The sequence below is a fragment of the Orientia chuto str. Dubai genome, from assembly GCF_000964595.1.
Lineage (GTDB): Bacteria > Pseudomonadota > Alphaproteobacteria > Rickettsiales > Rickettsiaceae > Orientia > Orientia mediorientalis.
The window spans coordinates 1-49,931 of record NZ_LANP01000006.1; the positions used below are offsets into that span (position 1 = coordinate 1).

Annotated in this window: 35 protein-coding genes, 3 tRNA genes, 1 other RNA gene and 2 pseudogenes; 21 read left to right on the forward strand and 20 right to left on the reverse strand. The window is 28.0% G+C overall.

Annotation, left to right across the window (positions count from 1 at the left end; translation table 11 throughout):
• Positions 1-1,747: 1,747 nt before the first annotated feature.
• Positions 1,748-3,094: a hypothetical protein gene (locus OCHUTO_RS01320; RefSeq protein ID WP_045797071.1), complete on the forward strand. Its 1,347-nt coding sequence runs from the start codon at positions 1,748-1,750 to the stop codon at positions 3,092-3,094.
• A gap of 225 nt (positions 3,095-3,319) precedes the next feature.
• Here OCHUTO_RS01320 and OCHUTO_RS01325 read toward each other — a convergent pair whose 3' ends face one another.
• The 4 genes and pseudogenes from OCHUTO_RS01325 to OCHUTO_RS01340 all read right to left on the reverse strand — a co-directional run bounded on the left by OCHUTO_RS01325 (position 3,320) and on the right by OCHUTO_RS01340 (position 8,679).
• Positions 3,320-5,080: an aminopeptidase P family protein gene (locus OCHUTO_RS01325; protein ID WP_045797072.1), complete on the reverse strand. Its 1,761-nt coding sequence runs from the start codon at positions 5,078-5,080 to the stop codon at positions 3,320-3,322.
• Entirely contained in the window at positions 5,077-7,176 is a 2,100-nt protein-coding gene (gene ligA, locus OCHUTO_RS01330; protein WP_045797073.1) for an NAD-dependent DNA ligase LigA, read from the reverse strand. Before ligA ends, OCHUTO_RS01325 begins: the two co-directional genes overlap by 4 nt.
• Positions 7,177-7,239: 63 nt before the next feature.
• Positions 7,240-7,707 (reverse strand): nucleoside deaminase, encoded by a 468-nt coding sequence (locus OCHUTO_RS01335; protein WP_045797074.1) that lies wholly within the window; start codon positions 7,705-7,707, stop codon positions 7,240-7,242.
• A 55-nt stretch (positions 7,708-7,762) separates the two neighbouring features.
• Positions 7,763-8,679, reverse strand: a pseudogene (locus OCHUTO_RS01340) (cation diffusion facilitator family transporter).
• 244 nt (positions 8,680-8,923) lie between these two features.
• Here OCHUTO_RS01340 and OCHUTO_RS01345 point away from each other — a divergent pair.
• Positions 8,924-9,724 carry a helix-turn-helix domain-containing protein gene (locus OCHUTO_RS01345; protein WP_045797075.1) on the forward strand — a complete coding sequence of 267 codons (801 nt, stop codon included), beginning with the start codon at positions 8,924-8,926 and terminating at the stop codon, positions 9,722-9,724.
• Positions 9,725-10,238: 514 nt separating this feature from the next.
• On the opposite strand, the gene OCHUTO_RS07015 is transcribed toward OCHUTO_RS01345, so the two are convergent.
• The 5 genes from OCHUTO_RS07015 to OCHUTO_RS01360 form a co-directional block, all read right to left on the reverse strand.
• On the reverse strand, positions 10,239-10,628 hold the full coding sequence (locus tag OCHUTO_RS07015; RefSeq protein WP_232296916.1) for a glutathione S-transferase family protein: 390 nt from the start codon (positions 10,626-10,628) through the stop codon (positions 10,239-10,241).
• A complete protein-coding gene (locus OCHUTO_RS07020; protein ID WP_232296917.1) occupies positions 10,580-10,906 on the reverse strand; it encodes a glutathione S-transferase family protein in 327 nt (108 codons plus the stop codon). Before OCHUTO_RS07020 ends, OCHUTO_RS07015 begins: the two co-directional genes overlap by 49 nt.
• Positions 10,907-10,923: 17 nt before the next feature.
• Positions 10,924-11,295, reverse strand: an RNA gene (gene rnpB, locus OCHUTO_RS04795) — RNase P RNA component class A.
• 231 nt (positions 11,296-11,526) lie between these two features.
• The gene (gene trpS, locus OCHUTO_RS01355) at positions 11,527-12,534 is read right to left on the reverse strand and encodes a tryptophan--tRNA ligase (RefSeq protein ID WP_045797076.1); all 1,008 of its coding nucleotides are present in this window, start codon (positions 12,532-12,534) and stop codon (positions 11,527-11,529) included.
• A gap of 640 nt (positions 12,535-13,174) precedes the next feature.
• Positions 13,175-13,942, reverse strand: coding sequence for an alpha/beta hydrolase (locus OCHUTO_RS01360; RefSeq protein WP_045797077.1), 768 nt, complete (start codon positions 13,940-13,942; stop codon positions 13,175-13,177).
• A 39-nt stretch (positions 13,943-13,981) separates the two neighbouring features.
• On the opposite strand from OCHUTO_RS01360, the gene OCHUTO_RS01365 reads away from it, so the two are divergent.
• The 4 genes from OCHUTO_RS01365 to OCHUTO_RS01375 all read left to right on the forward strand — a co-directional run bounded on the left by OCHUTO_RS01365 (position 13,982) and on the right by OCHUTO_RS01375 (position 17,705).
• On the forward strand, positions 13,982-15,121 hold the full coding sequence (locus OCHUTO_RS01365) for a glycosyltransferase family 4 protein (protein ID WP_084215319.1): 1,140 nt from the start codon (positions 13,982-13,984) through the stop codon (positions 15,119-15,121).
• A 737-nt stretch (positions 15,122-15,858) separates the two neighbouring features.
• Positions 15,859-16,470 (forward strand): hypothetical protein, encoded by a 612-nt coding sequence (locus OCHUTO_RS01370; RefSeq protein ID WP_156961264.1) that lies wholly within the window; start codon positions 15,859-15,861, stop codon positions 16,468-16,470.
• Positions 16,452-16,664 carry a hypothetical protein gene (locus OCHUTO_RS05725; RefSeq protein WP_156961265.1) on the forward strand — a complete coding sequence of 71 codons (213 nt, stop codon included), beginning with the start codon at positions 16,452-16,454 and terminating at the stop codon, positions 16,662-16,664. Before OCHUTO_RS01370 ends, OCHUTO_RS05725 begins: the two co-directional genes overlap by 19 nt.
• A 459-nt stretch (positions 16,665-17,123) precedes the next feature.
• A complete protein-coding gene (locus tag OCHUTO_RS01375) occupies positions 17,124-17,705 on the forward strand; it encodes a ribonuclease HII (RefSeq protein WP_045797080.1) in 582 nt (193 codons plus the stop codon).
• A 167-nt stretch (positions 17,706-17,872) separates the two neighbouring features.
• Here OCHUTO_RS01375 and OCHUTO_RS01380 read toward each other — a convergent pair whose 3' ends face one another.
• Complete coding sequence (locus OCHUTO_RS01380; RefSeq protein WP_045797081.1) at positions 17,873-18,643, reverse strand: uracil-DNA glycosylase; 771 nt, start codon at positions 18,641-18,643, stop codon at positions 17,873-17,875.
• 559 nt (positions 18,644-19,202) lie between these two features.
• Complete coding sequence (locus OCHUTO_RS01385) at positions 19,203-20,462, reverse strand: ankyrin repeat domain-containing protein (RefSeq protein WP_045797082.1); 1,260 nt, start codon at positions 20,460-20,462, stop codon at positions 19,203-19,205.
• Between the two features lie 1,064 nt (positions 20,463-21,526).
• Between OCHUTO_RS01385 and OCHUTO_RS01390 the strand changes: the two genes are divergently transcribed.
• Both OCHUTO_RS01390 and OCHUTO_RS01395 read left to right on the forward strand, forming a co-directional pair.
• A tRNA-Gly gene (locus tag OCHUTO_RS01390) sits at positions 21,527-21,601 on the forward strand.
• Between the two features lie 92 nt (positions 21,602-21,693).
• Positions 21,694-21,769: transfer RNA gene (locus OCHUTO_RS01395), tRNA-Val, on the forward strand.
• Positions 21,770-22,038: 269 nt separating this feature from the next.
• Here the strand turns inward: OCHUTO_RS01395 and mnmA are convergent.
• The 4 genes from mnmA to OCHUTO_RS01415 form a co-directional block, all read right to left on the reverse strand.
• Entirely contained in the window at positions 22,039-23,130 is a 1,092-nt protein-coding gene (mnmA, locus tag OCHUTO_RS01400; RefSeq protein WP_045797098.1) for a tRNA 2-thiouridine(34) synthase MnmA, read from the reverse strand.
• Between the two features lie 1,271 nt (positions 23,131-24,401).
• Positions 24,402-25,175 (reverse strand): oxygen-dependent tRNA uridine(34) hydroxylase TrhO, encoded by a 774-nt coding sequence (trhO, locus tag OCHUTO_RS01405; protein ID WP_045797083.1) that lies wholly within the window; start codon positions 25,173-25,175, stop codon positions 24,402-24,404.
• 124 nt (positions 25,176-25,299) lie between these two features.
• Complete coding sequence (locus OCHUTO_RS01410; protein ID WP_045797084.1) at positions 25,300-25,938, reverse strand: Tim44 domain-containing protein; 639 nt, start codon at positions 25,936-25,938, stop codon at positions 25,300-25,302.
• Between the two features lie 119 nt (positions 25,939-26,057).
• Positions 26,058-26,636: a nucleotide exchange factor GrpE gene (locus tag OCHUTO_RS01415; protein ID WP_045797085.1), complete on the reverse strand. Its 579-nt coding sequence runs from the start codon at positions 26,634-26,636 to the stop codon at positions 26,058-26,060.
• A gap of 126 nt (positions 26,637-26,762) precedes the next feature.
• On the opposite strand from OCHUTO_RS01415, the gene rph reads away from it, so the two are divergent.
• Positions 26,763-27,497 carry a ribonuclease PH gene (rph, locus tag OCHUTO_RS01420; protein ID WP_045797086.1) on the forward strand — a complete coding sequence of 245 codons (735 nt, stop codon included), beginning with the start codon at positions 26,763-26,765 and terminating at the stop codon, positions 27,495-27,497.
• 1,827 nt (positions 27,498-29,324) lie between these two features.
• On the opposite strand, the gene ndk is transcribed toward rph, so the two are convergent.
• Together ndk and OCHUTO_RS01435 are read right to left on the reverse strand one after the other, a co-directional pair.
• Positions 29,325-29,750: a nucleoside-diphosphate kinase gene (ndk, locus tag OCHUTO_RS01430; protein ID WP_045797087.1), complete on the reverse strand. Its 426-nt coding sequence runs from the start codon at positions 29,748-29,750 to the stop codon at positions 29,325-29,327.
• Between the two features lie 212 nt (positions 29,751-29,962).
• The gene (locus OCHUTO_RS01435) at positions 29,963-30,886 is read right to left on the reverse strand and encodes a DMT family transporter (protein ID WP_045797088.1); all 924 of its coding nucleotides are present in this window, start codon (positions 30,884-30,886) and stop codon (positions 29,963-29,965) included.
• Positions 30,887-31,055: 169 nt separating this feature from the next.
• On the opposite strand from OCHUTO_RS01435, the gene OCHUTO_RS01440 reads away from it, so the two are divergent.
• The 10 genes and pseudogenes from OCHUTO_RS01440 (at position 31,056) to OCHUTO_RS01485 (ending at position 45,022) form a co-directional block, all read left to right on the forward strand.
• A complete protein-coding gene (locus tag OCHUTO_RS01440) occupies positions 31,056-32,969 on the forward strand; it encodes a DUF3857 domain-containing protein (RefSeq protein ID WP_045797100.1) in 1,914 nt (637 codons plus the stop codon).
• 24 nt (positions 32,970-32,993) lie between these two features.
• Positions 32,994-34,916: a DUF3857 domain-containing protein gene (locus tag OCHUTO_RS01445; RefSeq protein ID WP_045797089.1), complete on the forward strand. Its 1,923-nt coding sequence runs from the start codon at positions 32,994-32,996 to the stop codon at positions 34,914-34,916.
• 885 nt (positions 34,917-35,801) lie between these two features.
• Positions 35,802-36,278: a SixA phosphatase family protein gene (locus OCHUTO_RS01450; RefSeq protein ID WP_045797090.1), complete on the forward strand. Its 477-nt coding sequence runs from the start codon at positions 35,802-35,804 to the stop codon at positions 36,276-36,278.
• A gap of 11 nt (positions 36,279-36,289) precedes the next feature.
• Positions 36,290-39,718, forward strand: coding sequence for a UvrD-helicase domain-containing protein (locus OCHUTO_RS01455; RefSeq protein ID WP_045797091.1), 3,429 nt, complete (start codon positions 36,290-36,292; stop codon positions 39,716-39,718).
• Between the two features lie 127 nt (positions 39,719-39,845).
• Positions 39,846-41,044: pseudogene (locus OCHUTO_RS01460) on the forward strand (dicarboxylate/amino acid:cation symporter).
• 51 nt (positions 41,045-41,095) lie between these two features.
• Positions 41,096-42,310, forward strand: a complete 1,215-nt coding sequence (locus tag OCHUTO_RS01465; protein ID WP_045797092.1) for a CCA tRNA nucleotidyltransferase — start codon at positions 41,096-41,098, stop codon at positions 42,308-42,310.
• Positions 42,301-43,164 carry a metal ABC transporter substrate-binding protein gene (locus tag OCHUTO_RS01470; protein WP_045797093.1) on the forward strand — a complete coding sequence of 288 codons (864 nt, stop codon included), beginning with the start codon at positions 42,301-42,303 and terminating at the stop codon, positions 43,162-43,164. The genes OCHUTO_RS01465 and OCHUTO_RS01470 overlap by 10 nt, the downstream gene beginning before the upstream one ends.
• 106 nt (positions 43,165-43,270) lie before the next feature.
• Positions 43,271-43,347: transfer RNA gene (locus OCHUTO_RS01475), tRNA-His, on the forward strand.
• 322 nt (positions 43,348-43,669) lie between these two features.
• Entirely contained in the window at positions 43,670-44,014 is a 345-nt protein-coding gene (locus OCHUTO_RS01480; RefSeq protein WP_045797094.1) for an HU family DNA-binding protein, read from the forward strand.
• A gap of 135 nt (positions 44,015-44,149) precedes the next feature.
• Entirely contained in the window at positions 44,150-45,022 is an 873-nt protein-coding gene (locus OCHUTO_RS01485) for a SurA N-terminal domain-containing protein (RefSeq protein WP_045797095.1), read from the forward strand.
• A 963-nt stretch (positions 45,023-45,985) separates the two neighbouring features.
• On the opposite strand, the gene OCHUTO_RS07025 is transcribed toward OCHUTO_RS01485, so the two are convergent.
• From OCHUTO_RS07025 to rsmA, 3 genes are all read right to left on the reverse strand, one after another.
• Positions 45,986-46,135 (reverse strand): DDE-type integrase/transposase/recombinase, encoded by a 150-nt coding sequence (locus OCHUTO_RS07025; protein ID WP_370664235.1) that lies wholly within the window; start codon positions 46,133-46,135, stop codon positions 45,986-45,988.
• 232 nt (positions 46,136-46,367) lie between these two features.
• Positions 46,368-47,702 (reverse strand): DNA recombination protein RmuC, encoded by a 1,335-nt coding sequence (locus OCHUTO_RS01490; protein ID WP_045797096.1) that lies wholly within the window; start codon positions 47,700-47,702, stop codon positions 46,368-46,370.
• A 68-nt stretch (positions 47,703-47,770) separates the two neighbouring features.
• The gene (gene rsmA / locus OCHUTO_RS01495) at positions 47,771-48,592 is read right to left on the reverse strand and encodes a 16S rRNA (adenine(1518)-N(6)/adenine(1519)-N(6))-dimethyltransferase RsmA (protein WP_045797097.1); all 822 of its coding nucleotides are present in this window, start codon (positions 48,590-48,592) and stop codon (positions 47,771-47,773) included.
• Positions 48,593-48,955: 363 nt separating this feature from the next.
• Between rsmA and OCHUTO_RS01500 the strand changes: the two genes are divergently transcribed.
• Positions 48,956-49,321 (forward strand): IS110 family transposase, encoded by a 366-nt coding sequence (locus OCHUTO_RS01500; RefSeq protein ID WP_052694609.1) that lies wholly within the window; start codon positions 48,956-48,958, stop codon positions 49,319-49,321.
• Between the two features lie 217 nt (positions 49,322-49,538).
• Positions 49,539-49,703 carry a transposase gene (locus OCHUTO_RS05080; protein WP_084215321.1) on the forward strand — a complete coding sequence of 55 codons (165 nt, stop codon included), beginning with the start codon at positions 49,539-49,541 and terminating at the stop codon, positions 49,701-49,703.
• The last annotated feature ends 228 nt before the right edge of the window (positions 49,704-49,931 follow it).

A 49,931-nucleotide genomic window follows, 5' to 3' on the forward strand; every position in this document is an offset into this window, starting at 1 on the left:
ATATGGTCCTATTTTTATTTTTAGCCCCTGGTTTTTATATTTCTTGTACAAATAAAAGATTTTTGTTCCACTACTCGACACTCTTAAAACAAGTCCTCTTTCAGTTTCATCTCTATAAACTATTGTTATTTTTTCATCGGAGTGTCTATTTTACTTAGTAATCTATTTGTAAACTTTAATACTATTGAAGACATAATTACTATATAATTTATGTATATTATTAATAAATATTACACTGTGGTTAAATAACTGATCAAATAATTATGCTTGTTTTATAGCAATTTTTTTATATTAATTCATTCATAATACATCTGAATTGAAAAACGCTTGATTTACCCTTAGGTTGTATGCGTTTCTTGATCATTAGTTCAACTTCTGAATTAAAAATTAGTGCTAAATTTCCTAAATTTTATTCTCCTTATATTCGACCTTTTGCATTAATTTTTTTTATAATATTGACAAATTTTGCAAATTTAATTATAGTTAAGGTTGAATATTAATTACAAAAATTAATAAAAGTTAACACAAGTTAATAGCAGGTTCTATAAAGTGCGAAAGTTAACAAAAATTAACTTTTCTTCTTCTTTAGATTGAATATGACTTTCAACCTTTTTCACTAGGGTATGACACTAATTATAAGTCCTTTCTCACATTCATCTCTATATATTACTCTACCTTCACTTGGAATCTCAATTTTTCTTAACTCTACTATTGTAAATTTTACTGCTGGCATACTCAATTCCTCCATGTTTTATAAAAAATAATCAACTTATACTCTATCAATTTTTTAGTTAAATTATTGACCTAATATTATGACTTTCGTTTTATAGCAAACTTTTTGTAATAATTTTGTAACATTTAATTTGAGCTTAAAAATCTCCTCAATTTAAGATTTGAGTTTATAAATTCTAAGTTTTAGTTGTTAAATTGAAAATTAAATTTTTAGTTTAAAATTTGCGATGTAATATTACTTGTGATTTCTTTAAACCTGTTAGCAATATTGACAAACAATTCTTATACAGTTATAGTTAAGGTTGCATATTAACTAAATTAATTAACACATACGCTAATAGTAGATTTTACGAAGTTTGCAAGTTAAGAAAAATTAACTTTTCTATACTTCTTCTTGCAGTCTATAGTTTTTAATAAAAAAAGTGTTAAGTGATATATATCCTCTTTATTGCTTAGTATTTTCAACTCAAGTCACAAATTCTAGATTATATTGAACATAGAGTAGGTCATGCTTTAAGGAGTTGATATCCTTCACATAACCATTCCATTAATTACAGTAGCGATTTAGGTCATGTATTCTAATGCAGAGTTTAATATTTTCATCTGGTTCAATTAATACATTTACTCACTTATTTTCTAGGTTCATTAATTATCAAATTCATATTGATAAACATTCCCTAGATCAGTTGCTAAATTTAAATCCTTAAACATAGTTGGAGCAAATAAAATCATCTATAAAACAGTATAGAGCTATTATAGTTTTTTTCATAAGATTGCCTCTTAAAAAAAAAATTTTTAAAATTCTTCCCAGAGTAATTTGTAAACCATTTTGTTAAGCTATTTTTCACAATTTACCTATCTAAGTCTTCTACCTAATTCTTTTTCTAATCCAAAATTAAGATTTATACTAAACTCATGTTGTATTATTTTAGCACTATACTGCAACTTTAAATTTCGTTTTGTGCTTTTTTGACTTATATTAAGCGTACTACTGATAATTAATGGAGGTATAAAGATGATTAATATAAGTACTCTAATTGATGAGCTAAATAATATTGCAAACTATGTTGATATAATTGATGATGGTGATATTTTAACAAATCATCAGTATATTCAAAAAATACTAGATATCTTACATCAAATTCCTGCTAAAGCCGGGGGGCAAAATGCAAAACTGCTTGATAGTTTAATTAATGGTATTGCTAGCAAAATAAATAAAGCTAATGAATTAAGCGATAAAGAAGTTGATAATTTAATTAATGAAATTGATAATTTAATTATAGAAGTTATTAGTGATGAATTAGGAAATGCTTTGGTAAGCAAGACCATTGATGATACAACTGACTTAATCAAAATTAGAAATAGAGTAGATTACCTCATTAAATTTGGCAAAGAGCGTGAAATTGCTGAAGCAAAAGAATTGGTAACATTTCAAATTGAAGACGATAGTTCTTGTTTTACAAATAAAATAAAAATTTCATACATAGGAATTAGACATGCTATAGAAAATCAAAATCTAGAGTTATTTAAGTTTTTTATAGAAAGTATCAATGAACATATTAAGTATATACATAACTTCGATAATAACAATGGTGATGTTAAATTAACATTAACAGGAGTAATTTTTTGTATTGTGTTACAGACTATAGTAGAAGCAAAAAATAACTATACTCTTAGTAGTAATCATACAGCTGAAATGCTTAATATTATGTTTAATGTTTTTCAAGATATTAATATTGATTTTGATTCTTGTATTATACGTTGCAAGCTAAAGTTCAATAGCAATATCATACTGGAAGATGCATTAAGTGTTGTTATTAACAATAATAAAATAACAACTACATTAGAATTATTAAAGCTTTATAATAAAGATAATACTAAGCTTAAAATTAATAATAAAACTATTTTGCCTGAAATAAAATCTTTATTGCAAGCGAACAATTTTATTTATCATCAATGCTGTAATAGTAATATATTTAAGAAATTATTCTCTTTTAACAGTTCTATTAATCTTTTAAAGCATAAGCTACCATTTCGAGAATTTCAAGAATTAGAAATAGCAGCAAAATTAGCAAGTTCTGAAAGTCAACTACCGCTATTAGATAAGCAACAAGTGCTGCCACCAGTTAAAAGTAATATTATTAACAGTATTAAATTATTTAAGCTACCATATTTTAAGCGTTTTGATTCATACAAGTTACCGCAATGCAAGACTAGTAATTCTTTAGAAGAGTTAATAGAGCATGGCATGTATCAATCACTATCTGAAGCAAATATAGAGCTTTATTGTATTAATAATTCTGAATTTGATAAAGAACCAATAGGTGATAACAGCAGGCCTTATACTAGTACATACCTCTAACTTCAGTGTTGATAAGGGGTAGGAGAATACTTAGAGTGCTAAATCGTGAAAAAATAGCTTAATAAAGCATTAACAAGTTCTTTAAACCCATCATCATCAGCATGGAATGCTGTTGTCCATATATTTATCTTCCTTAGTTGATTAATTATTAACCTTCTCTTAATTCTAAAATCTTAATCCAAAACTGAGATAATATGTACTACCTGATATTTAATCATAATATTTTTATATATGCTTTTTAAGCCATGATTTAGCTTGGCTACTAAGAAGTGGTTTTACGTCATTACTTATTCTTTGATAATAATGCCAAATATATTTTTTTTCTTCATTAGTTAGTAGTGATGTTAAAATAAGATCTTTACAATATGGAACAAGTGTTAAGGTCTCAAATTCTAAAAACCCATCATATTGTGAATTTTTCACAAACATAAGATTTTCTATTCTAATACCATATTCGCCTTCTTTATAGTAACCTGGTTCATTTGAAAGTATCATACCTGGAACTAATGCTATACCGTTGTTATATTGAGCAATAGATTGAGGGCCTTCATGAACACTAAGACAATTACTAACTCCATGACCAGTACCATGATGATAATCAAGTCCATTTTGCCATAAGTTCCTTCTAGCTATAACATCTAGATTACTTCCTACTGTTCCATATGGAAAAACACTATTTAATAAAGATATGTGCCCCTTTAAAATCTTTGTATATCTCTCTTTTTGCATCTGAGTAGCTTGGCCAATTACTATTGTTCGAGTAATATCAGTAGTACCACCAAGATATTGACCTCCAGAATCTATTAATAAAATTCCATGATTTCTAATTAGCTTCGCAGATTCTTTTATTGGTTTATAATGTATAATGGCACTATTTTCATTAAAACCACATATACTATCAAAACTATTACAAATATAATTTGGTTGTTTTTTTCGAAAATTAGTAAGCATTTCACTTAAACTGAATTCAGTAATATTTGCTGATTCAAGTTTACATTGAGAAATCATATCGTCTAACCAAGCAAAAAACTCACACATTGCAACTGCATCATTAACATGACATTGCTTAGCAGCATCAATTTCAACTTGATTTTTGCAAGCCTTCATTGTTGCACATAAATCATGTTGCTGTTTAATAATTTGCTTATTTTTAATTATACTTAAAAAGCCTAAAGGGCAGCTTTCATTGATAAGAATTTTATCTGTAATTTTGCATAATACAGCATTAATATCTGTTTCTAAATATAATTTAATGGTATGATAGCCTTGATTAAGATGTTGCCTAACAGATTGATTTAAACGCTCTAAATTAGTAAAAAGATGTACTGATTGTGTTTTGCAATCTAAATAAGCATAGGAAAGCATTAAAGGAGTGAATTCTGTATCAAAAGCTCTAAGATTGAGTAGCCAGCATATTGAAGTAGAATCAGTAATAAAATATCCGCCAACATTTTTATTTTTAAGCTCAATAAATAACTTAGAAAGTTTATCTTTAATGGTCTGTCCTGCATAATCTACTGAATAAATCCAAGCATTAGTTGATGGCTTGCAAGGTTGATCATTCCAAATCAAGTCAATTAAATTTGGCTCTATAGGCTTTAATTTTAACTGTTGGAAATAGCGAATTGAATTTAAGTTTAAAAGATAAGGATCATAACCTATTGTTATATTGTCATCATTTGCAAGAATACTACCCAAATCAGTATCCATAATATTTTGAATATCTATAATTTTAAATTGTTTCAAATCAACTTGTTTACTTGCTTGAATTAAATATCGTCCATCAGTAAACAATACAGCTTTGTTTGTTGTGATTATAGCGATACCATATGATCCGGAAAAGCCGGTAATATATTCTAGTCTTCGTGCATATTTAGGAGCGCATTCACTTTGGTATTCATTACTTGAAGGAACAATATAACCGCTGATGTTAAATTCTAAAAATTTCTGTCTTAATTGCTTTAGCCTTTGTTCATTATTATTCATAATTCATTAACCATTTTAACCCATTCAGTTTCATCAATAATTTTTATTCCTATTTCTTGAGCTTGCTTTAGCTTATTTCCAGCTTTAGAGCCTACTACTAATAAATTAGTATTATTAGATATTTGAGTACCAACTTTAGCTCCTAATTTCTCTGCTTGTAATTTAATTTCTGCACGCGAAACAGTAGCAAAAGTTCCAGTAAATACTACATTTTGATTCGATAATATCAGATTATTTTTCTGAACCTGCCAATCCTGTATAGTTAATATATTAATAAGTTTTGTTATTAAATCCACATTAGCAGAAACCATAAAAAATTGTTTTAACTGGCTAGTAGTTTTTACTCCTAAGCCCTCTATATTATTTAGTTGTTCATATATTTCTGTAAAGTTATTTGCTAGTTTTAGTGCTTTATCTATAAAATTTTTAGCTGTTTTAAATTCTTTCGCTAGCAATTTAGCACTATATTTACCAATATGCTTAATAGCTAATGAATAAATAAACTTATCTAGAGTAACATTTTTAGCTTGATTGATATTTTCAAATAGCTTATTTACAGATTTTATTCCCCAACCATCTATATTTTCAAGTTTATTTAAATAAAAAACTTTATTATTTTCTTCAAGCAAGAATATATCAACTATATTTGATATATACTGATTATTCAGTAGAAATTGAATTTTCTGTCTGCCTAATCCATCAATATTTAATGCATCCTTTGATACAAAGTGACATATACGCTCGTAAATTTGAGCTGGACAAGTTAAACTATTACTGCACCTTACTATTGTTTCTCCTTCGCTAATAACTAAATCTTGCTGACAAGACGGGCATTTATTTGGAAATAAAACCTTAACAACTTGTTGATTATTTCTAGCTGAAAAATCAACTCCATTAATTTTAGGAATTACATCTCCAGCTCTTTGCAAAAAAACATAATCACCAATTCTAATATCTTTCAACTCTATTTCTTGGTTGTTATGTAACGTTGCTCTTGATATTGTTACTCCAGCAATATTAATAGGTACTAGCATTGCTACAGGAGTTATGGCCCCTGTTTTTCCAACTTGAAATACAATATCAGTTATTTGTGTTCTGCCAATTAATGATGGAAATTTATAAGCTATAGCAAAGCGTGGACTAGTACTAGTAGCTCCTAATCTTTTCTGTAAAGCAAGATCATTGATTTTATATACTATTCCATCTATCTCAAATGCTAATTTTGAACGTTTTGCAAAAACTTGATTATAAAATTCTATTATTGAATTAAGATCATTTGATAATATATAATCTTCATTAACAAGAAACCCAAGCTGAGATAATTTCTGCAGTAACTCAAACTGAGTAGCAGCAAAATCTGGATTGGATGATTCTCCTAATGCATAAACAAAGTATTTTAGTGGTCTTTGAGCTGTAATAGCAGGATCAAGTTGCCTGATAGAACCAGCAGCTGCATTACGTGAATTAGCAAATAAAGCTTTACCTAATTTCTGTTGTTGAGTATTTAAAGCTTGAAAGTCATCATTAGTAATATAAATTTCTCCCCTAACTTCAAATATTTTATCAGTAATAGGTAGAGTTTGTGGAAAGAATTTTATAGTCTTTAAATTTTCAGTAATATTTTCTCCAATATGGCCATCACCTCTCGTACTTGCTAATGTTAATGTTCCATGCTTATATCTAGCACTAAATGATAATCCATCGATTTTATATTCACAAACTATTTGAGGGCAGTAATCAATTCTTAAAAAATTTTGTATTTTAGTAATAAAATTGTTGATATCTTTAACGCAAAAAGCATTAGCCAATGATAGCATTGGCTTAAGATGTACTACCTTTGAAAATTGTGTATTAGGAGTAAACCCAACTTTTTGAGATTGCGTATTTGCTAGAGCTACATTGGGAAACTTTGCTATAATTTTGTTATTCAAATTTTTTAGCAAATCATATTGAGCATCACTAATTAATGGACTATCATCATTATAATAAGCTTTATCATATTTTTGTAACTCTAAAGTTAAAAATTCTATGATTTCCTTAGCACTAGCTGATGTTAACTGGTCAATATTAATTGTACTAATATCTATTTTAGTCATTTTTTAGGCATGGTTTTAATCTATATAACCAAATAATACCTGTATTCTAGCAAATTTTAATGTCTAACTTAATATAATTTGTTTATTTTTTTTCCTAAGATTATCAAAAAACTTTTGTAGTAGTTTCTTTGATTGTAGCTCCATAATTCCACCGTATATTTCTGGTTTATGATATATTACTGTATTATAAAAAAGTCGTACACCATTTTCCAGTGCTCCAAATTTTTTATCATATGCCCCAAAAAATATACGATCAACTCTAGCATAAGCTAATGCGGTGGCACACATTGTACAAGGCTCTAAGGTAACATATATATCGTGACCATATAGATATTTAGAGCCTAATAAGTTACAAGCTTGATTAATTGCAATAATTTCAGCATGATAAATAGGATTTGCTGTTTTTTCAACTTGATTATAAGCACTAGTTAACACAGTTCTTGTTGCTCGATTAACTATAACTGCTCCTACAGGTACTTCTTCTGATCTAAACGCTTGTAAAGCTTGCTCTAGTGCTTGTACCATAAACATAACTATAACATAATTATTTTACTCGAGTAGGTAATTTAAAGAATGGTATATTGTATCAAATTTTCTCTTGATACATTACACTCTGCTCATAGCCAGCAGGGTCTTGATGTATTAGTACCTCACAATCAGGAAACGCTTGCTCAATTTTTGTACTAATGTCTTCAGCAATTTCATGAGCCTGAAGTAAAGTCATATTACCATCAACTTCTAGGTGGCACTGAATAAATGCTTTATTACCAGCATATCTAGTTTTAAGCTCATGTACTCCTAAAACTTGCGTATTTTGACGAATAATATTCAAAATTTTTTGTTTTTCTGTTTTATCAAACTCATGATCAAGAAGATTTTTAAGGGCCTTTCTAAAGAGTTTTATACATCCATATAGTAAATATATGCTAATCAAAATTGCAAATATTAAATCAATAAACCATAGATTTATGCTAATTTTTAGTGATATAATAACTGATAAGTTAGTTAATAGATCAACAAAATTATGAAATTTATCAACTTTAACAATGTAAGATTGAGTTTTCTTATACACATAGTTCTGATAACAAACTAATATAAATATACAAACAGATGATATGATCATAACATTTATTCCAACATTATGATGACTAACTTCATGAAAATTAAAGAATTTGTTAACAGCTGAAAATAACGTAAAAATCGCAGAACAAAAAAAGAATATTCTTGAGAAAAGATAGCTAAATCTTGTACTTTGTTATGGCCAAAGCGATGATTATCATCAGGAGGCAGTAGCATTATATGCACTGCTATCATATTTATTAAGGATGAAGAAATATCTAGCATAGAATCAAGCAAAGAAGCAAATAATGCTACTGAGTTAGTAGTCATCCATCCATATAGCTTAATTGCTAAAATGATACTTGCAGTTGCAATTGATAAAAAAATTGCGCGTTTAATTAGTTTGGAATGTTGAAGATAAATAGGAACTACTTTATGTTTCATGTTTTAAGTATATTTCATTTTTGTATCATTAATAATAATTAAGCAGTATGAGAGTAAATTAATCAACAGTAGAATAATATGTTTTATCTCAAAAATACAAAAATTTTTAGCTACAATACTATATAACAAAAATACAACGAATGTTAATTAATAACAGAATACTAAAATATAGTATAATAAAATCAACTTGCGTAGAACTTATATATGGTTTAGCTTGTAATATATATTAATTAGAAAAAATTTTATGGGAAATGTTGGACGGCAAATTTCAAAGTTTCTAAAAAACCAAATGAAACACATGACTAGAATGGAGATGGCTCAAGGAAGTGGGGTATCTTATACTGAAGTATGTGCATTAATTGCTAGTGCTAAGCCAAATCCACGCTTAGAGACTGTAGCCAAGCTTAGTAATTTCTTCGAGAAATCTATAGATGAAATATTAAATCGAAAGCGAAAGTGTACAAATACAGGTATAAGCAATGGTTATATAAATCCCGAGCTAGTTAATCAAAATGTTAGGCAGTTTTTACAGCAATTCGTGCAAGACAAGAGGCTTAGACCATCAGAGTTATCTACAAGTGCTGGGCACAGTATTATGGCTGTAGCTGATTTTATATCTAATAAAAAAGAATCACTAGGCTGCTCTATTTTATTGCACATAGCAGATGCCCATGGACTATCTATTCATGGTATAATGAGTGGAGCATTCTTAAAAACAAAAGATAAGTCTACTGCCATTAATCAGGAAGCTGAGCAGAAGGCTGTCTTACATACAATGGCTAGCAATATTAATACTACCGATAAGCAAGAAGATATTGATCAAGGTATAGCTCAAACAACTCAAAGTTTAAGCTTAATTGGCCAAACAATTGGTAAGCATATAGGAACTGAAGATAGTTCTTCATCTCCACAAACTGCAGTCTCACGTATTATAGAAAAAAGAAAACAAGCTAGCGAAGAGAAGGAAGGTCAATCGAGCTCTGTGGTATCACAAGTTATGTCTAGAAGAATAAAAGAGCAAAAATCAAAAAAGAGAGATTTTTAAAGTCAGTAAAGTTAATATTAATAGCGCAGGAATATAATGTTGTTCCTAATTCTTCTATAAGAAAAAAACTTCAAACTATCTAGCGTACTTTTATTATAATATAGTTATAAACTACTGAGCAAACATCAAAAAAAACTCAGTAGGTAAAAAGTATAAATAAGCATTGATTAACACATCATAGGCTACCGAATTTACATTTAAACTAGAAAGTAATACTCTATAAAAACCCCATAAGAAATCTGACTTACTTTATAAAGCAATATACCTTGCCTGAAAAGTGAGTAAAATAAAAGAATTTAAGATAGAAAATCAAAGCAATGTTGCTCTACTATGGAGATGATGGGGTAAAAAAAATTGGAAATTTTGCTATTAAAAACATGATGGTGTAAGGAAATATCTAGAAACTTAACTATAGATTAACATTAGTTTGAAATTAGAAAGAAAATTATGTTAGAGGTTTAGAGGAAAGAAGTTTATCATTGCCTAACCATAATAAACTTTCTATGGTCATTCTTTAAAAATCTAATTCAGCATAATGCTTAGGCGGAAAAAATCCTGGAGCATAATCTTGCAATAATGGCTTAAAGCTAGGCCTAGATTTTATCAGCATATACCAATCTTTAACATTAGGATAATAATCCCAAATAACTTCATTAAAATAGTCTATTACTGATATATGACTAGCTGCAGCAACATCTGCAATAGTTATTCGATCTCCAGTTAAATAGGAATTTACTTGCAAAAGATTAGCAATCATATTAAAATGGAGCTTTTGATTAGCTTTTGCAGATTTTAATAAATCTGTTCTCGGGGAGTTACAATTTTTTAAAAATTTAATTAGTTTTTCATCTAATATTATTTTTGTAACCTCATGATAAAACTTATTATTAAACCAAGTGAACAACTTTCTAATGCAACATTATCTTCTGACTTATTACCCATAAAATAAAAATTTTGCTCAATTTCTTTCAAGTATTCAATAATGGTGAAAATGTTATATATTACTAACCCAGATGGTTCTACTAATACCGGTAATTCACCATTTGGATTAAGAGCAATGAATTCTTTCTTTTTCAACCAGAATTCTTCCTTTATTAAAGTAAATATCGAACCTACTTCTTTTAATATAACTCTTAATTGCCTTGAAAAAGGGCATAAATGGTAATGATATACTTTTCTCATTTTGACACAACTAATAATTATATTGATGGCCTATAAGCCGAGTTCTGTAAAATATTACGGTTATTTATCTGGGATAAATATTACTATTTACCTCAAGCGACCTACCCAAGCAACTAGATAAAAACATCTATTATAACATTATTCCAGTTATGTATTGCTTCTATTTGGTCTTGCTCCTAGTGGGGTTTACCATGCGTAATTTATTACCAAACTACCGGTAAGCTCTTACCTTACCTTTTCACCCTTACCAAAATCTTTTGGCGGTATATTCTCTGTGGCACTTTCCCTAGAATTACTTCTGCTGGGTATTACCCAGCACTATGTTTTTATGGAGCTCGGACTTTCCTCACAAAAACCTATAGATTTTGTGCAACCGCACAGCCATCAATAAAAAACATTATGCTGCAACATTCAAAATTAGTCAACACCAAGTTATCTGCAAGATTAAGTAAGACAATATGCTAATAACACTTAGTAAAAGACAAAAAAATACAAGATAAAATTAATTAATCAAGCTTTACAATTGTTTTTTAAATTAAAACAAAAATTATTCATATTATAAATTGATATATCAAATTATAGTTCATCATTTTTTCTATTCTGCTTAAAGTATAAAAAGTCTAATTAGAAAAAACTTGTAGCCCAAATTTTTTCTTTATCCTTGTTATAGTTTTTACAGCTATTATTCTAGCTTGATTAGCTCCAGCAACTAATACTTGGTTAACATAATCTAAATTATTCATGTAATTGTTATATTCTTTTAAAATTGGATTAAGGCAATCTATAATTAACATTGCTAAATCTTTTTTAAATTTTATTAATTCTGAATACTCATATTCTTTTACTATATCATTAGTATTTCTATTAGATAATGCAGCAAATATGTTAATTAAGTTAGAAACTTCTGGTCTATCTACAGGATCATAAGTAATCCGAGGCTGACAATCCGTTTTTGCTTTTTGTAACTTCTGAAAAATTACATCTGGAGAATCTATTAGATTAATTCTACTAAAATCTGAAATATCAGACTTACTCATTTTTTTTTTGCCATCTTTTAAACTCATAACTTTTCCAGTAATATGATCTATGAATGGTTCTGGTAGCTTAAAAATTGTACTATCATTAAATTTATGGTGCACTATTTTAACTATATCTCTTATTAGTTCTAAATGTTGTTTTTGATCGGCTCCTACTGGTACTAAATCCGCTTGATATAGTAGAACATCTGCAGCCATTAACACAGGATATGCCAATAACCCTAAGCTGACATAATTTGAGCTATCATTGATAGTTTTATCCTTAAATTGAGTCATTCGCTTCAATTGACCAAGTGGAGTAATACAATTTAATATCCATGCAAGCTCTGAATGCTCTTTTACGTCAGACTGAAGAAAAATTATTGATTGTTTTGGGTTTATTCCACAAGCTAGAAGCATACAGGCTGCACTCAATGTTGACTTATGTAATTCTAGTGGTTCCTGCGTAGTAGTAATTGAATGTAGATTAGCAAGGAAAAATATGGATTGGTATTCTGATTGTATTTGAACCCACTTTCGTATTGATCCTAAATAATTTCCAAGATGCTGCTTCCCAGTAACCTGTATACCAGATAATATGCACTTTAACATTAATATGCCTAATTTAAAGTTTTAAAATGGCTTTCATTATAAATATAATTTAGAATTTTTGCATCAATAATTTTAAGAGTTAATGTATTTGTACCTAAATTACAGGTAAGTTTTTGCTTTCTGATAGTGAAATTATTATAACAAAGACATCTTTCTAGCTTTTTTTTATAATAGTGTTTTACTACTCATTTTATATATACTTATTTTATATATAAAAGCTAACTAGTGTATTTCTATTTTTTGCTTAAATCTTTGTCTTTAAACTACTACCAACCTTTTTTAAACACTAGATTATGATGATTATAGAGAAAGAAAATGTAAAAATTAAGTTTAATAACAATGTTATAATATAAAATAAGAAACTATATGCACTAAGAAATTAATAAAAAACAATACTCAGCCCATTGTTTTCTAAATGAAGATTAGCTCTTGCTTTTATGCAATCAAATTTTCATCTAGATTAGTATTTAGTCAAGCTTTTTTGGTACTTGCATATACAATAAGATAGGTTACTAACTCTTATACAGTAATATTGATAAATTAATACTTAAATGTCACACTGTTTTGCAGCTTATATTTGAATATCGTTACAAAGTTCTTGCAGTTATAAATTTGTGTTATGTAGTGTTGTTATCTAATCTTAACTATTTATTTGCTGCATAATTTCTTTGATAGCATAAGATATATTACTTAGGCTAGCAGGATCAGAAAGAAAGTGGTCTGCATATCTTAATAGCTTCAAGGTAGAGTAACAAGTTTGAACTCTATTAATCAGATTTACAGATTCTTGATATGGTACCTCCTGGTCTTGCATACCATGAATAATAGCAAGTGGGCACTGAATATTAATAGTAGATTTATTCAATAATAAATATTTTCTAGCATTAGATATTAGATTATAACTTATAGAATATTTACTATTACAACTATTTCCGCTCAACTCAATATACCCTTTATTAACCATAAGGTATTTATTTTTTTCTGTAAGCTTATTCCAAATTAAAGTTTCTGTAAAATCTATTGCAGGAGATAGAGCAACTACTCCACTAATATCGATATTATTTTTAACAGCAGCTAACATTGCTAACCAACCTCCTAAACTTGAGCCAACAATAATATTTTTAAAATTGTTGCTAGTATGATACATAATAGCTTGAGTAGCATCAAACCAACTTTCAATTGTTTGATCAATAAATCTACCTGAAGAATTACCATGTCCATAATTATCAAAAGCTAAGAAGTTAAGATCTTCTTCTTGACATAGGTGATGCAAATAATTAGACTTCTTACCTGCCATGTTTGACATCATACCATGGAGAAAAACAATATTAATTAAACTATTTTTTTTACTTTTATGTTGTTTATAAGCAATAAACCTGCCATCATCTAAGCTATAAATTTTATGCATTATATTATCTAGTATCTATATTAAAGATTGGAAAATATTATGAGTATAACTTACCATAAAAAAACAATTTTGCAAGTTACTCCATCACTAGTAAATATCGGAGTTGAACGTGGTACTATTGATGTTGCTAACTATCTAGTACAAAATGGCTACAAATCTCTAGTAGCATCATCTGGTGGCGTTCTTCTTGAACAGTTAAATAATACTGGCAGCACTCATTATCTAGTAAATACAAAAAGTAAGAATCCATTCATTATTTGGCGTAATCATGCTGTACTATCAGACATCATAAAACAACAAAAAGTTGATATAATACATGCTAGGTCTAGAGCACCTGCTTTTAGCTCATATCTTGCAGCTCGTAAGACTAAGATTAAATTTATTACTACCTTTCATGGATTTTATAATTTTTCAACTCTAATTAGAAGAATGTACAACAGTATCATGGTTAAAGGCGATATAGTTATTGTAGTTTCAAATTTTGTTAAAAATCACATTATAAGACACTATAATGTATCTGAAGAAAAAATTAGAGTAATACATCGTGGTATTGATTTAGATTATTTTAATCCTGAAAATATCGAACAGAGTAAGTTGGAGCAATGCAGAGCAATGTATAATATTCCAACAGATGTTTGTGTAATATTATTGCCAGCTAAAATGACTAAGTGGAAAGGACATGAAGTTGTAATTGAAGCCTTAAATATCATAAAAGATTGTAATTTTTATTGTATTATGGTTGGAGATACTTTATCTAACCGCAATTTTACTAATGCAATAAGAAAAAAGATTATGCATTATAAGTTGCAAAGCAAAATTCAGATTTTCGGATCTATGGTTTATCCACCAGAATTATATGCTTTAGCTGATATTGTTCTTTGTCCCTCCATTGAACCAGAAGCATTTAGTCGCGTTGTAGTTGAAGCTCAAGCTATGGAAAAAGTTGTAATTGCTAGCAATATTGGCAGCACTATGGAAACAATAGCTAATGAAGCTACTGGATTTTATACTAATACAGATGATGCACATGATTTATCAGAAAAAATCAAGTATGCATTGCTAAATTTAACAAGTAATAAAATGCAAATTATGCGAAAGCAAGCTAGGAAATTTGCATTACAGCAATTTTCTTTGCAACAAATGCAAAGCAAAATTTTGAGTGCTTACAATGAATTGTGATTGTCAATCTCTTCAATAAAAAAGAGCATAATATAATTTTCGGTAATATATAAAAGTCAACTAAGCAAATATAAAACTAATTCTGTTACATTTAGTGTGGCATATTTATTAATTTATATAAAATTTGAGATTTTAGATGTTATGCTGTCATTAGCATTTTGAAAATTCTCAAAAGTAGATACATGATCATTAGCTCCAACTATCTGCTTAAGTTATACGATTTCTATACTGGTACATAGTTAATATTATCACTATGAAAAAACCAAGCATTATTTTAATTCGTTTTTTAATACATATATTAATATCGTTCAGATATTTGTTTTGGAATATTTTTTTCTTTCGTTTCTTAGGTAGGATTTAAAGTCATTAAGAATAGAAGTATTACTATGTAATTGAAATATGGAAAAAAGTGAGTAAATCAAGTTTGCAACAATTATTTGTGATATTCCAGTATAACTTTTCTTCAGAGATTGTAAATAAAGTCTTTATGGGTTTAATCTTATATTTTTTTAAACAGCACATATATTTACTCTGAATTTTAATTATGCTAGCTTAGCTTAAAAGATTATATTGAAAGTTCAGTAAGCATGCTTGAAAGAATCAATAATTTTGATATAGCTGGTCTATTTTAGTTAATGCATAAATCAATGAGTATTAATATATGTTATTGATATTTTCATTTATATTATGTTTTCTTAATGAAAATATCAATAACATAAAGAATATACATAATAATTATGGTAAATATGGATAGATGCAATAGCGTATTAAGAAGTGCTGTTATTCTCAATAATTATGAGCTTGTTGAAAAAATTATCGCTGGAACAGTAACTGTAGAAGAATTGCAAAATCATAGAAGAGAATATATACAAATAAGCCCATATAAAGTATTATCTTACTATAATATAAAGGCTGAAGATGATGGAACAATAATAGAGGAGTGTCAGGATTACTGTGACGACATAGTTGATGATTCTGATGATGATGTAAATACAACTAGAACAATAATAGATAAAAATCGTAAGCTTGCAGATGAAGAATTTGAATCTATATTATGTACTGACACTTATACAGATTGTTTAGCTAACGTATCGCTGACGAATCAAAAAATAAGAAAACATAGTAATAATTCTGTAATACTACCAACAGACGATAGAATCATAATTTCTGTATTTAAAAATGCTCCGCTTGATTTGTTGAATGAGTATTGTAGTAACATAGTAGAAGTCTCACAGATAAATATTGCACCTTTGATAGAAAATATTTGCAAATCAAAAAGAGAAGGAATTATTATTAGTTGCAACGCTGTAGATATATTTAAAAAAATGCTGTGGATGAAAGTCGCCTAAAGAGTGGTTATGAACGATCTTTGCCATCAAATAATAAAAGTGTATATATTCATTCAAACAATGCAATTCAAAAATATTGCATTAAAAATGAGAGTGGAGGATATGAGATAAAACCAAGCTTATATGAAGAAGAATTAAATATATGTGCTGCTGGTGGTTCGATGGATAACGAGACAATGCAAGATTTACTATAGATTTTTTTATTTGGCATAAAGTATTAGCTAACGCGATTATTAGAAGGCTTGATTTCATGTTAAAGTTGAATATTGAAAAATTAATAAAATTTAACACAAATTGATAGTAGGCTCTATAAAGTATAAAAGAGTTAATAAAAAATCAGCTTTTCTTCTTCTTTATGTTTGATATGTTTTTCATACTTATTTAGTAGACGAGGTTATCCTTTGTAAGCCATCTATTAAGCTATTTTTTTGTTCACAATTTGCCTCTCTAGAAGCCTTCTACTACCTAATTCTTCAATCTAAAACTTAGAGATAAATATTCATAATTAATACTGTATTTTGATGTATTAAGTATATCATTCTTTATAAATTTTATTTACATCCTTGTCATTATTTTAATTAGCATTTTGCAGTAAATTTAATATATAAGATTTATCGCATAATATAGTATTTTCCAAAAATTTTAATAAAGATATGAAGCCAAATTTGAACATTGAACAGAATTATGCTTTCGAAGTAGTAGCAGGAGTAGATGAAGCTGGGAGAGGTTCATTAGCTGGACCAGTAGTAGCTGCTGCTGTAGTTATCAGTCAGTCAGTAATAATAGATGATATTAAAGACTCAAAGGTTTTATCTAAGCTAAAGCGAGAAAGTTGTTATAATAAGATTATTCACAATTATTGTTACAGTATTGGCATTGCTTCAGTTCAAGAAATTGATAAATATAATATCCTAGAAGCAACAAAGATGGCATGCATAAGAGCAGTTAAGAATTTAGTAATTACACCTACAAAAGTTATAGTAGATGGTAATATGAATTTCTTTGATAAGAGATTTATTAGTATAGTGCATGGCGATAGCACTTGCTACTCTATAGCATCTGCTTCAATAGTAGCTAAAGTAACAAGAGACCATATGATGCAGATTTTGCATAAGGAACACCCGGTTTATGGTTGGAATAATAATTGTGGGTATGGTACTAAGTTACATATTGAAGCAATTAAAACCTACGGTAAAACTATTCATCATAGAACTAGCTTTAAACCTCAGTTTTAGATTTATAAATCTCTATAATATAATTATTATGAATAAAACTAAACTTAAGCTGCTTTATATTAAGTTGCATAAGATTTATATGTAACAATGAAGAAAAATAAAAAAACAAAATCCTAGCTAAAGAATTAAGAAGCAACTAGCATTATCATAAATTATTAGTATTTTTACTATATATTCTTTAATATAAATTGCTGTATTTTTAGCAAGTCATACCAGCAGGCTTTTTTTTGTAAAGGTTGCCTTAGCATATAAGCTGGATGAAAGATTGCGGTAATAGGAATTGAGAAGGATAGATAGCAGTTTTTATATAGAAAATATTCTTGTCTAATTTTAGAAATTTTAACATGATCACCTAACAGGCTTACTGCTGCAGTGCTACCAACTAGGATTATTAACTTAGGATTGATTAGGGCAATATGTTTTTCCACAAATGGACGACAAATTGCCAGTTCCTCAGATGTAGGCCTACGATTAGCAGGTGGACGCCAAAATACTGTATTAGTAATATATACATTTTTAGCTCGAGATAAATTAATAGATTTTAACATATTATCAAGCAGCTTACCACTTTCACCACAAAAAGGAATACCATATTTATCTTCATTTTGCCCAGGTGCTTCCCCGATAAGCATAATTGGAGCTGATGTGATACCATCTCCAAATACTGTATTTTGGGCTGTCTTTTTGAGTAAACAACCATCAAAAGAAATTACAGCAGATTTTAAATCTGCTAATGTATGTATGCTATCTGCAAGTTGTCTTGAATCTAAATTTTGAGTAGTGGAGCCAACTGAGATTTGCTCGCTCAATACTTTTTCTTTATTAATTGAATTAAATTGGTTTGAAGATTCTATATTATCACTAACTATGTTATCATTAACATCCATATAGATATACCATTTTAATAATTCAACTCCTGAAGGGAATTCACGATTCATAAAAACACTACTTTTAATGTTTAAGATATATCACTAAGTTTTTAAATTAAAGTTTAAAATATACATCTTTATTTTTCTATACTCAAAACTAGCTTATGAAAAAATTCTCTTCATTTCATTTAAAAAAAGCAAACTTATAAAGTTTGAAGCAGCTTTTAAATCTCAGTTTTGAATTAGAAATTTAAAATTAATAGAAGATTAGTATGCTTAAGGCAATAAGCAGCTGAGAATATATGAACGAAACTATACAATTCTGAGCGGTGTTTTTCTTGTATGTTTAAGATCAAAAGAACATTTCTAAGATGGCGATACTATTCAAGTAAGAATATTAAAATACTAGAGTTTTGGATTTAATCTGTAAATAGCTTATCCCTGAAGTTTTAGTTAGTTTGGTTAAAAGACAAGTTAATCAATTTATTACTGATTTTGACGAAATCATCTACAACACGAAGGTGTTGTATCCTTCTTTATCAGAGATATATAATCTCCCATTTTGTTTGATCGTGGCTATAATATTTATATCTTAGCAGGTTTATTATATTGAACTATTGCACTCAGGTTACTGCAAAGCTCTACCTGCATTCGCTTTGCTTTTTTGACTAACATACTTATCTCTATGCGCAGTACTAGTTTCATTGTTTGTATCTATACCTGTAGCTGACGATAGCTGTAACTTTGACAATTCTAATTGTGTTAACTCTATAAAATACGAATGTAAAGATGGATCAGATCTAACTTCATAAGCCATTTGAGACATAAGGGTACCACTATCAACTTCAGCTTTTAATATAGGCCAGCTACTATTGCGAAGACTTTTATCCTGTTTAATAAAAGCACTTATTTTTATAGAGTCTTCTAACACTTGATCTGGTATAGATTTATTCTCTTTAAAATAACCAGTATCTTTAAAAAATTGCTGTGTATGGAGTAAAGATACCATTGCAGAAGATAGATTTTTATCATCAGTTCCTTCTAATGAGTCAACACCACGCTGCACTAACATCTTAGCCAAATCATAGTTATTGTATTTTAGAGCTGCATCTAGGAGAGTTAATACATCCCCTGATGGAGGATGTATACTTGCTCCACTATTGATTAATAGCTTAGCACTTGCTAAGCAATTGTGATCTATCAAACGAAACATTGTTGTATGTGTAAGATATGCATCTAAGGTTAAAAGATTCTGAGGATTACTGCTTTTTTCTAAAATACAGCCAATTCTTCTACTCAGTACCTGATCTAACTCTGGCCTTGCTTCCATTCCAAGCAAATTTAGGCATCGAGCACAAAAATCAAGTTTTTGACTTATAAATTCATTTTCTTCCTTACCTATGCATTTATATTTCAGATTCTCCATAGCGCAATCCATCAAAATACTTGTAACATTCGTACCACATTCATATAATTCTTGATGAGACATAGAACTACTGCCAAACCTCATATTTTCTTGAGGTGCCGTTAACAACGCAATTGCTGTACTAACATCCATACCTCCAAAAAATGACATCGCTGTGTTAAAGTCTAATTTGCCTTGCTTAAAAAGAGTTGCTGCTTGCTGGAGGCAATACATGCCTTCATTAATAAGATACGGACCATTAAATGCATAGCTATGAGTACGACTATAATCGGCAATGTTCTTACAAAAATTTATAAAACCCTCTCCCTGTGCTGTTGAAAGCTCTGAAGATAATTTTGTATCAACATACTCCATGTCAATATCCTCATTATCTTTGTTTTCAATTAATAACCTTCTTGCTGGTGAATATTGCCTATGTTTTATTAATTCAACTACCTGTTGTGCTAAATCCTCCTGATTCATAATAAATTACCGTTATAGTTATTATTTTTGATTAACTTAAAGAATTAAAAACCTGCAAATTATAGGACAGAAATTACTATTATATACCTCCCAGTAACTCTTCAAGCAAAACAAGGAAAATATATCTTAATTTGCTAATAATTTCAATCAAAAATTGAAACATGATTTATTTCATCAAACTCATAATAAGTGCATACACTTCGTTAACTTAAAGAATAAAAAATAATCAGCATAAACAGACTGAAAAATTATCGTTTATTAAAGACGCTAATCTACTTAAGTTTAGTAATATCCTCAAAAATCCTGCTGTAAAGAACTGGTAAACTATTAATAATTAGCATTATTGCCTAGATTTTAGATTAGCAAGAGGATTAGATGAAGAGAGCTTGGAAAAGTAAATTGCAAAAAAATAGCTTAACACACAACAAATGAAGTATAAGAGATACTCTAACCAATTGCTATCTGTCATTTAAAATAGCCTTTAGAAATCAAATGGATATTACAACTTTTAGCAAAACTAGTAAAAGCTTGTTTTTAGGATTAAAATTACACTTGTTAATTAATGAACAATAAAATCCAAGACCTTAAACTAACTAAAGGAAATATGGATGACAGTGCTTCTGTCCCTGAATTAACAAAGCATATTAATTAGTTTTGTATTTGGTAATCAAGTATATTTAAAACAAAAATTGTTTTTTGATCTTTGGGATCGAGAATTAAAGTTGGTGACTGCGATAAAGCAAATATGAAAAATAAATTCTTGTGAAAACATTTTACTATGTAAACGTTCAATTATTGAAAATGTATCAGTGCATTATTAAAAGGTTCTTTTGATCTTAGACATATAAACGTAGTGCAATATGGAATGCTTGTATCTTATTATTCTCCTTAGTTTTTTTATTATCTAAGCCCTATTAAACCTTCTATTAATGCTAAACTTTCCAATCAAAAACTGATGTATTATAGGTTTATATCTTCCTTATGTCAGATAAATAAAGGTTAGTTATTTTATTCTTGCACTTTTTATAACTTATCTGTATTATTACAGCATTAATTGTTATAATGCGGGTGTAACTCAGTGGTAGAGTATTACCTTGCCAAGGTAAAAGCCGTGGGTTCAAGTCCCATCACCCGCTCCATGCTAGTTAAATTACTATATGAGTATTGGTATATTAATGTTTAATTATGTATGGATTTTTATTGCTTAGGTTATCAAGAATCTTTAGTATATGGGCGATTAGTTCAGTTGGTAGAGCATCTCGTTTACACCGAGAAAGTCGGCAGTTCAAGTCTGTCATCGCCCACCACATTAATTTCAGGTTCTTACATTCTAGCTATTTATTGCTAATTTTGATGAAATCACACCTATAAAACAGAGATGTTATATTTCAATTCTTTATATATAAACTTATATGTTATTTTTTTTACCTCTAAATACAATACCTAAATCATTATAATTCAAAACTTAGTGTTAATAATAATTTTTTAGCTGCATAATTTTAATTATTCATATAATTCTTTCTATTAAATAAGAATACTAATTATGCATTGATATGTTTCTTTAATTTCTTAAAGTTTATGCAATCCATCCACCTCCCAATACCAAGTCCCCTTTATATATTACACAAGCTTGCCCTGGTGCAATAGCTTTCTCGGGTTTTGTTAAAACAACTTTTGCAGCTGAATTATGATAAGGATATAATTTAGCGTACACAGCTGAGTGTGTAGAACGTACTTTTACCTCAACATCTAATGGTTCTACTAGAATATTTCCTGGCCCTAGCCAGTTTAAATTATAAATTATAAAAGTTTTTTTAAACAACATTGATTCTGGGCCAACATACACTATATTTTGTTTTGCATCAATTTTAATAACATATAGAGCTTCAGAAGCACTTATTCCTATTCTGCGTCTTTGACCTATGGTAAAATTTATAATACCTTGATGCTCACCAAGAACATAACCATCAATATGCACAATTTTACCAGGCCTTTTTGCATCTGGTCTTAATTTTTCAACAATGTTATGGTATGACCCATCAACTACAAAACAAATATCTTGACTATCTGGCTTATTTGCAATATGCAGACTATGACGATTAGCATGGTACCTAGTTTCATCTTTTGTCATATTTCCTAAAGGGAAGTGTAGGTATTGTAATTGAGATTTTGTAGTAGCAAACAAAAAATAACTTTGGTCTTTTTTATTGTCAACAGCTTTATGTAATTCTACTCCGTTAGCACTATCAATGCGCCTAACATAATGACCAGTTACTAATGCGTCAGCTTGAAGGTCTTTAGCAAAGTTTAATAAATCATGAAATTTTACAGATTGATTACATTGAACACAAGGTAATGGCGTTTCACCATTAATATAAGATTCAACAAAATTATCAATTACTGATTCTTTAAATCTATCTTGATAATTAAGAACATAATGAGGAATTTGCAACTGATTAGCTATCATCTTAGCATCATAAATATCCTGCCCTGCACAACATGCCCCCTTTCGATTGATAGTTGCATCATGATTATATAATTGCATAGTAATGCCAATAACATTATATCCATTTTCTTTCAGAAGAGCAGCAACAGTAGAACTGTCTACTCCACCGGACATTGCTACTACTACTTTAGCTTGTTCTTTTGAAACTTTTAGATTTAACATCATTTAATATATATTAATTAATATTTACTTAATAATAATTTAAAATACTTATATTATTATATTTTATGTTTTTTTAGAATTTTCTAAACCTAAGAAAATAATTATTCATAAGTTATAAACTATACTAACTTTACAGATACAGTGTTAAAATTCAACAATTATAATAGAAAAAATATTATAGAAATTATTTTTTTTAAGATCTAATAGAAGTGCTCTGTTTAAGAGCATAATAAATAAGTGTTATATACAATGAATAATTAGCACTTATAAAGATTTTATAATATCATTATATGTTTCATTTATAGGAATATGGTGTAAATTATGATATAAACTTAAAAAAAATTCATCTTGCAGAATTAGGTACTAATAACAGTATTATGAAAAATTATTAATGCTATAAAAATGCAAAAATTTAGTAATGGTATAGATCTAGCTTTTGTTGAGAGTAATTCAAATCTGCAGTACATTGAGTATATTAACCAAGTTGTTAATTATCCAACAATTATTCTAGCAAATGAATTTTTTGATTCTCTGCCAATTAAGTATATATATAAAAGATATTAATCAATTCTCTAGACATACATAGTTGTTAAAAATAATAAATTTTATTTTACACATTAATAAAAAAATTAATTTCAAAGAAAACAAGTTTTTAAAATTGCATTATAAAGCTTCGAATGGAGGAATATTAGAAACCTCCCAAGTGCAACATCAAAATGAAAACAATAGTTAACTATTAGAAAAAAAATTGTTATGGATGCTTATAATAATTGATTATGAATAGGATAGTCTCTATTTCCTGAGAAACAGAACAATTATTAATATAACTAGTACTTATAAGCTACAAAAAACATCAATATTATTTATTGTTAGAAAATTTTAGATTTGCCGTAAATTTATAGGCTATTTGGACTTTTTGGGTTTAAAAAATCCTACTTTTAAAGGAACTTTATAAGTTTTTGATAGTGTGTGACAAAATTTTTATATGTATATAAATTAGGGATTCAATTAAAAGTAATATGTTAAAAAACAAAATGAACTCAGATCCTAATTTAGCTTCAAAGTTGACTTACATCGATTCGCATTATGGGAAAACTTTAGCAGTAACCTTTAAGCTATTATTTTACTTGGGTTTTTATAGACATCTTTTAACACTATTGTGTAAGAAAGAGATGAAGTGTAAGTAAAAACAGAAATATAGCTTAAAAGTGAAAAAGCTGTAGCAATAGACAAAATATATACTTTTGTATTTGCATTATTATTTTAAACTATTAACTATAATAATGCCTAATTTGCATTGCTACTGAAGAACAGTTATTAATTGGCCTGAGGTTACTGTCAACTGCTATTCTATTATCAAACACAAAGCAGTTACCTTGCCACAAATTTCGTATATTACTAGTATCTGCAAGATACTGCAATATTCCACCTTTTAGATGATAAACCTGAGAAAAACCTAAAGCTTTCAGATACGAAGTAGATTTAACACATCTTATACCTCCAGTACAATACATAGCAATTTTTTTTCCTTTTAGCTTTTCTTTATGTTGATGAACCCAATGAGGAAATTGTTTAAATGTATTGGTATTAGGAACAACAGCATTTTTAAAAGCCCCGATATTAGTTTCATAATCATTGCGAGTATCTATTACTATACAATCTGGCTGTGAAATAAAATCCCCCCAGTCGCTAGCCTGTATGTATTGCCCCATTAAAGACTGCACATCTATATTTCCAATACCCAAGGCTATAATTTCATTTTTTAATTTTACTTTTAATTTATCAAATGGATTATAGCTACAATAGTTTATTTTAATATTTAGATCAATATTCCCACCTAAGAAACTCTTGATTTTATTAACAACAATGTTAACATTATTTTCTGTCCCAGAAATGGAGCCGTTAATTCCTTCATTTGCAATAAGAATAGTACCTTTGATATATTTTTCCTTACATAGGAGTAATAGCCTTGGCAATAAAAGACCTGGATCTTCTATGTTGATAAAACAATAAAAACTTACTATAGAAAATTGTAGTTGAGTCACTTAATAATGATATTTTTGCTTGATTAAAATATAAAAAGCACATGCTATCACAAAAACTACTTTTTTGCTATTAAAAAATATCTTTCATAACCTTTGGAAGCAAAAAATAGACACTTTTTTTTAACTATAATTCTTCAATATTGCTTAAATACCATTGTGGACCTGGTACAGTAATATTCTTACTAAATCTCCACTCTTCTTTAAAATTGCTACCATCTATTTCTATTAATATCTTAATAAAAAAACTGTTACTAAGAGAACTGATGCTGGAAAGCTTAAAGTTAATATTGTTAATAGCAATATTAACATATTTGCTTGAGGTTTGATGAAATTGCTCAATAAATCTTTCATCTAGTAAGGAAGAAATTTTTTTTTGATCGGAATTTTTCACTGCTTCAATAATAATTTTTATTACATTTATAGCAGTATTATAAAATTTATTAATATCAAAGCTATGCACCTTGCTTTTTAGCTTTACTAATTCAGTAATTATATAATCAGTATTTTCATGAATTACTAAGTTATTTTGCTTTAAAAAATCTAGATCATGATTACATGATAAACGAGTAACAGATGAATACTTAGTAATATCAGTAGTATTAGTTACATCCTTAAGGCTACTAGGTTCTCCAAAGTATGACTTGAAACTCTTGTATTTATTCCTTTCATCTTCATTAGTACTACCAAGTATAGAAATTAATTTTCTGATTAATAATAAAGTTATACATAATAAAGTTATCAATTCAACTAAGTGAGTAAACATTCTATTTTGTTAATCATTTTTGAAATAAAAATCTAAAATATAAATATTCTAGCATAGCCTAAATTATATAGACTTCAGTATTTATACTCAAGACATATTTATCTCAAAGAAAATAAAATTTACTCTGCTACAGATACCATAGCAGGCCTTAGTAGACGATCTTTTAACTTATAACCAACCTGCATAACATTTGTTATTGCGCCTTTTTCATACTGAGCATCTTTAACTAACAAAAGAACATGATGAATATTAGAATCAAAATTGTCACCTATTTTAGGCTCAAATTTCTCAATACCATACTGGTTTAAAATTGATAATAATTTTTTTTGTGTCATTTCTATACCAGCAACAGCATTTTTAATTTTTTCATTTGCATGGTTATTACTATCATCTAATTGATGTTCCATAGTGCTTAAAGCAAGACCTAAATCATCTAAAACTGAAAGTATATTCTTAGCAAAGTTAAAGATAGAATATTCTTTAGCTTCTTGTAACTGGCGCTCATATCTTTTTATAATATTTTCATTTTCTGCAATTGCTCTTAGCAGATTATCATTGAGTTGGGATATTTCATTATCTTTTTTCTGAATTAAATCATCATTTAGAACTTCTGAAACTTCTTGCTTTAACGATTTATTATCATCTTGGTGAGAGCTTTCATTATTTTTATCGATATTATTTGTGTGACTGTCTTGCATAATATTTACTCCTAATAGCTATTAAATTTAATATACTACTGATTTTTATTCCCTTAGCTAAAAAACTTTATCTATAATATATTTCTTAGTTTGATCTTTTCAAGAAAAAATATATAGAAATCTAAGATGCGGTTATGTAGTAGAAAAGAAAGCGAGATGCGTCCTATTAGCATAGAACTTGGTGTTATGCTTAACAGTCAGGGATCATGCTTAACTAAGGTAGGTAATACTCATGTAATATGCAGTGCTACTGTTGAACAATCTTTACCTTTATTTCTTAGAAATAAAAAACAAGGTGGGTGGGTCACTGCAGAGTACAGTATGTTACCTGGCTCTTCATCACAACGAGTTAAAAGAGAAGGAGTCCAAGGAAAATCTGGTCGTACTCAGGAGATTCAAAGGTTAATCTCACGTTCTATGAGAGCAGCTGTAGATTTAAAGCTTCTAGGTGAAAGGCAAATCTTAATTGACTGCGATGTTATTAATGCAGATGGTGGTACACGTGCAGCATCAATAACTGGTGGATATGTTGCAATGTGTTTAGCAGTTAGTAAGTTAATGCAGGGAAAGAATTTTACAGAATATCCTATCTTATATCAAGTAGCAGCGATATCTTGTGGTATATCGAATGGTAAGGTTATTGTCGACTTGGATTACCAAGAAGACTGCTGTGCAGAAGTTGATGCTAATTTTGTCTTTAGACGCTCTGGAAAAACTGTAGAAATCGTTGAAATACAAATATCTGCAGAAAGAAAAGCTTTTATAGAAGAACAAGTAATACAGATGTTAAAACTTGCTCGGCAAGCAATTAATCATATATTTAATATTCAAAATGAATCACTGCTTAGTTTATGTAGGTAACAGCAAAAGTTATGTAATTAAGCACCATTTTTAGAGTTAGAAAGAATTAAGCATTAGTAATATGAAAAATATAAAATCTAGCATTTTGGATTTAAAATAAAAATTCTTATGCAACTAGTTATTGCAATCTTTTAAAGATATTCACTGTTTTTTCATGTGTTTAGATTAGTAGAAATTTGCTGCTTTTATAGATGATTTTTTCAAGTATTTTAAAGAAGGAGTAAAAAAATATATGTTATCATAAATCCTACACGTAAGTGCAAAACATCAGTTTTGGATTAGGAGGTATTAGAAGAGCACTTAGAGAGGTAAATAAAATATGTATTATTATCTTAATAAATATTGAGTTTAATATTAATCTTTTAGTTACTTGTTGCCTTAATAAGACTACTAAACCTTCTATTAGCACTAAATTCTATAACTCAAAATTAAGATGTCAAAGTTAAGTAAACTCTTTACCAAGATTATCTAATATAATATGCCTATATTCTCTATTCTCGCATTTTTATTGCTACAATTAGCTTAGCTAATTATAGACATTAATTCCTATTTCGTGACAACGCATGCTATAGATAATGAACTTTCTTATTCAGCTTCGATTTTTTCAATTTTCAAGCTCAGGACTAACCTAAGATAGTGGCTTTGGGAGCTAAACTTCTATTATTCTCATTTTTTGTAATTAACAAACAAGAAGATAGTAAAGTGTTTTTATTACTATAAATGCACTAATATTTTTAGCATAAGAATTGCGTAAAAATCCTGCAACAAAAATTATTGTTTTTCCTAGGATTGGTACAAGAGTTAACAATAATATTAGTCCCCAATACTCATTAAATCTTATAAATAATTTATTATATCTTACGATTAGGTCATGGGTTTGATAGTAAGAATATATTTTATAGCAGAACTTACCTAAAAAATAATTTACATTACTAACGCAAAATAAAGAAAATATAATAAACATTAATGCCAAGTATAATTGATAATTACCAAAATGCCTCATAGCGCTAAAAACATATTCAGACTCAATGCTAAAAATGAAATTAGAAAAGAAAATATTACTTATTAATAATAAGTATGTTTCAACTATATAATTCATTACAATAAAATAATCATATTTTTTTACATTATACACTTATACCTATAATAACAAAGCGATTATTATAGACCTCAGTTTTGGATTAAGAATTTAATTAATAGAAGGTTTAGTAGGATTAAAGCAATAAGCAACTAAATAATAACTCCAGCATTTCATATTGAAATGTATCTTAATTATTACAAATATATATTATTCAAGATCAAAATAACCTTTTAATACACTGAATACAGTTTCAATATACCAGATATCAACTTCAATCCTTAATTGCAAAGATTGAGAAGTAATTCTTGTTTTAAATAGCCTTATCATCAAATAACAAACCATTAAAGTAATATGCTTTATTAATCAGGAATTATGATCCATATCATCTCCTTTAGCTAGTTTACGGCCTTATATTTTGCCTTGTAAAAATTGATGCAGAGTCTATGCATATACCTAGTAGTATTATTAAGCAGTATAAAGATAAATTAAGATCAGATTTTTATAATTGTAAATGACTTATGTAAAAATATTTAAAGTTCTTATATAAGGAACTGACAATAAACAACACTATTGTTAGAATGCTTATTTCAGATATTCTAGTAGTCTTTCTAATTAATTAAAACTATCTTTTTAGATATTGCATAACCGCTAGAGGCCTTGCTAACACCTAGCAATCATTTAAAAAAACTATAACTCTTTCCCCTATTATTTATAGTAAAATAACGATAAAAGTTATTTTTTCAGTTTTAATGATAAGCATATTCAATTAACGCAAAAAAGAATTGTATTTCTATAGCAGCGCTTTCTAAGCTATCAGATCCATGAACTGTATTTTCATCTATGCTTTTTGCAATATCTCCTCTAATTGTTCCTTTTTTTGCATCAATAGGATTAGTAGCACCCATGATCTCTCTATATTTTTTAACAGCGTTTAGACCATACAGCACCTGGGCAATTATTATTCCGGATGTCATATTCTGAACTAAACTTTGATAATATGAACTATCCTTGTGCATAATATAAAAATTTTCTGCCTGTGTTGTAGTCAGTAAAAGGGTCTTTTGAGCGATAATTTTCAGTCCAGCATTTTCTATATAGCTGTTAACTTTTCCAGTTATATTTCTCTTAATTGCATCTGGCTTTAAGATTGAAAGCGTGTATTCTAAATTCATAAATTTTAATTAGTAAATGTTATTAATAAATACTAGCGTAAGTATTTTGTTTCTAGTAATCTATATCTAAAAATAGCAGTTTGAGAGCTATAATACAACTATTAACACTTCACTTACACATATTCACACTATAAACAGTAGTAAACAGATCCATCAAATTAATTCAACTTATGAAAATAACATATACAAAAACGTACTTAATTCTTATAGATTTAATCAACTTTTTTTTTGAACTCAGGTTTAAAATTAATTAAATAAGCAGAACATATAATTATTATGCTTCCTATTATTGTTAATATAGTTAATTGTTCTTTAAATACCACTACTCCTATCAGTGTAGCAAACAATATTCTAATATATTGGAATTGAACAATAAGTATGGGCGTAGAATATTTAATAGCAGTAGTATAACATAATTGTGCACTGACTCCTAATATAGCAATACTAAATAAAATTGCTATATCTTGTATAGTCAATAGTTCAAACACTGATAATCCATCAATATTTAATGTCAACGATAGAAAAGAAACAATTGATGTACCTAGGTAAGTATATAATACAATAGTAATGATAGAATCATGCTTAGATAAAATTTTGGTAATAATTGCACAGTTAGCTGCCAATATGTTAGCTAATAAAGCAGCAACTATAGCTAATTTTGAGGTAAAAAATATTGGCTCAGCTTCTAATGATATAGATGGTTTCATTATTATCAATGTAACTCCTAAATATCCTGTAAAGATTAATACCCATTTTAGAGGACTGATATCTTCCTTTAAAATTATTTTAGAAAAAATGGCAGTGAATAATGCTTCTGTCATACCAATAGAAGTAGCAAGTATTATAGGTAAGTTACGGTAGGCATAGTAATTAACCAACATTGCTCCAACTAGTAAAACAATCCTTAATAAATGAATATACAACTTATCTGTCCTTAATAATAATACTTTATGTTTTGCAAAGTAAGGTACAAATAGAATTAATCCACAGCAACTTTTAATAAATACTATAAGCAATGTTGAAACCTCAGAAGGTAGTTTTTTAGCTAACATCATAGAAATACTTAATAGTAAAGCTCCCAAAAGTGCTAAAATAATAGCTATTGTTTTCGCACTCGGTCTAATAGTAACAAACATTATTGACAATTAGAGAAATAAATGATAGCTATATAGTCTCATAACCATAGATTTTTATAGTAGATGGTAGCATAAATCTAAAAGATTTCAAAGAAGTTAATTCTATCTTAGGATGTATCTGTAATTAATGACTTTATTTTCTACCAATTGCATTTATTTTAAGTTTAGTATGTTATGTAGAATATTATTACTACAATTGATATTTTTAATTGCAACAATTAATTCAATTCAAGCAAGATGGAAGTGTTATAATGATAGTGATTTAGAAATAATACATTTTGATCAAAATATTATAGTTAATAGTGATGGCTCAAGTGAAGAAATAATTGAACAGCAAGTAAAAATTCTCAATGAGGCTGGCCGCAAAATTTTTACTAATTACATGCTAGAATATGATAGTGTAAATTCTCAGCTAGACTTAATAATTGCTAAAACTATTTTTGAGGGTAAGGAATACAATGTTGATCTTAAATCAGTTCATGATCTTCCACTAATTAGTGAAAAATATGGGTTTCATCACAAGAGACAAATTTTAATAAACTTTACTAAAGTAGAAGTTGGTACAGAAATACATTTGGTATATAAAAGAAAAAATCAAACAATTGCCCCAAACTATTATGACGATATATTTGAATTTGGTAATGGTGGATGGCATCAAAAAGGACATATTAAAATTAATTCTGCATTACCATTATATATTAAAATTAATGATCCATATAATGTATTAGAAGTCAAAACAAGTTCTAAAGATAAATTTCACTCTGCTGAAATAACTTTGGTTAAAGCATTAACTACAGAGTTAACAAATGAACCTGAAAATTCATTATTAAGCAATCAGCTAAAAACTTGGGTATCTATTTCATCTACTAACACCTGGGAAGATGTAGCAGGTAAATTTACTGATGATTATTATAAAATATTAAACCAAAAGCTACCTAAATTGTTTCAAGTCATTGCTAATAAAGCAAAAAAATATTCAAGCTATGAGGATCAAGTTAACTCTGTTACTTCAGATTTAAGTCATGTTATTCAATATCATGGAGATTATCGATCAATTAGATATGGTCGATTTGTGCCTTGGAATTTAGCGCAAATTGCAGAAGCTCAATTAGGTGACTGTAAAGATTTTTCTATTAGTGCTGCTGCAATTTTACAAAATATAGGCTATAAAGTACAGCCAGCTTTTGTTAATAGAGGAATACGCTCTTTTGAAACTAAATTATGGCTTCCGTGCGTAAGCCATTACAATCATGCTATACTCAGAGCTACTAGTGAAGATGGCAAGTTGCATTGGATTGATCCTACTAATTTTGTAAGCATGGCTGGTGGAACTTTTCCTGATATTGCTAATAGAATGTCGCTAGTACTGGATCCAGAAAATTCTAGTTATGCTCAAATACCAAATATTAATCCAGATCATTCACAACTTATATTAACAACATCAATATCAAGAACTGAAAAAAATTCTGCCTATTGGAAAACTAAATTAACTCTTCTAGGAGAGCAGGCATATTTAATAACTGGTGCAGAGCTGAAGAATTCGCAGCAAGAAGTAAAAGATTTGATTTTTAAATGGGCAAGTGGCACTTCTTTGGAAGAACAAGATAAAAAAAGAATCGTTTTGCCAGATTTAACTTCAAGAATAGTAAAAGATTTAACTTTTGAATGTGAGTATAACAAGCCTAACTCATTGTTTCAATCTAATCTTGGCTCAGTATTAATGCTATACCATACCTACTTATCGCATATTTCTGGTTCCGAACCAGATCAGATTGGGGACCTTTTTTTGGGTTTGCCACGCACTATTACTCATGTAATTGAAATAAAGGATGAAAAAATAGAAAACATTAATATTTTTAACTTTGAAATTGATACTCCATGGGTTTATATTCATAGATTTTGTCAGTGTCAAGGTAACGATATAAAAATTACAGTTAAAGTGATATTCCGCAAATCTTTAATATTAAATAAAGATCTAAAAAGCGATGTATATAAAAAGTTAAAAGATGCTATTAAACAAAATTTTGAATTAACAGCAATAGTTTTTAATGATTCTAAAAAACATGAAATACAGTCTAATTAAAGAGCTAGCTATTTAGGTAATGTTATGACACATAAAATCTTTAAATCTTTATTACCATTGATATTGTTAATAACATTTCTCAATTCTTCAAATGCAGAGTGGCAGAATTTTGATGATAGTGTAATAGAAATTAAGTCATGTAGTCTAGATATAGCAATTGATGCAAATGGATTCAGTGAATACTTAGTTTATATTCATGCTAAAATCCTTAAAGAGCAAGGTCGCATGTTTTTTGCTAGTTATCGTGTGCCATACCTATATAGAGAAAACATTGATTCAATAAAAATACTTAAAGCCAAAACAATCTTGAATGGCAAGGAATATATTGTGCCTGTTAATTTTATCGAGTATAAACCATTAGCTGCTATTAGCTTTGGCAGTGATATTTACAAGCAAGTATCAATAACTTTTCCTAAACTAGAAATCGGAGCAGAAATATTTCTAAAATATAAAGTTACTACAAAATCTCCGATTGAAGGTTTTTATAGTGGTCATTTTGGATTATATCCGTATGGATATCATAAAAAAATGCAAATAAATATTAATTCTAAATTGGCTTTAAATACTAAGATTAGTGATCCATATAACAAACTAAAAGTTATTTCTAGTGCTACTGCAAATACTGCAGTGAATAATAAAGATGCTATTAAAATAACTTTAATGAAGCCGTTAACTATAGAGCTAAAAAATGAACCACAAGAATCAATTTTAAATGACAAATACGCTACTTGGATTTCTGTATCAACCGTTAGCAAATGGGAAGAATTAGGAGATAAGTTAAGTAAAGATTATTTTAAAGTTATTAATCAACCATTACCAAAATTATTTGCTGTTATTGCTAAAGAAGCGAAGAGATATTCAAGTTACATAGAACAAATTAATTTTGTAACTTCAATGTTCAACGAAAAAATACAATATGCTCCAGGATGGTATTCAATTAATGGCAAGTTTGTTCCCAGAAACTTGATTAAAATTACAGATTCTGAAAAAGGAAATTGTAGAGACTTTGCTGTTAGTATAGCTGCAATATTAAAAAGTATAGGGTATAAAGTACAACCTGCCTTAATAAAAATAGGAAAAATTACTCCAGTATTGTACCTTCCTGATGTTAATGTGTTTAATTATGTTATACTTAAGATTATTGATAAAAATGGTAAAATATACTGGATTGATCCATGCAATAGTTTAAGCATGGCTAATGGTATTTTTCCTGATATTGCAGATAGAATGGCACTAGTATTGGATTCTGAAAGGTCAAGCTATGAACGTGTTCCCAGTATTGATCCAAATCATTCCCAAGTAATTCATGACCGTATTCTAGAAATTAAAGATAATGTAGCTAACTGGAAAGGGAGAACAAGTTATATAGGAGAAGAATCTGCCATTATGCTTCATTCTAAGCTACTTTATATGTCACAGCAACAATTAAAGGAATTATTTTTTAATTATATAAGTGGTACTTATTTGGAAGAGCATAATAAGAAAAGCCTGATCTTTCCAAGCTTAAATTTAAAGCTACCAAGAATAGTTAATGATGGTACTATCGGATATGAATATAATACTACTCACCAAATAAAAAAAACTAATTTAGGTTATGTTTTATTAAATCCAATATGGGATTATCCAGCTTTCAATAGCATAACTAGTGTTTCTCCAACTCAAATAGGAGATCTTTTTATAGGTAACCCTTGTACAAATTATAACCACCTTATAATCAAGAACTTAAAACTAAAAAATATTGACCGCTTTAACTATATAATTGATACTCCATGGATTTACGTTGAACGGTCATGCAAGTATCAAGGTAATGATACAGAAATTATCTCTAAAGTAATTGTACGGCAATTTTTAATACCAAGTAACGAATTAAAAAGCGAAACATATCGAAATCTGAAGAATGATATTGAACAATACTTTAGTAAAAGTGCACTAGTTTTAGTTGAATAAATACTGTGTATATATGATTTGTTAAAAATTATAGTAAAAAAATATATTAAAATTTAAAATTTTCTATGCATCTATTCTGCTTTGATTAGTTAAATATTATATGTCGTAACAATATACCAAATTTCTTACAGCTTAAAGTAAAAAAAAATTAATAAAATAAATTGACATTAAATGTACATTATAGTATAAATGCTTGAAGTTAAGTTTTAACCATTAGCGCAAATTATATGTTGCCTGCTTTTTGTTTAGGCAATATGCTTTGGTATTCTTACTTGATTTAATTAGTTTTAGCTTTATTGGCTAACATATAGGCTTAGTTTCCATCTTCAGACCTTCCTGTTACAAGCCATATGTTAGCCAGTAAAGCTAAAACCTCTATATAGATTAACCTTATGGCACTCATCTTAAAGTTTTATTTCTATATAGTATGGCATATTAATTACAATTAAACAACCCTCAAGTTAATAGTTTTGAAATTATCTATCATAATTTTAACTTATAAGAGTATATTGCAACGATATTGTGTAAATTATATAGTAAATAAAGCAGTGCTTATAAAAGCATGTAGTTACAAGATTTTACCCATATTAACCCCTAAAAAAAATAGCTAGGTATGATTTGTATTTTTAACATATTTTATTGCTATACTTCTCCATTCTTTAAAGCTTCAGTTTTAAGTTAAAAATTTAGAATTAACAGAATGCTTAATAGGCTAAAGCATTCTATATTTAACGGTATCTTATATGTTCAAGCTTAAAGGAACCTTCTCTAATTCTAAACTGAAGTTTTGCGTATTTATTAAATAATAACTTAGAATAAAAATTATTTGTGTCATTATAGTAAATATGTTTGAATTAGCTTTTTTAATTACAGATAGAAAACTAAATGAAACAAACATTGCTTATGAGACATGGAGATGCTCAGTATCATATTAAAGATTTTTCCAGACCACTTAGTAAACTAGGAAAACAAGCAGTAACAAAAGCAGCTTATTTTCTACATAAATTCAATATTGAAAAAGTATTGTGTTCTCCTAGTATTCGCACTTTGGAAACATTGAATATTATTAAGACGGCAATGTCAATTGAGATTAATAATACTATTATAGATAAGTTATATCAAAGTAATGCAGAAAATATTATCAATATTGTCCAACAGCAACCAGATGATATACAAACATTACTTATTATAGGGCATCAGCCATCCTTATGTGAGTTTTTAAATTTAACAGTAGCACAAAATGATATCAACCTCAAGCTACTTCCAGCTTGCATAGTAGCTATACAATATGTAACTACTTCTTGGGTTACCTTGTTAACAAGATCGGGAGTAGTATATGATATCTTTATTCCTAATCATTAAGTTTTAGTATTATGAATGTTAATCAATTACTAGCTTCTGATCCACATATATCATGTTGGGTATCAGCTTCCGCTGGTACAGGAAAAACTAAAGTCTTAACTGATCGAGTATTAAGGTTATTACTATCTGGAGCCAAACTACATAAAATATTATGCTTAACCTTTACTAATGCCACTGCTAATGAAATGCTGAATAGAATTGTTAATCAGCTAAAGAGCTGGGCATGCATGGATAATGCAACACTAGTTATTAGCATGCATAATGTGCTAGGTATAAATCCAACTGATAATCAAGTATTACGAGCTAGATCCTTGTGTCAGGAATATTTACAAGCAAAAGAAAATATTGCTATTCAGACTATTCATAGCTTTTGCCAGCATTTACTACAAAAATTTCCAGTAGAAGCTGGCATTAATGCAAATTTTAGTATTTTAGATGAGCTAAAGATCAAAGAAATAATTAATTTTATTCAGCAAAATTTAGTTCACAATAGTAGTGAACTACAAGCATCACTAAAATTTATTATTAATTCCAAGCATGAAAATAGTATAACACAACTAATTCATAGCATAATAGATAATCAGCAAAAGTTTTTATTATTATTAGAGAATTATTCAACTGCCGAAAGTTACAAAAATTTTCTTTTAAAATATTTTCATCTTAGTAATAAAGAGTCAGTTATTAAGCAGCTTTTTTCTAAATTTATTCAGTATCCTATCTCAAAGCATAACAACAACAGCAAGCTTATAACTAACTTGATTGAATATCAACAATTAGATTATTTATCATTTGTTCAGCAGCTTGATCAAATAATAGCTTTATTTTTAACAAATAATGGTCAAAGAAAACGTAATTTAATTAATCAAGATTTAAAAAAAACAGATTTAAGAGAATATCTTTCTTCATTACAAGAAGATATTTTGCAAGCACATGATATGCTTAATTCCATAAAAATAATAGACTCAACATATCATTTATATAATGTTGCTATAGTAGTGCTTGATTTATACCAACATTATAAATTATCTAATAACTGTCTTGATTATAATGATTTAATTCGTTATTCCAACAAATTATTAAGGGATAATTTAAATAAAGATTGGATATTATATAAACTTAATCAGTCTATTGATCATATTTTAGTTGATGAAGCACAGGATAACAGTTTGGAGCAATGGAATATTATTCTTACTTTACTGAGTGATTCACTCGCTGGAGGAGAAAAGAATAATCACTCAACCTTTTTTGCGGTAGGAGATAATAAGCAGGCAATTTATAGTTTCCAGGGAGCCGATGTTAATATATTTAATACTCTTAACAAAGAGCTAAAAAGTAGTTTCATTGCTGCTAAAAAAATATTTAAATCTGTAAGTTTAGACATATCTTATCGTTCTACTCAAGAAGTATTAGATATTGTTTATAAAGTATTTTCAGATCTAAGCTTAGAAAGTCCTGAATTATTTAATAGTAGTGATTTAGTAAAATTGAAATGTGCTAGAGAAGCAAATTATGGCTCTGTACAGTTATGGGATATAGAAACTACTAAAACTAAGTCACAAAATGCTAAAGAAGTTTTTTGGCCAATAGCTTTTACAGATAAAAGTAATGAAATTTCTAGCGATAGTTCTTGTTTGCTAGCTAAGAAAATTGCCCATTATATCAATCTTCAAATTTCATCTCAAAGAATTTTATCTTCTACTAAGCAACCAATACAATACTCAGATTTTCTTATTTTGGTAAGGCGTAGGAATAAATTTGTAAAACAGTTAGTTGTTGAGCTTAGAAAGCTTAATCTAAAAGTTTCTGGTATCGACAGAGTATCATTGAAAGATCATTTATCTATAATCGATTTAGTAGCTCTTGCTAAGTTTGTAATTACTCCAAGTGATGACTTAAATTTAGCTTGTTTACTTAAATCTTCATTTATTGGTTGCTCTGAAGAAGATATCTATTTTTTATGCAAGAACAAGGAACTAAAAGATAGTATATGGCAATTTTTAGCTGTAGTTCAAAAAGATAATTTATATTATCAAAATATAGTCAATAAACTACTAAAATTCATTGAGTTATACTGTACTACTACTCCTGATTATTTTTTTCATTTAGTAATAGAAGTATTAAATTATCGGCAAGTGTTAATTAATGCTAATATTGAAGATGGAAATGACATTATTGACGAATTTCTAAAAACAGTAGAGTATTTTTTTGCATCTTTTTCTCCCAGTTTAAGAGAATTTATTATTTGGTTTGAGAGTCATGATTTTGAAATAAAAAGAGATGTTGATACTCAAGATTGTATAAATATCATGACTATTCATGCTGCCAAAGGTCTGCAAGCCCCGATAGTAATTCTGCCAGATACTACCACATTACCTATTAGCCCCTCTGGTATATTATGGGATAATAATGGTAATATGTTATGGCCAACGCAATCTCAGTATTACAATGATTATTTCAAAAAACAGATAGAGATTTTAAAAAGTGCTGATTATCAAGAGTATTTAAGGCTGCTTTATGTTGCAATGACAAGAGCTGAAGATGAATTAATTATTTGTGGTTATAGCATAACTGCAACTTTGTCGCAAGGATGCTGGTATAATATTATCCAAAAATCGATATCTAAAATTTTTGGAATTAGTAGAAGAGAATGTAATTTAGGCTTTACATACATTAATAAAGTGGTATACAATAGAGCAGAGATTTCTTCAGAATTGGCAGTAAATTTAGAACAAGAAGGCAGTCATTTTAAATATGGCAATTCTTTAAAAGAGAAATCTTATATTAAAATTGGTCAAGGTAAGAATGACTGCTCAACTTTATTAAATTTGATTTTTGATTTTAAGTTTGAGCTAAATAGAGTATTAGAATTAAAGTTTTTAAATGTTAATTTAATATCATTAAGTAAATTTAGTCCACTAGATGGAGAATATGGAATTAATTATGGAGTTATTTGTCACAAAATTTTAGAGGAAGTAGTAAAAAATAGAACTGCAAAGTTCTTAGTTAATAATCATTATTTTAAATTATTAACAATTAAGCAAAAAAACAAAGTAGAGAAAACTTTAAATGCTCTATTTGCAAGCCAAGAATTTAATTATTTATTAAATAGCTATGAATTAAAGAGTGAAGTAAATTTAGGGCTTATACAATTAAGCAATAACTCTAGCATTGAAAATAACCATGATATGTTTCATATTGATAATGCAAAAGTTTTTGTTTTTAAAAGAATTGATCTCTTAGTAATTAAGAATAATCATGTTATTATTATTGATTATAAAACTGATTTTTCAGTTCCTAAAACACAATTTAAAGTTCAAGCTTCATATTTGAAGCAATTACGATCTTATTATGATATAGTAAAACTGATTTATCCTGCACATAAAGTAAGTGCAAAAATTTTGTGGCTTGAAAATATATATTTCATGAATATAAATTTATAGGCATATACTGTTATAGTAAGTTTTAAAATCACCATGTATAGTTTGTACTATACAAACCACTAACTTAAATATTAAGTTTAAGCATAGTTTTATATATTTTTAACTAAAAATTGTCTTAATTTTTTTTATGATGTTATGGAAAAAAGTAATATTAGGTCTCATATTAGGAATAATTACTGGAGTCTTATTTCCTGAATATGTTAATCATATCAAACCAATAGGTGACATATTTTTGCGCTTAATAAAAATGGTTATTGCTCCATTAATATTTTTTTCATTAGTATCTGGTATTATTAGTGTAAACGATTCAAATTCTTTGGGAAGACTTGGTATTAAAGCTACTATTGCATTTTTTTCAACAACTTTATTTGCTGTGTTATTTGGTATTGGAATGGCAATTATTTTGAAGCCTGGTATAGGATTAACTATTGATTTTCCAGTAAAAACTACTAATTTAGGGGAAACAAAATTTGATATAGTTAACTTTTTAATAAATATTATACCTGATAGTGCTTTAGGAGCTGTCGTCTATGGCAACATACTACAAGTTGTTTTTTTAGCGATATTTACTGGTATAACTATTAATAAAATGTCTAATTCATATTCACTACGTGAATTATTTGGTATTATTTCTAAGATGATTATGAAAATGATTTCATTAATCATCTTATTCGCTCCTTATGGAGCATTTGCACTAACTGCTTGGGTTGTTGGAACGCATGGTATTGGTATACTATTTGGAGTATCAAAGCTAATATTTGCAATAGTGTTAGCAATGATTATGCAATACTTAATTTTTGGTGTGTTAATTATGGTATGTTGTCGCATTTCTCCACTTCCATTTTATCGAAAAAGTATAGAATATCAAATTTTAGCTTTATCTACTAGTAGTAGCAAGGCTAGTTTAGTAACAACTATGGATGTTTGCAAGAATAAACTAGGAGTATCTAGTGCTACTACTAATTTTATTTTACCATTAGGAGCTTCTATTAACATGGATGGTTTTGCTATTAATTTAGCTTTAACTACAATTTTTTTTGCTCAAGTATTTGGAGTAACTTTACAGTTACATGATTATTTCGTCATAATATTAATGGTAACAATAGGAACTATTGGCGGAGCAGGAATACCTGGAGCTTCTTTAATTATGTTGCCTATTGTTCTTTCGGCTGTTAATTTACCTGTAGAAGGAGTAGCAATTTTAGTTGGCTTGATAGAATACTTGATATGCTTAGAACAGTAATAAATATTACAGGAGATGCTACCATTACACTGATCATTGATCAGTCTGAAGGAACTTTTGATGAAGAAACATATTATTCTTAATAAAGTATTAATCCATTATACAGTGCTAATGGTTGTTGGCATGTTCTATCTATGATAAAAATCCCTATCTGTATAATATGGAAATCGCAAAATATACAAAAATTATTGCATATACTTTCTACTCCAGTAAGATCTGCAAGAGTTATAGGGGGGGCAATACGAAACATTATGTTAGGCCAACCAGTTAATGATATTGATATTACAACACAATTACTTCCAGAGGAAGTAATGAGTTTATTAAAATTAAATAATATAAGATGTTATGCAACTGGTATCAAATTTGGGACTGTAACAGCTATAATAGATGAGGAAAAATTTGAGATTACAACTTTAAGACAAGATATACAGTGTTATGGCCGGCATGCCAAAGTACAGTTTTCGAATGATTATTTTGAGGATGCTAAAAGGCGTGATTTTACTATTAATGCTCTAAGTTATTCACTTGAGAAAAATTTATTATATGACTACTTTAATGGATTGCAGGATTTAAAAGATAGAAAAGTGTTATTTATTGGAGATTCCAATATTCGCATTCAAGAAGATGTTTTAAGAATTTTAAGATTTTTTAGATTTTCTTCATATTATGCTAGATCTATAGACCAAGAAGGATATCAATCATGTGCTAAAAACGCTAAAAGTTTAACTATATTATCTAAGGAAAGGATTATTCAAGAGCTAAATAAAATTATTGTTTCCCCTAATGCCTACAGGACTTTAGTAAAAATGGTAGAAATTAATATTACACATTACATAGGTCTTAAATTAAAGCTAAATCTAGAAATTTTTAAGAACATAATAATAATTGCTCAAAATAAATACATTTTACTAAATCATGCAATGCTTTACTCAGCACTACTAAGCGGTAATGTTATACAAGATCTCAAAGCTGTCCTTTTCAATTTACGTTTTAGTAAAGCGATGATTAAAAAAATAGTTATGCTGTGCACTTTTTTATCTGAGTGTCAAAGTAAAAATGCTATCTTCTTAATAAGAAAATATTGGGCATATGGAACAGACAATATTAATGATTATATTGATTTAGCTTTATTATTGGAATGTCTTTCTGAGAAAGAAGCAAATATAGTCAAGCAGCAAGTTTGTAAATCAAGATCTAAATTGCCAGTTAATGGCTATGATCTTAAGGAACTTGGTCTTACAAAGCAAGATATTCAGAAAACATTGTTACATCTTAATGATGCCTGGATAAGCAGTAATTTTACGCTTAACAAGCAAGAGTTAATTAATTTATTAAAGTCATGGTTTTGAGATTTAAATTATTTAAGATAATTATATTAGCCTTTTTAGTATATAATTATAGTGGTATTATATTGGCTCAACAAAAACTTCATATTGTTACTTCTAGTACTCCAATTGCTGCGATTGTAAAAGCCATAGTTCAAGATTTAGCAGAAGTAGAAAGTTTAGAATTTGGACAAAATAGTTGTTCTCATGGCTATCAGTTTAAGCCAAGCGATATTTATAAAATTCAATCTGCAGATCTAATAATATATATAGATGATAGATTTGAGCATTACATGACTAAGCTATCTACCTTTTGTCAGTCTCAAGTGATTAAATTATCAGGAATTGAAGGAATAAGCTTGATCAATAATGGTATAAGAAACAATTGGCATATTTGGTATGATATTGATAATATTAAATTAATATCATTAGAACTTTATAAAATTCTTACAAATAAATTAGATCATTATTTAAAGCAAGATCTTTTTAAAAGCTATCAAGAATTTATTGTACAGTTAAATGTAATTCAGGAGAAAAAAAATGATCTCTTTAAAAATTTTTTTAGGGATATTATAGTATTAGATAGTGCTATTGAATATTTTTTTAATTGCAATAAAGCAAAGGTTATAAAGGTGCCTATTAACTGCCATAGAGGGATTATTTTAAGTACTATACAAAAAATTAGATCTTTATCTAAAAAAAAGTCTTTATGTGTAATATTAGGGCAACAAGAAAATATTAAAAATCTAAATGCATTATTTAATGATAAAATTAAAGTTATTAGATTAGATAGAGAAGCATGGAATAAAAATATTGATAGTAAACTACTTTTATCTAACTTAAATACAGTTATTGTTCAATTGCATGATTGTTTATAAAAGTTTACAGATTAAATTTACTTAAGGTAATAAATATCAAGTGATATATACTTGACTTTCAGGATTTGATAATAATATATTAACTTGGGTGAAATTTTTTATTATGGCGAATATAGCTCAGTTGGTTAGAGCATCAGATTGTGGATCTGAGGGTCGCCGGTTCGAGGCCGGTTATTCGCCCCATGTTATTATTTCCTAAGTAATAGCAAAAGATGTTATTATTAATGCACTTCTTAATAAGTTATTGTTATTTTTAAATAGATAATTTAATATAAAATAGCTGGTTTGTAGTATATTTAATACTAGTTTTATTTTAAGATATATTAATGATATCTTGAGTGTTTAATTAAGCAAGCATAGCATGTGGCTGAGTAAATTGTTGTAGAAAAATCATGTTAATAGCAAAATGCTTTAGTTTATCATTAATAATATGAACTATTTATATAATTAGTAAGATGTTTAGTTATATTGATACAATGTAATTTTAATTATTATAAGGAAATTTATGAATACAAATAATCAACCAAGAAAAAGTCTAAATAAAGGCGAGTTTATAAACTTTATACATTCTAAGAGAAATAAAATTATTGATGATAAAATTGTTAAGACTGATATAGACAAAGTCACTAAAGCTGATTTAGAACGAGCTCTAAATTTAGTATTGCGTAGTGTTGAAGAAGCTATTAAAAGTGGCTTTGATATAAATATTGTTGGCTTTGGAAGCTTTTGTGTGAGATTTAGAGCAGCAAGAGATGGGCATAACCCTAAAACTGGTGCTAAAATCAATATTGCTGCACGTAAGCAGGTAGTCTTTAAGGTTGGTAAATTATTAAAAGATGCATGTAATTAAAAGATATATTCAGTTTATCATTTAAAAAGTAATAGCATATATAATTGTAAAACAATATATATGCTATTACTTTTTTAGTAATTTTTATATCTTAAATATGGTAATTCCTGTAGGCACTGATAAATAAGAAAATTTATGAATAAAATTTTATCTTTTTTTTTAGCTATAATAATTATATGTAATAGCTTTACTATTTTGGCAGTTACTAAAATAGTAGCTGTTGTTGATGGAGCTCCAATTACATCATATCAGTTAGAAAATTTTAAGAAAGTAATCAAATTTTTGCATACAAGCCAATCTCTTACTTCTATTAGTGATACTGAACTTACAACTCTAGCTCTAGAAGCTTTAATTGATAAAATTATATTCCTAAATGAAGCAAGGAAGCATGGTATTAACGCTTCTATAGATGAAATTAATCAATTTATAGCTATGGAAGAAAAAGCTGCTAATTTACCTGATCAATATTTTAAGTATGCAATAAAAGAAGCTGGAGTTAGTTATGATGACTTTTTATTATTCTATGAAGTACGAGTAATAATATCAAAAATTAATAGAATGCTAGCTAAATCTAGTAATCATGATATAGTTGATTTATTACTTGTATCTACTAAGCCTACTGAAGTTAAATTTTTAGTTGCTAGCAGCATTAGTTCTTTAGATAATTACAAAAGGATGCTGACATTACAGTCGAAGATTAATTGTAATGTTGATACAAAAGAATATTCTGATTTTGCTGAAGTAAAATACGTGATTAAGGATTTAAAAGATATGAATATTTATGATCGAACAATTTTAGAAAGCTTGCAGGAAAATAGCAGTAGTAGCATTATTAAAACATCTAATAATCTTAGATTTTTTCATTTATGTAGTAGAAAAGTAAAAGATATAACTCAGCATGAACATGACGATTTAATAAGTAAAGTTTTTTTAAATCAGGTGCATATGGAATTTAATAAATTTCGTAATAAGTTACGCGAACGAGCTTATATAAAGGTCTTCATTTAGATTTTTTAATTTGTAACATTTAACTTTTTAAAGAAAAAAACATACCATATAATAAAGAAATAAAAGGTAAAATTTCCTTAACTTATAAACTTTATGAAGCCTATATTAAAGTTTATTAGTATTTTTAGTCAATATTTCATTATTAGTTAGGCTATATAAGCATCATTAATTGACCTAAAAGTTATAAAAACAAAATTTAAAGGATTAATTCTTAACAATCAATACTTATAATTGACGAACTGTATATAATCTAAGGTTTGTTTTCAAACTAAATTAGGTGTTACAAAATAATTACAAAAATACTTACTATTAAAAAAAGTCATAATATTTAGGTCAACATTTAATATTGATAAGTTGACTATTTTTTCTAAAATATAAATGGAATTTAGTATACCAATAATATTTTTAAAATTCGCAATAGAGAGTTAAGAAAAAATCGAGATTTCAATATATATATGGACTAATACTATTTAGGGTCATATTGACAAAGCAAGATATTTTATTTAGAAAAATGCTTTAGAAGAGTTTCAATAAGAATAAAGATAGCGGTATTTCTGGATTTATTTATCGATATACTATATACTGTAGAATGCAAGAAGATTAAGTAATAGATCCAAGAAGATGTAAACAAACACAATATATAGAAGCAAAAGGATTCTATTGTATCTATATGGAATACCACAAAATTTGATCTTTTCAACGCTATGCTGCCATTAGCATTTTAAAAAATTCTCGAAAGTAGATACATGATCATTAGCTTCGGTTATTTGTTCTTTTTTGAATTATACTAATATTTCTTATCAGCAATGGTTTTTAGCACTACAAAAAACTATTTAAGCGAAGCATTAGTTTAATTTATTTTTTAATAAGTACATGATATTGCTCAAATATTCGTTTTGGAATGTTTTTATCTTTTGCTTCTTAAGTAGTTTGTTATTAAAGTCATTAGCAGAAGTACCACTCTTATCTATCACTATTTTTAGCCTTATTCTTAATAAAGGTTTTCTGAAAAAAACCTACCTTAACAGCTGCAGCATCTCTATACTTTCTTAGTAAGAATTCAATAGTATTGCCACAAAAGTTAATTTCTTTATATAGATAGATTATTTCCATTAACTATAGTCTCATCTATTCTCTCGCTATTTCCAACCGCTTTCTTATGTTTCTTAACCCCTTAATCTACCAAAGGAGAAAACTTATTAACTATCTTTGAAAAAAAAGAGTCGCAAAGATCTCTAATATTTTTTTTAAGTTTGCAAATGCAAGATATACTACTCAGTATGAAATGCTCCATATACTATCTTTTTTAGTTGCTTACTGCCATACTTAAAAAGCTTATTAAACCTTAATTCAGAACTTTATTTGTGCTATTAATTTTAGTATTAACCATATCAATATCTGACTTAGATGAAACTAGTTGATATCTTGGTAACATTAACTTACTATTGTCTATATTTCTACTCTTTTTAGTTTCAATTCCTAATTGCTGAATTGTTTTAGCTTTTGACAGGAAATTACTATTAAATGATGCTGCAAATTGATCGTAGCTATTTACTATACTTTGAATGTTATTACCTAATTTATGGGCATGTTCTGTTAATAAAGTAATAGATAATATTACTTTTTCTACTTCGTTTAATATTAATTTCTGGTTTTCATATCTCATTTGTTCTTTTATTTGAAACTTAGCAAAAGATAACATGTTCATTAAGCCGGAAGGCCCAACTGGGAAAATGTTAAGCTCCCATGATCTATGAATAAATTCCCTATCTATATTTGATAAATTTTCTATTGCGGTTTCAGTAGGTAAAAACATTAAAGTAATAATATTATTAAAATTATGCGCTTCAAATTGATAAGAATCAACTATAGCTTTAGCATATTCTTTAGATGATAGATTTTTAAGGTGAAGATTTATACTTTTTTTTAATCTATCTGCTTTAGCTGTATCAACAGCACTATCAGTAGTATGAGGCATATCTATTAAAAATTTTGAAGCTTTAGCATCAATAATCATCAAATTATTACCTGGTAAAAAAATCAATGCATCAGGACGTAAGCGTCCATTATCTTCATTACTGGTTAGATTACATTGCATAATAAAATCATACTTAGCTCTTAAACCTGATGCTTTTAAAATATTTTCCAAAGTAATTTCTGCTAACATTCCTACACCAGATGGAGATAATAGTGAGCTCTTAATAACTTCTACAATCTTAGTTGACTCATCAACTTTATTATTAAGTACTGCAATAATTTCTAATAATTTTTGAAATTCTTGTTGAAACTTTAAGTTAATATTGTAAATATTATTTTCAGATAATCTTCTTGACTGCTCTGTTTCTTGCTTATGTAAAGCAATTAATTGCTTAGACAAGTCATTACCTAAATCTAGTAAAGAAGCTTTAGCAAGTTGCAAAGCTTCTTCATTCATTTTTTCTTTTTTATTATTATCTAACTTAATAAACTCAATTCTAGTTTTTAATTCCTGTATTTCTTGTATAGAACTTAATTTATCAAGTTCTAGTTGTTCTGCGTGCTGTAAAAGTTTATTATAATTTTCTTCAATAAAAGTTAGTTTTAATTTTAGTTTAGTAATTTTGTAAAGCAAAATCCAAATTGTACCTACCAATATAACAAATGTACTAGCTACTACACTCCAAAAAACAAAAATTTCCATTCAAATCAAATAATTTTATTTAAGTTAAGCTATTTATTACAAAATTCAGTATATTTTAGGATACTTTCTTACAAAAGAATTCTACTTAACTGAACATATTGCTCAGGAGTTAACTGTTCAGGTCTTTGATGTAATATTGTATTAAATACTTCATTAGTAATATTTTTTGATGTTAATAAAGTACCTAAACAATTTTTTAGTTTTTTTCTTCTAGAATTAAATGCTAACTTAGTAATATTTTGTACATTCTCTATAGTATGTTTATCTAATTGCTGCTTTTTAGGTACCATTAGAAGGACACTCGAATCTATTTTGGGTGGAGGATTAAAAACCTTAGAAGATACTTTAAAACACTTTCGTACATCAGAAACAAGTTGTGAAAGAACTGTAAGCCGACCATATTTTTTTTTAGAGTGGGAAGATATTATACGTTCTACTACTTCATCTTGAAGCATAACTATTATATATTCAATTAGTGATATTTGATGTAACCATCGTACAATAAGTTTAGTTCCAATATTATAAGGCAAATTTGAGATAATAATTATATGATTTGCCTTGATACTAGACAAGTCAAAATGTAAAGCATCGCCATAAATAATCTCAAGTTTAGAAGAAGATAAAACAGGTATTTCATGCAATAATTTAATAAAACTAATATCTTTTTCAATAGCAATTAATTTCTTAGGATTACAGGCTAAAATAGCTCTAGTTAATCCACCTGGTCCTGGCCCTACTTCCAATACAACTTTCCCTGTAATTGTACTAGGGGCAACGCTAATGATCTTATTGCATATATTAAGATCAAGAAGAAAATGCTGCCCAAAAGACTTATTAGCAGTAATTTTATGAATCTTCATATGCTGTGATACTGTAGGCAATTTAATCATAACCTAATTAACAGAAACTGAAATATAATTACATAAAAAAAGTACTAAATCTTTTTAGTGCTTCACAGTTTAGATCAATATAACTAATTTTGCGAGTAAAAAATTAACAATAGATGTGACATGTATCTTGAAAGAGCAAGAAAAATACTTGCAAGGATGCTTTCAAAGGAGTTAGCTTACTTTTGAAGGTAGAAAGAGGTGACTCTGTAAATGCGACTAGATATTAAATCTGTGGTTCTGATAAGAGCCCTCTTTCACAAGGCTAAAGCTGAACAGTATCTGAAGTCTGACTTATTCTGTATAAATATGGTTAGCTAAAGTCTTGGTTCCCTTTTTAAAACTTATCTTCCAAGGAGCAATATAATGTCTAAACCAATTTTAGGAATTGATGTATCCAAATTAGATTTAACTATTTCCTTACTCATTGATAAAAATTATCATCACACTAAAGTAAATAATAATCAACAAGGTTTTAAAGAGCTAGTTAAATGGTTAAAAAAACATAAAATTACTCAGGTAGCTGCATGCATGGAGGCAACTGGTAAGTACGGTAAGTCATTTGCTAATTTTTTGTACAGCAATAACCATAAAGTGAGTATAGTAAACCCTGCTTGTATTAACACCTTTGCAAAAAGCAAATTATCATGTCATAAGACTGATAAGGTAGATAGCATGATTATTGCTGAATATCAAGTAAGAATGATTTACATCAATAATTCCTCGGAATAAGGTGCTGAAGAACTAAAGAGCTATATCCTGTTTGCAAAATTTCAAAGGACAATATGAAGGTACAGAATTATCTTGAAACAAAAAAGACTTATATAAATCAGTATGTGCTAGCTACAATAAACTTGCTAGCCATATTATAAAAGAAATTAAAAATATTGAACTTAATATAGATAAATTACTTGCTAAGAATATTGAATTCAAGCATAAAGTAGATAACATGCAAACTATCCCAGGAATTGGTCGAATTACTGCTGTTGCTATACTTGCAGAATCCCCTGATATAGAATCCTTCAGTAATGCTAGGCAGCTTGCTGCATATGCAGGGCTTACACCTAAAATAAAACTTCCGGTACCTCCTAAAGGGAAAAAGCACTATATCTAAAATAGGTTCTGTAACCTACGAAGGCTCTATATTTTCCAGCTATTGTTGCTAAAAATCATAACCCTATATTTAAGCAGTTTATTCAAAAGCTATCTAGTAAGGGTAAACCCACTAAAGTTATTATTGTTGCTATTATGCGTAAATTATTACATATTGTCTTTGGTGTAATTAAAAATAATTCTATCTTTAATCCTAATTTTATCCTTGACTCCTAAGACAGTATCAGAA

What these genes read in the sequence shown, in the direction of transcription:
- OCHUTO_RS01360 (WP_045797077.1), bottom strand. Translation starts at nt 13,942, where the DNA reads ATGCATAAAATTTATAGCTTAGATGATGGCAGGTTTATTGCTTATAAA.
- OCHUTO_RS05080 (WP_084215321.1), top strand. Translation starts at nt 49,539, where the DNA reads ATGCAAACTATCCCAGGAATTGGTCGAATTACTGCTGTTGCTATACTT.
- OCHUTO_RS01485 (WP_045797095.1), top strand. Translation starts at nt 44,150, where the DNA reads ATGAATAAAATTTTATCTTTTTTTTTAGCTATAATAATTATATGTAAT.
- OCHUTO_RS01375 (WP_045797080.1), top strand. Translation starts at nt 17,124, where the DNA reads ATGAAGCCAAATTTGAACATTGAACAGAATTATGCTTTCGAAGTAGTA.
- trpS (WP_045797076.1), bottom strand. Translation starts at nt 12,534, where the DNA reads ATGTTAAAGTGCATATTATCTGGTATACAGGTTACTGGGAAGCAGCAT.
- OCHUTO_RS01490 (WP_045797096.1), bottom strand. Translation starts at nt 47,702, where the DNA reads ATGGAAATTTTTGTTTTTTGGAGTGTAGTAGCTAGTACATTTGTTATA.
- OCHUTO_RS01410 (WP_045797084.1), bottom strand. Translation starts at nt 25,938, where the DNA reads ATGTTTACTCACTTAGTTGAATTGATAACTTTATTATGTATAACTTTA.
- mnmA (WP_045797098.1), bottom strand. Translation starts at nt 23,130, where the DNA reads ATGTTAAATCTAAAAGTTTCAAAAGAACAAGCTAAAGTAGTAGTAGCA.
- OCHUTO_RS01465 (WP_045797092.1), top strand. Translation starts at nt 41,096, where the DNA reads ATGATAAAAATCCCTATCTGTATAATATGGAAATCGCAAAATATACAA.
- OCHUTO_RS01415 (WP_045797085.1), bottom strand. Translation starts at nt 26,636, where the DNA reads ATGCAAGACAGTCACACAAATAATATCGATAAAAATAATGAAAGCTCT.
- OCHUTO_RS01470 (WP_045797093.1), top strand. Translation starts at nt 42,301, where the DNA reads ATGGTTTTGAGATTTAAATTATTTAAGATAATTATATTAGCCTTTTTA.
- OCHUTO_RS01480 (WP_045797094.1), top strand. Translation starts at nt 43,670, where the DNA reads ATGAATACAAATAATCAACCAAGAAAAAGTCTAAATAAAGGCGAGTTT.
- OCHUTO_RS01440 (WP_045797100.1), top strand. Translation starts at nt 31,056, where the DNA reads ATGTTATGTAGAATATTATTACTACAATTGATATTTTTAATTGCAACA.
- OCHUTO_RS01320 (WP_045797071.1), top strand. Translation starts at nt 1,748, where the DNA reads ATGATTAATATAAGTACTCTAATTGATGAGCTAAATAATATTGCAAAC.
- OCHUTO_RS01385 (WP_045797082.1), bottom strand. Translation starts at nt 20,462, where the DNA reads ATGAATCAGGAGGATTTAGCACAACAGGTAGTTGAATTAATAAAACAT.
- OCHUTO_RS07020 (WP_232296917.1), bottom strand. Translation starts at nt 10,906, where the DNA reads ATGAGAAAAGTATATCATTACCATTTATGCCCTTTTTCAAGGCAATTA.
- OCHUTO_RS01370 (WP_156961264.1), top strand. Translation starts at nt 15,859, where the DNA reads ATGGTAAATATGGATAGATGCAATAGCGTATTAAGAAGTGCTGTTATT.
- OCHUTO_RS01445 (WP_045797089.1), top strand. Translation starts at nt 32,994, where the DNA reads ATGACACATAAAATCTTTAAATCTTTATTACCATTGATATTGTTAATA.
- OCHUTO_RS01435 (WP_045797088.1), bottom strand. Translation starts at nt 30,886, where the DNA reads ATGTTTGTTACTATTAGACCGAGTGCGAAAACAATAGCTATTATTTTA.
- OCHUTO_RS07025 (WP_370664235.1), bottom strand. Translation starts at nt 46,135, where the DNA reads ATGGAAATAATCTATCTATATAAAGAAATTAACTTTTGTGGCAATACT.
- ligA (WP_045797073.1), bottom strand. Translation starts at nt 7,176, where the DNA reads ATGACTAAAATAGATATTAGTACAATTAATATTGACCAGTTAACATCA.
- OCHUTO_RS01380 (WP_045797081.1), bottom strand. Translation starts at nt 18,643, where the DNA reads ATGAATCGTGAATTCCCTTCAGGAGTTGAATTATTAAAATGGTATATC.
- OCHUTO_RS01455 (WP_045797091.1), top strand. Translation starts at nt 36,290, where the DNA reads ATGAATGTTAATCAATTACTAGCTTCTGATCCACATATATCATGTTGG.
- OCHUTO_RS01325 (WP_045797072.1), bottom strand. Translation starts at nt 5,080, where the DNA reads ATGAATAATAATGAACAAAGGCTAAAGCAATTAAGACAGAAATTTTTA.
- OCHUTO_RS01365 (WP_084215319.1), top strand. Translation starts at nt 13,982, where the DNA reads ATGAGTATAACTTACCATAAAAAAACAATTTTGCAAGTTACTCCATCA.
- rsmA (WP_045797097.1), bottom strand. Translation starts at nt 48,592, where the DNA reads ATGATTAAATTGCCTACAGTATCACAGCATATGAAGATTCATAAAATT.
- rph (WP_045797086.1), top strand. Translation starts at nt 26,763, where the DNA reads ATGCGGTTATGTAGTAGAAAAGAAAGCGAGATGCGTCCTATTAGCATA.
- OCHUTO_RS01450 (WP_045797090.1), top strand. Translation starts at nt 35,802, where the DNA reads ATGAAACAAACATTGCTTATGAGACATGGAGATGCTCAGTATCATATT.
- ndk (WP_045797087.1), bottom strand. Translation starts at nt 29,750, where the DNA reads ATGAATTTAGAATACACGCTTTCAATCTTAAAGCCAGATGCAATTAAG.
- OCHUTO_RS01345 (WP_045797075.1), top strand. Translation starts at nt 8,924, where the DNA reads ATGGGAAATGTTGGACGGCAAATTTCAAAGTTTCTAAAAAACCAAATG.
- OCHUTO_RS01500 (WP_052694609.1), top strand. Translation starts at nt 48,956, where the DNA reads ATGTCTAAACCAATTTTAGGAATTGATGTATCCAAATTAGATTTAACT.
- OCHUTO_RS01335 (WP_045797074.1), bottom strand. Translation starts at nt 7,707, where the DNA reads ATGTTTATGGTACAAGCACTAGAGCAAGCTTTACAAGCGTTTAGATCA.